This window comes from Aquirufa sp., assembly GCF_964796385.1.
Window position 1 is genome coordinate 1 of sequence record NZ_CBAUBA010000019.1, and the last position, 51,029, is coordinate 51,029.

General features: G+C 38.8%; 43 protein-coding genes and 1 pseudogene. 23 read left to right on the forward strand and 21 right to left on the reverse strand.

Annotated elements, in window-relative coordinates; all coding sequences use genetic code 11:
* The 3 genes and pseudogenes from AC1W6K_RS07235 to AC1W6K_RS07245 all read right to left on the reverse strand — a co-directional run.
* Positions 1–302: pseudogene (locus AC1W6K_RS07235) on the reverse strand (50S ribosomal protein L25); the annotation flags it as partial.
* Between the two features lie 61 nt (positions 303–363).
* The gene (locus AC1W6K_RS07240) at positions 364–1,305 is read right to left on the reverse strand and encodes a ribose-phosphate pyrophosphokinase (protein ID WP_481946972.1); all 942 of its coding nucleotides are present in this window, start codon (positions 1,303–1,305) and stop codon (positions 364–366) included.
* Between the two features lie 74 nt (positions 1,306–1,379).
* Positions 1,380–3,644, reverse strand: coding sequence for an aconitate hydratase (locus tag AC1W6K_RS07245; protein WP_481946973.1), 2,265 nt, complete (start codon positions 3,642–3,644; stop codon positions 1,380–1,382).
* 404 nt (positions 3,645–4,048) lie between these two features.
* On the opposite strand from AC1W6K_RS07245, the gene topA reads away from it, so the two are divergent.
* Positions 4,049–6,541 carry a type I DNA topoisomerase gene (gene topA, locus AC1W6K_RS07250; protein ID WP_481946974.1) on the forward strand — a complete coding sequence of 831 codons (2,493 nt, stop codon included), beginning with the start codon at positions 4,049–4,051 and terminating at the stop codon, positions 6,539–6,541.
* Between the two features lie 6 nt (positions 6,542–6,547).
* Positions 6,548–7,438 carry a bifunctional 5,10-methylenetetrahydrofolate dehydrogenase/5,10-methenyltetrahydrofolate cyclohydrolase gene (locus AC1W6K_RS07255; RefSeq protein WP_481946975.1) on the forward strand — a complete coding sequence of 297 codons (891 nt, stop codon included), beginning with the start codon at positions 6,548–6,550 and terminating at the stop codon, positions 7,436–7,438.
* Here AC1W6K_RS07255 and AC1W6K_RS07260 read toward each other — a convergent pair.
* The 5 genes from AC1W6K_RS07260 to AC1W6K_RS07280 are packed head-to-tail and all read right to left on the reverse strand — an operon-like array spanning position 7,435 to position 11,634.
* Positions 7,435–8,343 (reverse strand): RsmD family RNA methyltransferase, encoded by a 909-nt coding sequence (locus AC1W6K_RS07260; RefSeq protein ID WP_481946976.1) that lies wholly within the window; start codon positions 8,341–8,343, stop codon positions 7,435–7,437. The two genes, AC1W6K_RS07255 and AC1W6K_RS07260, sit on opposite strands and share 4 nt — an antisense overlap.
* Before the next feature lie 3 nt (positions 8,344–8,346).
* Positions 8,347–9,945 (reverse strand): hypothetical protein, encoded by a 1,599-nt coding sequence (locus tag AC1W6K_RS07265; protein WP_481946977.1) that lies wholly within the window; start codon positions 9,943–9,945, stop codon positions 8,347–8,349.
* A 3-nt stretch (positions 9,946–9,948) separates the two neighbouring features.
* On the reverse strand, positions 9,949–10,353 hold the full coding sequence (locus tag AC1W6K_RS07270; protein ID WP_481946978.1) for an EVE domain-containing protein: 405 nt from the start codon (positions 10,351–10,353) through the stop codon (positions 9,949–9,951).
* 2 nt (positions 10,354–10,355) lie between these two features.
* Positions 10,356–11,180, reverse strand: coding sequence for a 1,4-dihydroxy-2-naphthoyl-CoA synthase (gene menB, locus AC1W6K_RS07275; RefSeq protein WP_481719310.1), 825 nt, complete (start codon positions 11,178–11,180; stop codon positions 10,356–10,358).
* A complete protein-coding gene (locus tag AC1W6K_RS07280) occupies positions 11,170–11,634 on the reverse strand; it encodes a DUF2452 domain-containing protein (RefSeq protein WP_481719287.1) in 465 nt (154 codons plus the stop codon). The genes menB and AC1W6K_RS07280 overlap by 11 nt, the downstream gene beginning before the upstream one ends.
* Before the next feature lie 84 nt (positions 11,635–11,718).
* On the opposite strand from AC1W6K_RS07280, the gene AC1W6K_RS07285 reads away from it, so the two are divergent.
* From AC1W6K_RS07285 to AC1W6K_RS07340, 12 genes are all read left to right on the forward strand, one after another.
* Positions 11,719–12,762 (forward strand): AMP-binding protein, encoded by a 1,044-nt coding sequence (locus AC1W6K_RS07285; protein ID WP_481946979.1) that lies wholly within the window; start codon positions 11,719–11,721, stop codon positions 12,760–12,762.
* Positions 12,759–13,529, forward strand: coding sequence for a hypothetical protein (locus AC1W6K_RS07290; RefSeq protein ID WP_481946980.1), 771 nt, complete (start codon positions 12,759–12,761; stop codon positions 13,527–13,529). Before AC1W6K_RS07285 ends, AC1W6K_RS07290 begins: the two co-directional genes overlap by 4 nt.
* Before the next feature lie 10 nt (positions 13,530–13,539).
* Entirely contained in the window at positions 13,540–14,940 is a 1,401-nt protein-coding gene (locus AC1W6K_RS07295) for an aldehyde dehydrogenase family protein (protein WP_481946981.1), read from the forward strand.
* A gap of 26 nt (positions 14,941–14,966) precedes the next feature.
* Positions 14,967–17,693 (forward strand): hypothetical protein, encoded by a 2,727-nt coding sequence (locus AC1W6K_RS07300; protein WP_481946982.1) that lies wholly within the window; start codon positions 14,967–14,969, stop codon positions 17,691–17,693.
* Complete coding sequence (locus tag AC1W6K_RS07305) at positions 17,660–18,742, forward strand: tetratricopeptide repeat protein (protein ID WP_481946983.1); 1,083 nt, start codon at positions 17,660–17,662, stop codon at positions 18,740–18,742. The genes AC1W6K_RS07300 and AC1W6K_RS07305 overlap by 34 nt, the downstream gene beginning before the upstream one ends.
* A gap of 49 nt (positions 18,743–18,791) precedes the next feature.
* On the forward strand, positions 18,792–20,732 hold the full coding sequence (gene thrS, locus AC1W6K_RS07310; RefSeq protein ID WP_481946984.1) for a threonine--tRNA ligase: 1,941 nt from the start codon (positions 18,792–18,794) through the stop codon (positions 20,730–20,732).
* Between the two features lie 99 nt (positions 20,733–20,831).
* Complete coding sequence (gene infC / locus AC1W6K_RS07315) at positions 20,832–21,392, forward strand: translation initiation factor IF-3 (protein WP_377982560.1); 561 nt, start codon at positions 20,832–20,834, stop codon at positions 21,390–21,392.
* Between the two features lie 77 nt (positions 21,393–21,469).
* Positions 21,470–21,664, forward strand: coding sequence for a 50S ribosomal protein L35 (gene rpmI / locus AC1W6K_RS07320; protein WP_395785347.1), 195 nt, complete (start codon positions 21,470–21,472; stop codon positions 21,662–21,664).
* An 81-nt stretch (positions 21,665–21,745) separates the two neighbouring features.
* Positions 21,746–22,090 carry a 50S ribosomal protein L20 gene (gene rplT, locus AC1W6K_RS07325; RefSeq protein WP_377982564.1) on the forward strand — a complete coding sequence of 115 codons (345 nt, stop codon included), beginning with the start codon at positions 21,746–21,748 and terminating at the stop codon, positions 22,088–22,090.
* 72 nt (positions 22,091–22,162) lie between these two features.
* Entirely contained in the window at positions 22,163–23,269 is a 1,107-nt protein-coding gene (locus AC1W6K_RS07330; RefSeq protein ID WP_481946985.1) for a cysteine desulfurase family protein, read from the forward strand.
* Between the two features lie 2 nt (positions 23,270–23,271).
* Entirely contained in the window at positions 23,272–24,243 is a 972-nt protein-coding gene (locus AC1W6K_RS07335) for an XdhC family protein (RefSeq protein ID WP_481946986.1), read from the forward strand.
* Positions 24,240–24,995 carry a DUF3050 domain-containing protein gene (locus AC1W6K_RS07340; RefSeq protein ID WP_481946987.1) on the forward strand — a complete coding sequence of 252 codons (756 nt, stop codon included), beginning with the start codon at positions 24,240–24,242 and terminating at the stop codon, positions 24,993–24,995. Before AC1W6K_RS07335 ends, AC1W6K_RS07340 begins: the two co-directional genes overlap by 4 nt.
* Positions 24,996–25,077: 82 nt before the next feature.
* On the opposite strand, the gene dnaK is transcribed toward AC1W6K_RS07340, so the two are convergent.
* The 3 genes from dnaK to pgmB all read right to left on the reverse strand — a co-directional run bounded on the left by dnaK (position 25,078) and on the right by pgmB (position 30,235).
* A complete protein-coding gene (gene dnaK, locus AC1W6K_RS07345) occupies positions 25,078–26,964 on the reverse strand; it encodes a molecular chaperone DnaK (protein ID WP_481946988.1) in 1,887 nt (628 codons plus the stop codon).
* 244 nt (positions 26,965–27,208) lie between these two features.
* A complete protein-coding gene (locus tag AC1W6K_RS07350; protein WP_481946989.1) occupies positions 27,209–29,509 on the reverse strand; it encodes a family 65 glycosyl hydrolase domain-containing protein in 2,301 nt (766 codons plus the stop codon).
* A gap of 66 nt (positions 29,510–29,575) precedes the next feature.
* On the reverse strand, positions 29,576–30,235 hold the full coding sequence (gene pgmB / locus AC1W6K_RS07355) for a beta-phosphoglucomutase (RefSeq protein WP_481946990.1): 660 nt from the start codon (positions 30,233–30,235) through the stop codon (positions 29,576–29,578).
* Positions 30,236–30,270: 35 nt separating this feature from the next.
* Here pgmB and AC1W6K_RS07360 point away from each other — a divergent pair, with 35 nt between their 5' ends.
* From AC1W6K_RS07360 to AC1W6K_RS07390, 7 genes are read left to right on the forward strand one after another with little or no spacing between them, the layout of a single operon-like run.
* Positions 30,271–32,133 (forward strand): alpha-amylase family glycosyl hydrolase, encoded by a 1,863-nt coding sequence (locus AC1W6K_RS07360; protein ID WP_481946991.1) that lies wholly within the window; start codon positions 30,271–30,273, stop codon positions 32,131–32,133.
* Between the two features lie 3 nt (positions 32,134–32,136).
* Entirely contained in the window at positions 32,137–33,459 is a 1,323-nt protein-coding gene (locus AC1W6K_RS07365) for an MFS transporter (protein WP_481946992.1), read from the forward strand.
* The gene (locus AC1W6K_RS07370; RefSeq protein WP_481946993.1) at positions 33,441–34,214 is read left to right on the forward strand and encodes an N-acetylmuramoyl-L-alanine amidase-like domain-containing protein; all 774 of its coding nucleotides are present in this window, start codon (positions 33,441–33,443) and stop codon (positions 34,212–34,214) included. The genes AC1W6K_RS07365 and AC1W6K_RS07370 overlap by 19 nt, the downstream gene beginning before the upstream one ends.
* Complete coding sequence (locus tag AC1W6K_RS07375) at positions 34,214–35,344, forward strand: MalY/PatB family protein (protein WP_481946994.1); 1,131 nt, start codon at positions 34,214–34,216, stop codon at positions 35,342–35,344. Before AC1W6K_RS07370 ends, AC1W6K_RS07375 begins: the two co-directional genes overlap by 1 nt.
* The gene (locus tag AC1W6K_RS07380) at positions 35,331–35,978 is read left to right on the forward strand and encodes a hypothetical protein (protein WP_481946995.1); all 648 of its coding nucleotides are present in this window, start codon (positions 35,331–35,333) and stop codon (positions 35,976–35,978) included. Before AC1W6K_RS07375 ends, AC1W6K_RS07380 begins: the two co-directional genes overlap by 14 nt.
* Positions 35,971–37,686: an IlvD/Edd family dehydratase gene (locus tag AC1W6K_RS07385; RefSeq protein WP_481946996.1), complete on the forward strand. Its 1,716-nt coding sequence runs from the start codon at positions 35,971–35,973 to the stop codon at positions 37,684–37,686. The genes AC1W6K_RS07380 and AC1W6K_RS07385 overlap by 8 nt, the downstream gene beginning before the upstream one ends.
* Complete coding sequence (locus tag AC1W6K_RS07390; protein ID WP_481946997.1) at positions 37,686–38,438, forward strand: SDR family NAD(P)-dependent oxidoreductase; 753 nt, start codon at positions 37,686–37,688, stop codon at positions 38,436–38,438. Before AC1W6K_RS07385 ends, AC1W6K_RS07390 begins: the two co-directional genes overlap by 1 nt.
* Here AC1W6K_RS07390 and AC1W6K_RS07395 read toward each other — a convergent pair.
* From AC1W6K_RS07395 to fucP, 10 genes are all read right to left on the reverse strand, one after another.
* The gene (locus AC1W6K_RS07395) at positions 38,435–39,493 is read right to left on the reverse strand and encodes a dipeptidase (RefSeq protein ID WP_481946998.1); all 1,059 of its coding nucleotides are present in this window, start codon (positions 39,491–39,493) and stop codon (positions 38,435–38,437) included. The genes AC1W6K_RS07390 and AC1W6K_RS07395 overlap by 4 nt on opposite strands.
* 1 nt (position 39,494) lies before the next feature.
* Positions 39,495–40,550: an alanine racemase gene (locus AC1W6K_RS07400; protein ID WP_481946999.1), complete on the reverse strand. Its 1,056-nt coding sequence runs from the start codon at positions 40,548–40,550 to the stop codon at positions 39,495–39,497.
* Positions 40,547–41,326, reverse strand: a complete 780-nt coding sequence (locus AC1W6K_RS07405; RefSeq protein WP_481719266.1) for an L-fucose dehydrogenase — start codon at positions 41,324–41,326, stop codon at positions 40,547–40,549. Before AC1W6K_RS07405 ends, AC1W6K_RS07400 begins: the two co-directional genes overlap by 4 nt.
* A gap of 1 nt (position 41,327) precedes the next feature.
* Positions 41,328–42,146 (reverse strand): amidohydrolase family protein, encoded by an 819-nt coding sequence (locus AC1W6K_RS07410; RefSeq protein WP_481947000.1) that lies wholly within the window; start codon positions 42,144–42,146, stop codon positions 41,328–41,330.
* On the reverse strand, positions 42,146–42,991 hold the full coding sequence (locus AC1W6K_RS07415) for a fumarylacetoacetate hydrolase family protein (protein ID WP_481947001.1): 846 nt from the start codon (positions 42,989–42,991) through the stop codon (positions 42,146–42,148). The genes AC1W6K_RS07410 and AC1W6K_RS07415 overlap by 1 nt, the downstream gene beginning before the upstream one ends.
* 3 nt (positions 42,992–42,994) lie before the next feature.
* Complete coding sequence (locus AC1W6K_RS07420) at positions 42,995–43,633, reverse strand: SGNH/GDSL hydrolase family protein (RefSeq protein ID WP_481947002.1); 639 nt, start codon at positions 43,631–43,633, stop codon at positions 42,995–42,997.
* 44 nt (positions 43,634–43,677) lie between these two features.
* A complete protein-coding gene (locus AC1W6K_RS07425; protein ID WP_481947003.1) occupies positions 43,678–44,421 on the reverse strand; it encodes an SDR family NAD(P)-dependent oxidoreductase in 744 nt (247 codons plus the stop codon).
* 153 nt (positions 44,422–44,574) lie between these two features.
* Positions 44,575–46,221 (reverse strand): UxaA family hydrolase, encoded by a 1,647-nt coding sequence (locus tag AC1W6K_RS07430; protein ID WP_481947004.1) that lies wholly within the window; start codon positions 46,219–46,221, stop codon positions 44,575–44,577.
* Between the two features lie 4 nt (positions 46,222–46,225).
* Entirely contained in the window at positions 46,226–46,558 is a 333-nt protein-coding gene (locus AC1W6K_RS07435; protein WP_481947005.1) for an L-rhamnose mutarotase, read from the reverse strand.
* On the reverse strand, positions 46,551–47,885 hold the full coding sequence (gene fucP / locus AC1W6K_RS07440) for an L-fucose:H+ symporter permease (protein ID WP_481947006.1): 1,335 nt from the start codon (positions 47,883–47,885) through the stop codon (positions 46,551–46,553). Before fucP ends, AC1W6K_RS07435 begins: the two co-directional genes overlap by 8 nt.
* Before the next feature lie 87 nt (positions 47,886–47,972).
* Between fucP and AC1W6K_RS07445 the strand changes: the two genes are divergently transcribed.
* Both AC1W6K_RS07445 and AC1W6K_RS07450 read left to right on the forward strand, forming a co-directional pair.
* Positions 47,973–50,429 (forward strand): M14 family zinc carboxypeptidase, encoded by a 2,457-nt coding sequence (locus AC1W6K_RS07445; protein ID WP_481947007.1) that lies wholly within the window; start codon positions 47,973–47,975, stop codon positions 50,427–50,429.
* Positions 50,430–50,451: 22 nt separating this feature from the next.
* Positions 50,452–51,029, forward strand: a 578-nt coding sequence (locus AC1W6K_RS07450; RefSeq protein ID WP_481947008.1) for an alpha-L-fucosidase, incomplete at its 3' end; no start/stop codon positions are given.

Consider the following 51,029-nt stretch of genomic DNA (forward strand, 5'->3'; position numbering starts at 1 on the left):
ATTTTGATTGGCTTTTTAGAATCGATTTCTAAGAAGTCAACGTGTAAAATCATTTCATTCACTGGGTGAAATTGGGCATCTTGTAAGATGGCGCGGTGAATATCACCTTCAATGTTTAATTCTACTTCATATACGTCTGCAGAATATAATAATTCACGGAAAAGGATCATTGGTACAGCAAAGTGTACTTGCTCCTCACCACCGTAAAGAACACATGGAGCTAATGCTTCTAAGCGTAAATCTTTAGAACCTTTTGTTCCTAGTGTAGATCTCTTGTATCCTACAATTTCTAACTTTTTCATTTTGTTTTTGTTAGTGTTTTCAGTCTTTCGCACGTAGGCTATCCCCCGAAAACGGTTAAAATTAATATTTAATAAATAATGAACTGATAGATTCGTGATCACGGATACGACCGATTGCTTTAGCAAATAATTCAGCAACCGATAGCACCTTAATTTTTTCAGATACATTCTTTTGAGGAATGGTATCCGTTACCAATAATTCAGTCAAAACTGAGTTATTGATATTTTCATACGCTTTACCCGAAAGTACAGGATGGGTAACAACTGCGCGTACTGAATTTGCACCCTTATCCATAATTAATTGAGCTGCTTTACATAATGTACCACCGGTATCAATTAAATCATCAACAAGAATGACGTCTGCACCTTTAACATCACCAATTAGTTGCATGGATGCAATTTCATTAGCACGTTTCCGATGCTTATCGCAAATCACCATATCTGCATTAAAGAATTTGGCCATGTTGCGCGTACGAACTACACCACCCACATCGGGGGATGCAAATAAGATATTTTCTAAATTCAACGATTTCAAATAGGGAACAAAGATGGCATTTCCCTCCAAGTGATCCACTGGAAAATCCATAAACCCTTGTATTTGACCGGCGTGTAGGTCAATCGTCATTAAACGATCTGCCCCAGCGGCGGTTAATAAATTACCTATCAACTTAGCACCAATTCCAACCCGTGGACGATCTTTACGATCTTGACGTGAATACCCAAAATATGGGATGACAGCGGTTACGTAATGGGCAGATGCCCTTCTAGCGGCATCTATCATCAACAATAATTCCATTAAATTATCCGCTGTAGGAAATGTCGACTGAATAATAAACACATCACATCCTCGCACAGACTCATCAAAACTAGGTGACATTTCACCGTCTGAGAATTTTAAAATAGTTACTGCACCCAAATCCTTTCCATAAAATTTAGCAATATCCTTTGCCAAATAATTCGATGCTGATCCAGAAAATATTTTAACTGCATTAATCGCTGCCATGTGTGTGTGTTAAAAAAGGGCTTAATTATAAAAATTAAGGCGCAAAATTAGTAATTCTGCGCCTTAAATCAAATCTATTTTACAGAAGCACGAATAATATTCAATGCACCACCTGCTTTGAACCATTCGATCTGTTGGTCATTATACGTATGATTAACAGCAAAGCTCTCCTTAGTGCCGTCAGCATGCACTAATTCAATCGTTAATGGTTTACCCGGCGCAAATGTTTCTAAACCTAAAATGTTGATTGTGTCATTCTCTTGAATCTTATCGTAATCTGATTCAGCAGCGAAAGTCAATCCCAACATCCCTTGTTTTTTCAAATTAGTTTCATGAATACGGGCAAATGATTTAACTAACACTGCACGGACTCCAAGGTGACGAGGCTCCATGGCAGCGTGTTCACGTGATGAACCTTCGCCATAATTTGTATCTCCTACAACAATAGTTCCTACACCCGCTGCCTTATAGGCGCGTTGGGTTGCTGGTACAGGTCCATATTCTCCAGTTAATTGATTTTTCACATTGTCAGTCTTCTCATTAAAGAAGTTAACTGCACCAATCAACATGTTATTAGAAATATTATCTAGATGACCACGGTATTTTAACCAAGGACCTGCCATGGAGATATGATCTGTTGTACATTTTCCTTTGGCCTTTATCAATAATTTCAAACCTGTAATATCCGATCCTTCCCATGCCGAAAATGGGTCTAATAATTGTAAACGGTCTGAAGTAGGTGAAACTTTAACCTGAACTCCTGAACCATCCTCCGCCGGTGCCTGATATCCCGCATCCTCTACAGCAAACCCTTTTTGTGGTAGTTCATCCCCAAAAGGCGCATCTAATTTAACTTGTTCTCCTCTTTCATTCGTTAGGGAATCTGTTAACGGATTAAATGTTAAATCTCCAGCAATGGCTAGAGCCGTAACTATTTCCGGTGAAGCTACAAATGCAAATGTGTTTGGATTACCATCCGCACGTTTCGCGAAATTCCGATTAAATGAGTGAACGATGGTGTTCTTTTCGCCTTTTTCAGCACCTTGTCGCGCCCATTGACCAATACATGGTCCACAAGCATTGGAGAATACGGTAGCACCAATGGAATTAAACGTATCAATAAAACCGTCACGTTCAATTGTGTAACGCACTAATTCTGAGCCTGGCGTGATTGTAAATTGAGCTTTTGTTTTTAATCCTTTGGCAGCAACTTGTTTAGCTAGGGACGCTGCACGTGCGATATCTTCGTAAGAGGAGTTGGTACATGAACCGATTAGGCCAACTTCTACTTTCGTAGGCCAACCATTTTTCTCGGCCAATTCTTTCAATTTTGAAATTGGTGTTGCCAAATCTGGTGTGAATGGCCCATTTACATGTGGTTCTAATGTATCTAAATTTATTTCGATTACTTGATCGAAGTATTTCTCAGGGTTTGCGTAAACTTCTGGATCAGCCGTTAAATGTTCGCGTACTTGATCAGCCATGGCAGCTACATCCGCACGACCCGTTGACTGTAAATAACGGGCCATTGAATCATCGTATCCAAAAGTGGATGTCGTTGCGCCTATTTCAGCACCCATGTTGCATATAGTACCTTTACCCGTACATGACAAGGAAGTGGCACCTTCTCCGAAATACTCAACTACACAGCCAGTACCACCTTTTACGGTTAAAATTCCTGCAACCTTTAAAATAATGTCTTTGGGTGCGGTCCAACCATTTAATTTACCTGTCAACTTAACGCCAATTAATTTGGGAAATTTTAACTCCCAAGCTAATCCAGCCATCACGTCACATGCATCTGCACCACCAACACCGATAGCGATCATACCTAATCCACCCGCATTTACCGTGTGTGAGTCAGTACCAATCATCATTCCACCTGGGAAAGCATAATTCTCTAGAACTACTTGGTGAATAATTCCTGCACCTGGCTTCCAGAACCCAATGCCATATTTGTCAGAAACCGACGATAAGAAATCGTAAACTTCTTTATTTCTATCTACTGCAACAGCTAAATCAGATTTAGATGCCACTTTAGCTTCAATTAAATGATCACAATGCACGGTTGACGGCACAGCCACTTGTGGCCGACCCGCTTGCATAAATTGCAACAATGCCATTTGAGCAGTTGCATCTTGCATAGCTACACGGTCCGGAGCGAAATCTACATATGAATTGCCACGTTCGTGTGCCACAGAAGGAGTTCCTTCCCAAAGATGGCTGTAAAGGATTTTTTCAGTTAATGTTAGCGGTTTTCCCGTTAATGCACGTGCAGCAGCGATGCGTGCAGGCATTTTATCGTAAACCGCTTTAATCATTCCAATGTCAAAGGCCATGTTAATTATTTTAAAATAAGAAATTGCTCGCAAAATTAATAGATTCAGAGCAAAATTGCCAATTTTGATTACTTGATTTGCTCTGTTTTATTTTTTATCAATATATTTCTATTTACACAGAAGTTCATTTAAATTTTCTTTTAAAGAATTTACTGATTTTCTTCATTTTGACTTTTTTGTTACACGTCTAAGCATTGTTTCTTTATTCAAATATTCAAGACTATCTGCTTTGGGCAACTTGCCAATACGTTGAATTCTTTACCTAATGACCCAAATTCAATTGAGTAAAATAAAATATCATTATTTAGTTTTTTTTTAGTGCTTTGTCTCGAATTGTGTACAAATACATTTTAAGGTTCTATATTTGAAATCTTTTCTAAAAAACAACTTGTAAATAATATCTAATGGCAAAAAATTTGGTCATTGTTGAGTCCCCTGCTAAAGCAAAAACGATAGAAGGTTATTTGGGTAAAGATTTCATTGTCAAATCTTCCTTCGGTCATGTTCGGGATTTACCTACCAAAGGTGATAAAGCCATTGATATTGAGCACGATTTTCATCCTACATATATTGTCTCCCCAGATAAAACAAAAGTAATATCTGAATTAAAAAGTCTGGCAAAATCATCTGATGAAGTATGGTTAGCGACTGACGACGACCGCGAGGGAGAAGCTATTTCATGGCATTTAAAAGAAGCTATTAATTTAAAAGATAATACGAAACGTATCGTGTTTCGTGAAATCACGAAAAGTGCTATTCTTAAAGCAATTGAGCAGCCTCGTGAAATTGATATGGATTTAGTGAATGCCCAACAGGCGCGTCGAATTATGGACCGTTTAATTGGCTTTGAACTCTCTCCTGTATTGTGGTCCAAAGTTCAGAAAGGTCTTTCTGCAGGTCGCGTGCAATCAGTTGCCGTACGATTAATCGTAGATCGTGAGCGTGAAATTGAAAAACACGAAGCGGCTGCAACATTTAAGGTGGTTGCACTATTCGACCTTCCAGGTAAAAAAGTATTAAAGGCTGAACTTTCGAAAGCATTTGCTGCGGAAGGAGAAGCACTTGAATTCCTGAAAAAATGTGTTGGTGCACAGTTTTCGATTAAAAATTTAGAGACAAAACCAGCTAAGAAAACACCTGCTCCGCCATTTACCACATCTACTTTACAACAAGAAGCTTCGCGTAAATTAGGGTATGCTGTCGCGACAACCATGTCAATTGCGCAAAAATTATATGAATCAGGACGAATTTCATACATGCGTACTGACTCAACCATGTTATCTCAAGAAGCGCGTGATAAAGCAAAAGTAGCCATTGAGAATGCTTATGGTGCACCATTTCATCATACCAGACAATTCAAAACAAAATCTGATAGTGCTCAAGAGGCACACGAAGCGATTCGTCCTACAGATTTTGCGCTGAGTACTTTAAATGGAGATTCGCGTGAACGGAAATTATATGAGTTAATATGGAAACGTGCCATTGCTTCCCAAATGTCGGATGCACTTTTAGAACGCACAACAGCACAAATTGAAATTTCAACCACGACTGAAATATTAGTTGCTCATGGTGAGGTTATCGCCTTTGAGGGTTTTTTAAAAGCCTATCTAGAAGGGAAAGATGATGAAGATGATGAGGAAAACAAGGATATGTTGCCTCCTTTATCCATTGGACAAGTATTGTCGCTAGATGAATTAAAAGCGCAAGAGCGTTTTACTCGGCCAGCTCCTAGGTATACAGAGGCAAGTTTAGTAAAGGCCATGGAAGAAAAAGGTATAGGAAGGCCATCAACGTATGCGCCAACTATTTCCACTATTATTAAACGCGCCTATGTTGAGAAGGAGGATCGTGCAGGTCGAGAACGTGCTTTTCAGACATGGACTTTAAAGGATGATGAAATTTCAGGTGTAAATGCGACCGAAATTGTAGGTACAGAAAAATCTAAACTTTTTCCAACCCATATTGGAACACTTGTCACCGACTTTTTAGTTGAAAATTTTCAGGATGTAGTCGATTTTACATTTACGGCTGAAATGGAAGATGAATTCGATAATGTTGCCAAAGGAAAGCTTCCTTGGGTGAAATTAATGAAGGATTTTTATGGCTCTTTTCATAAGACAATCGAAGACAGTAAATCTATCTCGCGCAGTTCAGTTGGCGGTGGCCGCGAATTAGGCCTAGATCCCGAATCTGGCAAAAAGATATCTGTGCGTTTAGGGAAATTTGGTCCTTTCGTCCAACTAGGTGAATCCGGAGATGAGGATAAACCTGTTTTTGCTAATCTTGCTAAAAGTCAATCCATTGCAACGCTATCTTTAGAACAAGCTATAGTGTTATTGGCACGCCCTAAACTACCTCGTGAAATTGGAATTTTAGATGATATGCCCGTCATTATTGGTGCAGGAAAATTAGGTCCGTACATTAAATATGATGGTAAATTTACTAGTTTGCCTGAACCAAATGATCCGTTTACCATTGAGTTAGATCAAGCTATTTTGGTCATGAAAGCGGCTCAAATTGCAGCAGAATCTGCTGGTTTAGGTTATTTTGAAGACCATTTAATTGAAACTGGTAAAGGCCGATTTGGTCCTTATGTCAAACATAATGGAAAGTATGTATCCCTTGGGAAGACAGATAATTTAGAATCATTAACTCAAGCGCGCGCTATTGAATTAATTATGGCTAAGCGTAATTCAGAAGCTAATAAATTCATTAAAGAATTTCCAGAAAATGCGGCCATTAAAGTCGTTAATGGACTGTATGGACCTTATATTCAAATAGGTAAACGGAATGTTAAAATTCCTAAAGATCAAGATCCTGCTTCCCTGACTTTGGAAGATTGTATCGCTTTAGGTGACGCTGCTCCTTCACCTAAAAAGACAACGAGAAAAAAATAAGTACCTATGAGCCAAATTATTGATGGAAAGATGGTTGCCGAATCTATGAAATCGGCCATCGCTCAAGAAGTAAATGAATTAATCGCTTCCGGTAAACGCCCCCCTCATTTAGTAGCTATTTTAGTTGGTGAAAATGGCGCATCTGAAACCTATGTTGCTAATAAAGTTAAGTCCTGTGGCGAGCTAGGCTTCGCTTCTACCCTGCTGCGATTTGACTCTACGATTACTGAAGCGGAATTATTGAAGGCTGTTCAAGATGTAAATGATAATCCAGAAATGGATGGTTTAATTGTTCAATTACCTCTGCCAAATCATATTAATCCTGATCGTGTGATGGAAACGATTCATCCGTCAAAAGACGTCGACGGTTTTCATCCAATCAATATAGGCCGAATGGCCAAAGGTTTACCAGCATACATCTCGGCTACTCCGCAAGGAGTTTTAGATTTGTTGGCCTATTACAACATTGAAACAGCAGGAAAACACTGTGTGGTTGTTGGCCGCAGCCAAATCGTCGGCCTACCTATGTCAATCCTGATGCAACGCAATCATCCACAAGGAAATTGCACGGTCACTTTGGCGCATTCAAGGACGGCTAATTTGGAGGAAATGTGCCAACAAGCCGATATATTGATAGCGGCTTTGGGTAAACCTGAATTCATTAAGGCAGCGCACATTAAACCAGGTGCTGTGGTAATTGATGTGGGTTTGACACGTATTGTGGATACAAGTAAAAAATCGGGCTTTGCGCTAAAGGGAGATGTAGATTTTGAAGAAGTGGCTCCTCTATGCTCTTATATTACGCCCGTTCCGAAGGGTGTAGGCCCTATGACGATTGTGTCGCTTATGAAAAATACTCTTCTAGCCGCTAAGGGAGTAATTTATCCGAAAAACTAAGACTGAAATAAATACCGATGGAAAACACCCAATGGTAGTTTTTTATCGTATTGGTCATTTAGGTATAATTCGCCAGATTGAGCATTTTCTGGTACACTGAAAATGCCATTAACAAGGTTTTCTACGACGAGCGTTGAGAATCCCAATGAGTATACATTTGTCAGTAAAATATGTTCTTTAGGATCTAAAATCTCTTTTACAGAACGCAATAAATCATCTATCTGCTCTTCCAATACCCATTTCTCTCCTTCTGGACCACGGCCATATGCTGGCGGATCTAATAAAATTCCTTGGTAATGGTTACCCCTTCTTGCCTCTCTTTTGACAAATTTCAACGCATCTTCTGCCATCCATCGAATCGAATCCAATTTTGAAACTTCCATATTTTCGCGCGCCCAAGATAAAACAGGTTTTACTGAATCTACATGGGTTACATCTGCACCCATTTGCCGACAAACTAAGCTTGCTCCGCCTGTGTAAGCAAATAGATTCAAGAATTTAGGCTTAGCTGTTTTTAATTTAGGCATATTGGTTGCTAAAAACTCCCAATTGGAAGCCTGTTCAGGGAACAGTCCCACGTGCTTAAAAGACGAAAGACTAATTTTGAAATTCAACGCTAAGCTTTTTGAATTATAGGGAATAAACCATTTATCAGGTACCCCTTTTTTTATATCCCAAACGCCCCGTTCATTACTTCCTTTTTCTTTTCTAAAGTGAGCATTTGCCTTTAAAGACCAAAATTCTTCAGATAATGATTTTGTCCAAAGTGCTTGTGGTTCAGGTCTACGAACACAAAAATCACCAAACTGCTCAAGCTTTTCAAAATTTCCTGAATCAATTAATTCATAACTCTTACCCCAAAATTCGGGTGTTTCAATGGTAATGGCAGCTTGTTTGTTTTCCAAAATTTAGGGATTGAATTGAATCTTATTGATGAAAAATACGTCTCTTTTTCCTTCTTCCGTATTACTTATGGATTGAGTACCATGAGCAATGAAATATGGACCGTACCAATAATTTAAATCTAGTTTGGATGATTTCCGAACGCGGTCAGATTCATTTTCTGTCTGTATGGTTAATATGCGCTCTTGTTCGACTGTCCCGGATTGGCTAATTATTTTACTAATTATTTGATTATCCTTACTGTAAGAAAGTGTAACCTGATCGTCCAATACGGAAGTTTTGATTTTTTGAATTAACTTTTCTTCTTTGGCATCATTTAATGGAATTGAATGATCCCAAAGTACTTGGCCATTTTCATCAAGTTCAGCTACAATTGCGTGCGTGTAAACCCAGCCGTCAAACTGCTGGTTGTTTCCATAATAATTATATCCACGATATCCCCACGGACTGTAATAGCTTGAAAAGGGGGAATACAAACCATAATAACCGTATCCCCAGCGATACGGATTATACAACATGCTCCATGGGGAATAAAAATTAGAAAAACCTCCCATGCCCATCATGCCTGGTCCATAGAGACCCATGTTATTGTATCTATAATCAGGATAAAAAGCTTCCGCTACAACGATATAATGATCTCCTTTTCGGATTACTTCATGCATGAGTAAGCGATAATCAAGACGTAATTCCTCTCCTTTTGCAGCTTTTTCCTTTATTTTTTTGGCTTGTCTTTCCTGTTGCTTCGGACTAAGAAATTCAAAGAAATTCGTGAATTTAGTGAAGCTCTGAAAGTTTGTATGTTGTAATTCACTGTCAATAAATGATTGGAAATAAAATCCTTGCGAACTTGGTCCCTTAGAAGACCCAATCGTATTTTTATGTCCATAGGTGCCCACCACGATTTGCAATGAATCATTCATTTGACTTAGTTTCCCGTTCATCATCGCAAACTCATCAGATGGTTTCATTTGGACAGAACCCAACAAGTTTCCATCTTCATCAAACGAACGAATAATCAGTTGATAATCTTTGGCCCTTTTTCCTACTGAGTAAGTCACATTGACTTGCTGGAACGCAGTATCCAAGTCCATGGATTGTATTTCTGCATCCCCTTTCACAACCGATGGCAGGATTTGTGTTTTCTTTTCGTTCAAATTAGTGAAAAGTATCACGGCTTGACTATTGACGATTCCGCCTATAAATAATGAGGAATTTAGGGCTTTGAAATTAGAGATTTCGATGCGGTCAACAGATATAATCTGGAATTTTTCAATTTTACCACTAGTCGTATTTACGCGAAAAATGATGTACGAATTACTTTTAAATCTGCTAAATAATAAAAACAAGTATTTACCATCGAAGCTATGCGTGACAAAATCCTGAGATGCTTCTACTGTTGCATTATAGGACCATGACTGTACTAAACCCGTATTGAATTTTCGAATATTGAACTCTTGCTTATTTAATTGGCTAATCAATACAACCCCTTGATCACCAATAGGAATCGTGAAATTCTCAATTTCGCTGCTCGGTTGAAGAACTTCGATGCGCTGGCCACAAATTACATGGCTAGTAATTAAAAAGAGCAGGAGTAACTTTTTCATAATTTATTCAGCAAGGCTTAAAATAATGTCAAATTCTGCTTTTAGTACCGGAGTTACGGATAATCTAGATTGTTTGATTAACGCCAAATTACTCAAACGCTCATCAGATTTCATTGATTTTAACGTAACAGTTTTAGCTAATTTTTTTATTGGTTTTAATTCAACAACTACCCAGCGGTCATCCTCTGTGGTTGGGTCTTGGTAAAATTCCTTTGATATTTCTGCTAAACCAACGACCTCTACACCTTCATTTGAATGATAAAATAATACCCAATCCCCCTTTTTCATCGCTTTCAAATTATTTCGTGCTTGGTAATTACGTACGCCATCCCAAACAGATTTCCCCTCTTTAACGAAATCATCCCACGAATATTTGAATGGTTCTGATTTAACTAACCAATAATTCATGATTACGGGAATTTAGGGAATTTTGAGAAATCAGGTTTGCGTTTTTCCAAAAAGGCATTTTTACCTTCTTTGGCTTCATCAGATAGGTAATACAATAACGTCGCATTTCCTGCTAATTCTTGTATACCTGCTTGACCGTCCAACTCCGCATTAAAGGATGATTTTAACATACGAAGCGCTAACGGGCTCTTTTCTAATATTTTTTCACACCAAGCAACGGTCGTATTTTCTAACTCCTCTAATGGGACTACTTTATTAACCAATCCCATTTGCAATGCATCTTGTGCATCATATTGATCGCAAAGAAACCAGATTTCACGTGCTTTTTTTTGCCCTACAACCCGAGCTAAATAAGAAGCACCAAATCCACCATCAAATGAACCTACATTAGGTCCTGTCTGACCAAAACGAGCATTTTCAGCCGCAATGGACAAATCACATATTACATGCAAGACATGCCCACCTCCAATGGCCCAACCAGCCACCATGGCTATAACAGGCTTTGGAATCGTACGTATTTGACGTTGTAAGTCTAATACGTTTAAGCGAGGAACATAATCTTCGCCAACATACCCTCCGTCACCGCGTACGCTTTGATCGCCACCCGAACAAAAGGCTTTACCGCCTTCTCCCGTTAAAATTATAACCCCGATTGACGTGTCTTGTCTAGCCAATTCCATTGCCTCAGACATCTCTTGAACGGTGAGGGGCGTAAATGCATTATGCTTGTGCGGGCGATTAATGGATATTTTAGCAATTCCGCTGTATTGCTGAAACAAAATTTCTTTGTATTCTCTTATTGGTTTCCACGGAAAATTAGAAATCATCATTTTGTTTGGTTTCTTCGTTATAAGTTACATCCCACGTGTGGTCTGCAAGTAAAATTACTTTGGCTAGATAGCGACTATATTTAAACGAGCGCCCCCACTCATGTGGAGCAACTAAAGATAATAAATCACTTCCATCCTCTTTTTCGTACATATAATACGTTTCACTGATAATAGGCTCAAAACCCATTGCAGTGTCATATATACGTTCTGAAATTTCTTTTCGATCGGCAATCATTTTGGCTTGTTTTGCCAAAACTTCCATTTGCTCGTAAAGCTGATTCATTTGTCGGTCCGTCTGCTGACGCATCGCTTGAATAGATCTCCCTTTTGTTTTACCTATATCTTCCGGTTTAATTACAGCTCCTCCTGCCGTGTGCGCGTAGGGAAGTAAGCCCGGATTTTGGGCAACTTTATCTGGATTAATGGGATTTACAAATGGATCTTCGCTCATGTACGTAAGGTTAAACTGATTAACCTTTTATTAACTCACGAAATTAGAGAATGTTTGGCTATTTTTGGAATTATTTAATGTTTTATGCTTCTTTTCTCTCCGAGTGCTTTAGAATATCCCATACCTGCTACTGAATTTGAGAAGCAGGTTTTTGACTTTTGTCAAAAATGGAAAAAGGGACAAGCACATTTTCATTTTATGACGTCCGGCTCAACCGGTTCCCCAAAACCAATTCAAATCTCTCGAGAAGCCATGATTGCCTCAGCAAAGGTGACTGGTGAATGGTTACAATTAAAGCCAAATGATGTGGCTCTTGTGTGTCTACCGATACATTATATCGCTGGATCTATGGTTTTAGTTAGGGCATTGGAATTGAATTTACAACTACTTTTGATAGAGCCATGTATTAATCCGCTCAAGGATTTACCGCCAATTTCTATTCAACTAGCCTCCTTTGTTCCCAATCAATGGTATGCTATTTTAAATGATGGTATTGATTTGCTAAGCTATTTTTCAAAATCAAAGGCAGTGTTGCTCGGAGGAGCTGCTTTAAATCTCACGATTATTTCGCAAACAAATTTCCAATTTCCAATATTTGCAACGTATGGAATGACAGAAACCGTTTCGCATGTGGCTTATCAAATGCTTAGTCCTACTCCCGCTACTTGTTATAAAATTTTACCATCTATAGAGTTTGAAGTTGGCATAAATAAATGTGCCCGTTTCAAAGGAGATGTGACGGGCCAACAATGGGTTCAAACAAACGATATCGTTGAACAAATTGATTCGTGTCATTTTAAGGTACTCGGACGTGCAGATCGTGTCATTAATTCGGCTGGGCGTAAAATTCAAGCGGAAAAGGTCGAGCAAGAAATAGCGTCCTTATTTTCTGAGCGTTCATTTTTTGTCAGCGGTGTGCCCAATGAAGTTGTAGGTCAAAAAGCAGTACTATTTATTGAAGGATTGGGTTTGGTTGATGAAAGTTTGGTAAATCAAAAATCACTTCCGGCATTGCAATCATGGGAAATTCCAAAGCAGGTTGTCTATCTGCCTAAATTTGAAACTACGGAATCTGGTAAGATCGACCGACTAAAATCCGTAGCTTTGTACCTTAATACGCAAAAATGAATCCAGCCAAATTAGAAAAGAAGTTTCAGTTGTTTTATGAAAGTCCGAACAACGTACCTCCACCCTATCATTTAGAGGCGGCGTTTGAGTTTACTGATTTTTTGTCGGATGTACCTACCGTTAAATTAACTATTCAATACATTGACCGAGATGACTTTTCGCGGGAAGAGTTGCTAGCCGAAGGTTTAAATACGGAAGATACATATGTGTGGGAAGGATCTTTACCTACGGCGTGGCGTAATCGCTTAGAAGATTCTTTTCGATTATATAAATCAGGTTCCTGCGATCCACGTGATGAGGAGCCATTTATTACATTGGAAGCGGCTGATACTACAACGGCATTACCCGTTATTCTAGAATTAGATGATACGCTTATTCAAGAATTCATGCAGGCTATTTTAGAAAATGCGGGGAAAGAAATGCCCTTATATTTGGGATTTCAATTTGCGGATGAAGATGGTTTATGGGTTCGTATTGAAGGTGAATTGTCATTCTATAATTTAAGTTTTAGGTATTCCAAAGATGCGAATGACTTAATTCGATTTACGGATGATTGGAAAGGACTTCAAGAATTAATGGCTGTTTTATTTACAGGTGAATTTGTTTTTGAAAAAGGAGTTGAAGAATTGAAGCCTAAAACTGAGTTTGCCATATATCCGGGCGATGGTAAATGGTATGTTGCGGGAGATACGTGGTTTAGACCATCAGGGAATAAAGGATATTTTGATTTGATTGAAGAAAAATTACGAACATTGTTTACCATTTAATTGAAGTACTATGGAACAACAAATTAATGCTATTTATGCGTTACAAAAATCTTCATTACAGCGTTTAAAAAATGCGAGTGCAGCTTCGCGTATCGAAAAATTACGATCTATCGAGACGTATATGCTGGCTCATAAACAATCTTTATTTGATGCGCTTTATGCTGATTTTAGAAAGCCGAGCTCCGAAGTAATAATCGCTGAGCTTTTAGGCGTTAAAAAAGAGATTAATTACATGATTAAGCATTTGAAATCATGGATGAAACCACAGAAAGTAGGCACGCCGCTTATGCTAATTGGGACTCAAGGGCAAATACAATTAGAGCCCAAAGGTATGTGTCTTATTATTGCCCCATGGAATTATCCGTTCAACTTAGCGATCAATCCCCTAGTTCATGCTATTGCGGCAGGGAATGCGATCATGCTAAAGCCTTCAGAAATGAGCGAGCATACGTCAGCATTTATAAATAAAATGATTACTGCTTTATTTGATCCATCGGAAGTAGCTGTATTTGAAGGAGACGCATCAGTGGCTAGTTATTTGTTGGAGCAGAAATTTGATCATATATTTTTCACAGGTAGTCCGATGATTGGGAAAAAGGTAATGGAGGCGGCTTCCAAACATCTTTGCTCGGTGACATTGGAATTAGGTGGGAAATCACCTGCGATTGTTGACGAATCTGCCGATATTTCTTCTTCAGCCCAGAAAATTGCTTGGGGCAAGTTTTTAAATAATGGACAGACATGTATAGCTCCTGATTTTTTATATGTGCATGAAAAAGTGAATTTTCAATTTTTGCAAGCCTTGGAGCAGTCAATAGCTAGTTTTTATGGCACTGGAAGCGAAATTGCTAAAAGTAAGGATTATGCGCGTATTGTCAATAAACGTCATTTTAATCGTATCAAGCACTTGTTTGATGAAGCAGTTTTGCAAGGAGCTAAAGTTTTGATTGGTGGAGATTTTGACGAATCTACTTGTTTTATGAGTCCTACCATCTTAACAAATTGTAATGTGGACATGCAAATTATGCAGGAAGAAATTTTCGGACCAATTCTGCCTGTAATTACATTTAAAAATGAAGTGGAAATCACAGGATATTTAAGTCGGGAAGAAAAGCCTTTAGCGTTGTATATATTTAGTCAAAATCAAATATTCTCGGATTTTATTGTTCAAAACACCTCTTCAGGTTCTTGTTTAATTAATGATTGTTTGATTCAATTCGGACATGATGAACTTCCTTTTGGTGGTGTTAATAATTCAGGAATTGGCAAGTCGGGTGGGAAATTCGGATTTTTAGAATTTTCGCATGCCAAATCAGTTTTAGTTCAAAAAACAAACTTTGTACGTTATTTTTATCCTCCATATACGGCGAAAAGAAAGTGGCTCATCGAACAAGTCTTGAAATGGTTTTAAGGTTTTTTACCTTTTTGATACTTTGTATGTGTGGTCAATTAAGTTTGGCGCAGGTTAATTATCCCATACTAGATCAAAATCCTTTTTTGGTACGTCATCGTCAGATCCAGCTTCAACAATTTCCTGTTCAAATCATATATCCTGAAGGCTTAGATTCACTTGCTCAGGTTACAGCGAAAGAATTGGATCGATCGCTTTCAGCGGTTGGTCTTGGATTAGCAGCATCCTTACATCCGTGGAAAATTGTTCTGCAAAATCAAGGAATGGTTTCCAACGGTTTTGTTTCATTAGCGGCACCTAGAGCGGAATATTTTATGCTTCCTCCACAGGATCCAAGTTTACTTGGGACGAATGATTGGATCAGTTTATTAGCTGCGCATGAATCTCGGCATATGTATCAAAATGAAATTGGACGTACCGGTCTTGCCAAATGGATGTACTATTTGTGGGGTAATAATGGTCAGATGGCATACACTAATTTGCTGATTCCTAATTGGCTTTGGGAAGGTGATGCGGTGGAGACTGAGACGCGCGTTACTGGTTTCGGCCGTAGTGTAATTCCTCAATTTCAAATGCCCTTAAGGGCATATTTAGATACTTTTGGTGCGCCAAGCTACGCTAAATTAATGGGACGTTCGTTTCGAGAATATGTTCCGAATCATTATGTTTTTGGTCAAAAATTTTCACATCTTTTACAACAGCGTTACGGCCAGGATGTAATTGGGCGCATTTGGCAACAAACTTTAAATACACCCATTCCCTTCTCGTTTTCAAGATCTGTAAAAAAAATAACGGGGAAATCGGTAGATAATTTTGCTCAAGAAATACTGAGTACTACACCTGTTACTAAAAAAATCAAGCTAAAGGAAAAAGGATTTACAAATTATTTATATCCCAATCCCGTAAATGATAGCAGTTTTGTAGCGATAAAGAATGGATTTGATGCGAATACCCAATTGGTTTTGCGGACTCCCAATGCGGAGAAAAGACTTGTATTCATGGGTCCTTATTTTGAAAATGCGATGTTGGCAGCTTCTTCAAACTTCGTCATTTGGTCGGAATATGTCTTTAATCCAAGATGGGGCCAAAAGAATCAAACCGTTTTTTATTTATATGACTTGCTGAATCATAAACGAATAAAATGGGGGTCACTGGGTCAAGCAACTAATCCAAGTATTTCTGCTGATTCAAAATACATTGGGGCATTAGTGTATCGTTTGTCAGGTGCGTCAAAGTTACAAGTTATAGATCGATTTTCTAAACAAGTAGTTTCTCAATTAGTCGCCAAACCAGGGGAACAGTTTGTTCAGCCTCGTTTGCAAGGAGAATCTGATTATGTATTTATCAAGAAAAAAGGCCAGTCCAAATCAATTATAGTATGGAATTGGAAAGAAAATGTCATGCGCGATTCTATTCAATTAGGGCCTATTAATGCGTCTCACCCCTATTTAGCGGGTGAAAATATCTACATTAATTTACCCGTTGATGGTGTAGATCAGATCGTAGGCGTTGATTTAAAATCTAAACAGCCCCGAGTTCTTACAGGTGAAAAGTATGGTGCCTATTTCGGTATTCCTATGGGTAATAAATTAGTTTATTCGAATTACACCGCGACTGGACATGTTGTTGTTATCGGAGATTCGACAGCTAAAAAAACCGTTAACATTTCTTTTGCTCCTATTCCAAATGTAACAGATACACTGAGTTCGTATGTCTCATCTTCTTACTCCAAGTGGAAGATTTTCAACCCATATGCTTGGGGGCCTTTGGTAAGTTCTCAGGGGAATAAACTTGATGTAGGCATTGTTAGTAAAGATGTTTTGAATAATCTACAAGCTAGTTTTGGGTATCAATGGAATGCAAATGAACAAGTAGCAAATACGTTCGCACGTTTGTCTTATCAAGGTTTTTTTCCAGTTATTGATTTTAATTATGAATCGGGGAATCGTTTTTCTGAGTTGAATTTGCCTACGCCAACAAATCCAAATGCGGTGAGTTCGGATCAATGGAGTCAAACAAAATATTCGTTGGGTCTACGTATTCCACTTAATCTGACACATTCTGCATTTTTGGAATCTTTAGAGATGGGTTCAAAAATTGATTTTTTACAAGTTTCCGGATATGATTTAAAGAGGCGTTACATTACAGAAGCCTTTAATGGAACATATTCTTCAATAAATTATCATGTTTCCTATTCTAAAATGTTCAATCGAACTTACCGCGATTTACAATCAAAATGGGGTATTCAAGTTGTTGGAAGATTTAATTCAACTCCTTTTGCTCAGTCACTTCAGGCTGAAATTTGGTCAATTCAATCAAAATTGTTTTTTCCTGGATTTTTGAAACATCATGGATTCAGTTTACGTACGGGTTACCAACAGGAATCTAAGGGAAATTACCGATTTGGGAGTTATTTGAGTTTTCCACGTGGCTACTCGTACGCTTCTTTCGATCAAATGTTTAGCTATAGTTTGGATTATCGATTCCCGTTGGCATCTACAGATTTTAACGTAGGTCGTTTTATTTATTTAAAGCGTATAAATATGGATTTATTTGCTGATGGTGGCCAAGGACGCGTTATGCAAAAATCTAAATTGTTAGTTCGTGATTATCAATCCTTAGGTGTAGATTTGTCTTTCCAACTGCATTTAATGCGGTTTTCACAAGAATTTGAACTTGGTGTTCGAGGCGTATATTTGCCACATACAAAAGAATTTGCATGGTTTCCTTTGGTACTCGATATCGGTTTTTAATCGTTATTTGTTCTTTTTGGCTTTATTCATGCGAACCAACGGCGGATCAGCGTGGTGAAATTATTCCGCCGAAATCAGCGTATAGTCAAACACTGCGTCCAAGTCTTGTTGTTTCTTACATGACGCAATTGCTTCGTGAAAATGAAAGTCCTCATTTTTATTATTTGCGCGCCAAAGCCTATTTTCAATTACGTGATTACGTGCATGCTGAAAATGATATTGAGCGTTCATTAGAGAAAAGTCCGGGTGATGTGGATTACTTGTTGTTGTCCTCTCAAATAAAATGTCAATTGGGTTGGTATTCTCAAGCTCTTGAGGAAGCCAAAGCGTTGGAATCTTCAGGAAATAATTCGCCAGCGCTATATTTGATATTTAGTGAAATATACGTGGCATCTAATTCAAAACGCGTTGCAGCGAATTATTTACAGCAAGCAGTTAATCAAGGGATACCAGTTTTGGATAAATCATATAGTTCCTATTTACAGAATTTGGTTCGTGGGGATAGCTTGTTGGCCATGCAATCAATTCAACAAAAAGATTTGGTTCATCCTCAATTAAGCTCTGCTTATTTTAGATATCAATTGCCTCGTATGGCTCATTTATCGTATCAAAATTTAATTTTAACTGAACTTAAGAAGTATCCATTTGATCCGTATCTTTTAATAAATTGGGCGCGTTTTTTAAGTCAAATTGGCCAATATGAACGAGCTGAGAAGGTTTATCTCCACCTTTTGCCCCTTTTGCCGAAAAATCCATTTGTTGTGTTGGAGCTCGGACAATTCTATGTTCGCATGGGAAATAATAAAAAAGCGCTTGTTTATTTAAGTCAGGTACCCAGGCAATCTGGGGGTTACCGAGATGCCATGTTCAATCAAGCATTAGCTTATTTGAACATGGGTGAAAAAGCACGTAGTTTGGCTGTTTTAGATTCAGGCCGACTTCTATTTAAGGCTGATGGTAGATTTATGCAAATGCGTGACCGACTGCTTGGTAAGCGATTAGATAGCATGCAACTTGCTGTGGATTCTACTGGACAAAAAAGCGATTAACAGCTGTTTAGATTGCGGCTTAATTTGTACCTTTGCAAAAATTTTTTCTATGATTAAGATATCTTTTCCTGACGGTCAGGTTCGTGAGTTTGAACAAGGAATCACTCCTATGGATGTAGCATTGTCCATTTCAGAAGGTTTGGCTCGTAATGTATTAGCAGCAAAATTAGATGGTGAAGTTGTGGATGCAAATGCTGCGATTTCAGGCGATGCTACCTTACAATTGTTGACCTGGAATGACACGGAAGGTAAGAAGACATTTTGGCATTCATCTGCTCACTTAATGGCAGAGGCAATTGAGGCGCTATTTCCTGGGACTAAATTTGGTATTGGGCCAGCGATTGAGAATGGTTTTTATTATGATATCGATTTAGGTGATCAAGAATTTGGATCGGATGATTTTAAGACTATTGAGGATAAGATGGTGGAGTTGGCACGGCAAAAAAGTGCTTATGCGCGCAAATCGGTAGCTAAGGCGGATGCTATCGCCTACTTTAAGGAGAAGAATGATGAATATAAATTAGAGTTGTTGGAGGGTTTAGAGGACGGTAAAATTACGTTTTATACTCAAGGAAACTTTACGGATTTGTGTCGTGGGCCACACATTCCATCGACTGGATTTATTAAGTCGGTGAAGTTATTAAGTGTGGCTGGTGCGTATTGGCGGGGAGATGAAAAGCGCAAGCAGATGACGCGTATTTATGCCATTACGTTTCCTAAGGCAAAGGAGTTGGAGGATTATTTATTCTTATTGGAAGAAGCGAAGCGTCGGGATCACCGGAAATTGGGTAAAGAATTAGAATTGTTTGCGTTTTCGGAAAAAGTGGGTATGGGATTACCTTTGTGGTTACCTAAAGGCACTATTTTACGCGAGCGTTTAGAGAATTTCTTAAAGCGTGCACAGGTTCGTGCGGGTTATTCCCCGGTAGTGACGCCTCATATTGCAAGTAAAGAATTGTATGTTACTTCGGGTCATTATGCGAAGTATGGAAAGGATTCATTTCAGCCAATTCGTACACCAGATGAGAATGAAGAATACTTATTAAAGCCAATGAATTGCCCGCATCATTGCGAGATATACAAGACAAAGCCTCGCTCGTACAAGGATTTGCCTTTGCGTTTAGCTGAGTTTGGGACTGTATATCGGTATGAACAATCGGGTGAATTGCATGGATTAACGCGCGTGCGTGGCTTTACACAGGATGATGCACATATATTTTGCCGGCCTGATCAAGTCGAGGAAGAGTTCATGAAGGTTATCGACCTTGTTTTATATGTGTTTAAGGCGCTTGGTTTTTCTGAATATTCAGCTCAAGTATCGCTACGTGATCGTGAGAATCGCGAGAAATATATTGGAAATGATGAAGATTGGGATCGTGCTGAAAATGCAATTATTCATTCAGCAGCCGAGAAAGGCTTACCTACGGAGGTGGTTTATGGGGAGGCTGCATTTTATGGCCCAAAACTAGATTTCATGGTGCGTGATGCATTAGGTCGTAAATGGCAGTTGGGTACTATTCAAGTTGATTATCAATTACCTCAACGTTTTGAATTAGAATTTACGGGTTCTGATAACTTGAAACACCGGCCGGTCATGATTCACCGCGCTCCTTTCGGTTCTTTAGAGCGTTTTATTGCGATTTTGATAGAGAATACGGCGGGTAATTTCCCATTGTGGCTTTCGCCTGATCAATTAGCGGTATTGCCTATTTCGGAGAAGTTTGAAGATTATGCGAATGAAATTTATTTACGTCTCCAAGAAGGAGATTTACGTGGGTATGTAGATCATCGGAATGAAAAAATGGGACGCAAGATTCGGGATGCAGAAGTTGGGAAAGTGCCATTTATGATCATTGTGGGCGAGAAAGAGCAGGCAGATGGGATGGTCAGTATTCGCAAAAAAGGAGAAGGTGATTTAGGTATGATGACCTTGGATGCTTTTATGGCATTGGCTGGGGAAGAAATAAACCAACAATCTTATTCGAATTAGAAAAAATTGATAATTTAGGCCCTTGAGTGTCATTTGTTTGCAATTATGGGGTTTTTAAATTAGCTTCGAAGTGATTTTTATTTTAACAAATTATAATTTATGGCTTTACGCCCCAACAACAATTACAGAGGAAATAAAAGAGAAGAAGAACCTTACCGCATAAATCAGTTGATTCGTGGTGTTGAAGAGGTTCGATTAGTGGGTGAGAATATCGAGATTGGTGTTTATCCGTTCGCGAAGGCTTTAGAGATTGCAGAATCCCAAAATTTAGATTTGGTTGAAATATCGCCTAAGGCTGTTCCTCCGGTTTGTAAGGTCATTGATTATGCTAAATTCAAATATGATCAAAAGAAAAAGCAAAAGGAGATTAAAGCCAACGCCACTAAAACTGTAATTAAAGAAATCAGATTCGGTCCGAATACAGATGAGCATGATTTTAACTTCAAGTTAAAGCATGCGGTTAACTTCCTAAAAGAAGGTGCTAAAGTGAAGGCATACGTACATTTCGTAGGTCGTACCATCGTTTTTAAAGAGCGCGGTGAAATGTTGTTATTGAATTTTGCCAAAGGTCTCGAGGATATTGGCAAGCCTGACGATATGCCGAAGTTAGAAGGAAAACGGATGAGCATCATCTTCTCCCCTAAAGCAGCTAAGAAATAATTATTAATTATCGTGGAATGTAGAGGTAATTTTATTACTTTTGCGTTCCAATTTTTACATGTCTAATCAATTAAAGAATGCCAAAAATTAAAACCAACTCTGGAGCGAAGAAACGTTTCAAAGTAACGGGAACTGGTAAGATTAAGCGTAAACACGCTTTTCATAGCCATATCCTTACTAAAAAAACAACGAAACAAAAGCGTAATTTAGTACACGCTACATTAGTTTCACCAGCTGATATGGGTCGCGTAACATTAATGTTAGGACTATAATTAGCGAATTCAGTTATTGTTAAACCAGAAAGTAGGCTAAAGTAATTGAAAGATTCGCCTCATTTCAAAAAACAAAAAATTATGCCAAGAAGTGTCAATCACGTAGCCTCAAGAGCTAGAAGAAAGAAAATCCTTAAGTTAGCGAAAGGATTCTATGGTCGCGGTAAAAACGTTTGGACTGTAGCCAAAAACAAAGTAGAGAAAGGTTTGCAATATGCATACCGTGATCGTAAAGTTAAGAAAAGAGATTTTCGTGGACTTTGGATCCAACGTATCAATGCAGCAGTTCGTACGGAAGGAATGTCTTATTCTGCGTTCATGGGCAAATACAATAAATCTGGAATGACGTTAAATCGTAAAGTTTTAGCTGACTTAGCGATGAACCACCCAGAAGCTTTTAAAGCCGTTGTTAAGAAATTAGCATAAGCCAAATGAAAAGTCCCGATTTAGTCGGGACTTTTTTTTTATCCCTTATCTTTGTTGCCTAATCTGGTAACTTTGCAAAAGCCCATCTATTTCGATTATGCCGCAACCACCCCTGTTCATTCAGTGGTACTTAACGATATGCTCCCCTATTTTACGGAGGATTTCGGTAATGCAGGTTCTAATCAGCATTATTATGGTTGGGTCGCTGAAGAAGCCATACAAAAGTCTCGCGTATCCATTGCGAAGTATTTCAGTTTACCTGCATCAAGTATTGTATTTACTTCTGGTGCGACAGAATCAAACAATCTAGGTATTCAAGGATTTTTATCTGGAAGTAAGCCAGGGCATATCATTACATCTACCTTAGAGCATAAGGCGGTTTTGGCGGTATGCCAACACATGGAGTCGCTCGGTTGGTCAGTTACCTATGTACCTCCCAATGGAGCGGGTATGATCGATGTGGAGGATGTCAAGGCTGCGATACAATCCGATACCTTATTAATTACGCTCATGCTCGTGAATAATGAGCTGGGCACGATTACAGATTATGAAGCTATACGCGCGCTAGCGGATGCGCATCAATTAATATTTCACGCAGATGCCACGCAGGCTATTGGAAAAGTAGACCTTCAAGGCAAGGCTTTGCCTCATTTGATGAGTGTATCAGGACATAAGGTCTATGGGCCGAAAGGTATAGGGGCACTAATTGTCCAACCGGGAGTTCAGATTCATCCATTGGTATTTGGCGGTGATCAAGAACGTGGAATACGTAGTGGTACGTTGGCCGTCCCACAAATCGTAGGTTTAGCTGCATCTTTTCAACTGATTCCTGAACTCTTGTCTCATGCACAAACATTAGCGGAGTATAAATCGCGTATTATTCAATCTGTACCTGCGCATTGGAAATTGAATGTGTCACGTGCGCCTACTGTTCCTCATATACTCAGTATTTCGGTGCCTAAAACCGACTGGGAAACCTTGTTTCAGCGTATTCCCAATGTAGCCATCTCTAATGGTGCTGCGTGTAATGCCAAAACGCATTTACCCTCACATGTGTTGAAATCGATTGGATTGTCTGATGCGGAAGCTTTAGCAACTTTGCGGATCTCCATGGGTTTAGGCACGACCTCACAAGATGTTGATTTTCTTATTTCCTATTTACATGAAAAGTTGAATTGAATATGAAAGAGTTGATTCAAATTCTTGGCCAATTAAAACGCCTATTAAATTCAGGAGAATCATTTGCCTTAGCCACGGTGGTTTTTGTGGACGGTTCGGCTTATCGCCGACCAGGTGCTCGGATGCTCATTGACGAAAATGGAAATTGGTGGGGCGGAATTAGTGGAGGTTGTTTAGAAGGTGATTTGTTGAAGAAAGCGCAGTTGGCGATGCGCCAACAAACCATTAAAAACATCACATATGATACCCGAGAAGATGACCCATTTCAGTTGGGTATCGGATTAGGCTGTCAGGGCTTAATCGAAATTATTATTGATCCTATTCGCGAACATGTAGAACAAGTTTCTGAGCAATTAAAGATGTGTTTAGATTCAGGACTGGCGTATACACTTCAGAGTACGTGGGAAGGTCCAAACTTTTCTATTCAGGCGGTAATAGATAAAAGCGGATCATTTACGCAGCAAGGAAACAAACAGATTTTTGTAGAACATATTCCAGCCAATACGCGCATATGGATTGTGGGTAATCAATTTGACGCAATCAGTTTAATCCAACTATGTCAGCAATTGGCTTGGGAAATTCACTGGGTTGGTAATAAGCTAAAAATGAATCCAACCGTTCGTGATTCAGTCCAAGCATGTTACGATTGGAATGAAGATTTACCCGTACGAAATACGGACTGCCTGGTGCTGATGACGCATGATTTTGATCGGGATGTTGAATTTTTAAGAAACCAGTATGCGGTAGATCGCTGGTCTTATGTGGGTATTTTAGGTCCAAATAAACGAATGGATCGAATCTTAAAACAAATTCCAACGCTTGAAGTTAGTTTATTGTCTAGTCCTATTGGATTAGATATTGGCGCAGAAGGTCCTGATGAAATTGCTATTTCGATTGTATCTGAGATTTTAGCGGTAAAAAATGGTCGTAATGGCCAATCATTAAAATATAAAAAAGGTAGTATACATTTATGAATTCCTTAGTAGCACTTAAAAAGGCGATTGAGCCGCACCAACAAGCTTTATTAACACATTCAATTAATAGTTACATTCAGTCTCCCGCTGACCTAGCCAATTTCATGCAGCATCATGTGTTTGCGGTTTGGGACTTTATGTCTCTGGTTAAGAAACTTCAAAAAGAACTAACCTCGGTTGATCAGCCTTGGGTACCCAAGGGAACTCCTGAAGTCCGTTTTTTGATTAATGAAATTGTCCTGGGTGAAGAGTCGGATGTAGACCAACATGGTCAATACACGAGTCATTTTGAATTATATGTTCGCGCGATGCGTGAATTAGGTATAGATGTTTTACCAGCTTTAAAGGAATTGACTAATTGTCAATCTATTACTGGTGTGCTTACCTTATTGCCTTCACTAGAGATTCCTAATTCGGTACGTGACTTTCTAACGTTTACCTTCGAATCGATACAAAATAGACCCATTGAGGAAGTGGCTGCCATTTTTACCTTTGGTCGTGAAGATTTGATTCCAGGTATGTTCCAACTCATTGTTGATCAATTAAAACAAGATGCACCAGCTAAAATTGAAACCTTGGTCTATTATTTAGAGCGTCATATTGAAGTTGACGGAGATCATCACAGCCAATTAGCCTATCGCATGATGGAAGAATTATGTGGTGATAATACCGATAAATGGGCAAGAGCCACACAGGCCGCCATTGAGTCTTTACAGGTGCGGAAGCGTTTGTGGGATGGGATTTCCCAATAAAAGAGTAGAGAGTAGAGAGTAAAGAATAATCTACTCTCTACTCTCTACTCTTTACTCTTTACTCTCTACTCTCTAGTAGAAATTATTTTACTTCTTCGAAGGCAACATCTTCAGCACCACTATCAGCGGCAGCATCTGTAGGTTGTGCTCCTTCTCCTCCTTCTGTTGCACCTGCAGCATACATTTCTTGTGAAGCTGCCGTCCAAGCTGTATTTAATTTCTCTAATCCAGCATCGATACCCGCTAAATCTTGAGAAGCATGTGCCACTCTCAATTCGGCTAAAGCACCTTCGATTGCCGTTTTATTTCCTTCCGATAATTTCTCACCATATTCCTTCAATTGCTTGTCAGATTGGAAAATCAACGCATCTGCTTGATTTATTTTTTCTACTTTTTCTTTTTCTAATTTATCCGATGCTTCGTTCGCTTTCGCCTCGTTACGCATTTTCTCGATATCCTCATCTGTCAAACCACTAGATGCTTCGATACGGATTTTTTGCTCTTTACCAGTTCCTTTATCTTTGGCAGAAACGTTAAGGATACCATTCGCATCGATGTCAAATGTAACTTCGATTTGAGGTACACCACGTTGTGCCGGTGGCAAACCATCTAAGTGGAAACGGCCTAATGAACGGTTATCTTTCGCCATCGGACGCTCACCTTGCAAAACGTTAAGCTCTACTGATGGTTGGTTATCCGCAGCCGTCGAGAATGTCTCCGATTTTTTTGTCGGGATTGTCGTATTCGATTCAATCAATTTCGTGAATACACCACCCATGGTCTCAATACCTAATGAAAGTGGAGTAACGTCAAGTAATAAAACATCCTTCACCTCTCCTGTTAATACACCTCCTTGAATCGCAGCACCAATCGCAACAACCTCATCTGGATTAACTCCTTTAGAAGGTTTTTTGCCAAAGAATTTTTCAACTTCTTCTTGAATACGAGGAATACGAGTCGAACCACCCACCAAGATTACTTCATCTATATCAGCATTAGTATAACCAGCATTTTTCATTGCTCGCTTACACGGTTCCAAGGTGCGACGGATTAAGCTATCAGCTAATTGTTCAAATTTTGCTTTGGACAATGAACGAACTAAGTGTTTTGGAATACCGTCAACTGGCATGATGTATGGCAAGTTGATTTCAGTAGATGCACTTGAACTCAATTCGATTTTAGCTTTTTCTGCAGCTTCTTTCAAACGCTGTAAAGCCATTGGATCTTTACGCAAATCGATGTTTTCATCCGAAATAAATTCTTCCGCTAACCAGTTGATGATTACCTGATCAAAGTCATCACCACCTAAGTGTGTATCACCATCAGTTGATTTAACTTCAAATACACCATCACCCAATTCTAACACAGACACGTCAAAAGTACCGCCACCTAAGTCAAAAACGGCAATTTTCATATCCTTACCACCTTTGTCTACGCCATATGCTAATGCAGCAGCTGTAGGCTCGTTGATGATACGTTTTACCTCTAAACCAGCGATTTGGCCAGCTTCTTTTGTTGCTTGACGTTCTGCATCATTGAAATAAGCAGGAACCGTAATGACAGCCTCCGTAACAGTTTGACCTAAATAGTCCTCTGCCGTTTGCTTCATCTTCGTTAAAATTTGAGCTGAAATTTCTTGAGGTGTATACAAACGATCACCAATACGCACGCGTGGCGTGTCGTTATTTCCTTGCTCAACTTGATATGAGATTGTTTTTAACTCTGAACTTACTTCTGAATATTTTTTACCCATGAAACGCTTCACAGATGAAATCGTATTCTGAGGATTCGTAATGGCTTGTCTTTTGGCAGGATCACCCACTTTACGTTCTCCATTTTCTAAAAATGCTACAATGGAGGGTGTCGTTCTTCTACCTTCTGAATTAGCGATAACAACAGCCTCATTCCCTTCCATAACCGCCACACATGAGTTGGTGGTACCTAAGTCAATTCCAATAATTTTTCCCATGATTATTTATTTTAATTTTTACCCTTTAGCACAAGGATAATGCCATCTTATTCAAACATGACACATTATGCCAAATTGTCACAAACCAAGATTTATTCCTCTAAATCGTTATTTAGGTCGTCTTTATGGTAACTTATAAGGTTTTAAAACATGTAAATTTTGTCAACTTTCTCTTATTTTGCTTGGATAGCAGTATTGACTTAGTTAAAATCAAAAGGCCAAGAATTTCTTCTTGGCCTATAAATTAGATTACTTGTGTACTTTCTCCAGGTATCGTATACGAACTACCTTTGACCATTAGTGTGATTGGATTAGCTGATAAGTTGGTAATTTCGACCCCTTTCTTAAATATCCTAATCGCTAGTTGGTTTGATCTAAAATTGATCTTAAATGCATATTCTTCCCATTGACTTGGAAGGAATGGATTAAAACTTAACTGGTCATTTACCAGCATCATGCCACCAAATCCTTTCACAATGGACATCCAGGTACCTGCCATACTTGTGATGTGGCAACCATCCTCAGTATCATTGTTGTAATTATCTAAATCTAATCGTGCAGCACGCGTATAGAATTCATACGATTTATCTTCTTTACCCAATTTTGCGGCGATTATATTATGCACGCAGGGACTCAGCGATGATTCATGAACCGTCAATGGTTCATAGAAATTGTAATTACGCTCAATTTCTTCTTTGCTGAATTCAGTCTCAAAGAAATACATGCCTTGCAATACATCAGCTTGCTTGATAAAGCAAGAACGAAGAATGCGATCCCATGACCAGTTTTGATTGATGGGTCTTTGACCTGCTGGAATAGCATCTACAGGTGCAATTACTTTATCCAAGAATCCGTCTTGCTGTAAAAATATTCCTTTTTGTTCATCACGCGGGAAGTACATGTTTTGAATGATATGCTCAAATTGAGCAATTTCCTCGTTCTTGAAATTTGTTTTGGCTAGTTTCTCTTGTAGGGCTTCTGGATAATTTGATTTGATTTCCTGCAATACAGCCAACGTATATTTTAAGCACCATACAGCGAAATAGTTTGTATACCAGTTGTTGTTTACGTTGTTCTCATATTCATTAGGACCCGTTACGCCAAGCATTACATATTTTTTTCGGTTCTCTGACCAATTCACGCGCTGCGCCCAAAAACGTGAAATGCCGATTAATACTTCCCAACCATAGTCAACTAAATGCTTGCGGTCGTTTGTATAATCTACATAATCCTTAATTGCGTAAGCGATAGCCCCATTTCGGTGAATTTCTTCAAAAGTTATTTCCCATTCATTATGGCATTCCTCACCATTCATCGTAACCATCGGATATAAGGCCGCTCCTTGATTAAAACCAAGTTTTACAGCATTTTCAATAGCGCGATCTAGTTGTTTCCAACGGTAGATTAATAGATTTTTGGATACATTTTGTGGTGCGGTAGCTAAATAGAACGGAATACAATAAGCTTCTGTGTCCCAATAGGTGGATCCACCATATTTTTCGCCTGTAAACCCTTTTGGTCCAATATTTAAGCGATCATCTGCTCCTGTATATGTTTGATTCAACTGGAATATGTTAAATCGAATGCCTTGTTGGGCCGACACATCACCTTTTATAACCACATCATTGATCGCCCATTTCGCTTCCCAAGCTTCAGCTTGTTCTTTTTTCATGGTATCAAATCCTTTGGCGTAAATGCGGTTTAAGTAGTCAATTCCACGTGACTCTAAGGCTGATGCTGGGTGATTTTCGGAACTTAAGTTGACAGCAAATTTCGTGATTCTTAATTTTTCTCCTTGTGCTGTTGGCACTAAATAAGTTAACGAACTATACTTTTCTTTCGTTTCAGTCTTTGCTGCTATTGCTTGCTTTTGTCCATTAACAGCTAATTCAATTTTTTGACCTGTGAAAACTTCGAATCCTGTTTTCTTCGTTTTAGACCAAACGAAAGAGGTGTGATCACTCGCGCCTACTTTTACTTCATCCCAAAACTTTTCATCGTAGTACGAATCCTTATTTTTTATATCACCATCTACGAATGCTTTGACGGAGATTGTGGCTGAAAAATTAAGTGGGATTATTTGATACAAAATAACACCTGATTCATCATCAGCCATGCTATTTAAACGAAGGGATTCAATGGCGAGTGATTTTCCTGAGGCTAATGTAATTTCACATTGGCGCAAAATGAATCCATCTTTCATGTTTAATTCACGGTAGAAGCAATTTATTTTACTTGTATTCAGGTCTACTATTTCTCGGTCAATGGTAATTTCTAGGCCATTCCAATTGGCGGCATTAAGTACTTTGGCGAAATATTCTGGATACCCATTTTTCCACCAGCCTACGCGTGTTTTGTCTGGATAATAGACACCGGCTACGTAATTACCTTGAAGTGTTTTCCCTGTGTATGTTTCTTCAAAAGAACCGCGCTGGCCCATGCGGCCGTTGCCTAGTGAAAAGATTGATTCAGTTATTTCGTTGAACTCAGGATTAAACTTGTCTTCGATGATTTTCCATTCATCGAGTTTTAAATATTGCTTCATGTAAACTCAGGGTTATTAGGTAATCCTTACAAAAATAAACGAATGTCTCTTTTTGTAAATTCTGTGCTAGTGTGTTTCTTGAAATTGCAATAATTCGGATGCTTGAATACCTACAAAATTGGGAATTACTTTGTCGGCCTGACGCAACATCTCCACATCTCCTATTCCAATAGCACGCATATTTCCAGCTTTGGCAGCTTCTACGCCAGCTTGTGCATCTTCGAAAACGATGCATTCGGTGGGTAAGAAACCTAAACCACTTGCTCCTTTTAAGAATACTTCAGGATCTGGTTTACTCTTCGTAACCTTATTTCCGTCTATGATTAAATCAAACCATTCGATTAGGCCTGTTTTGGATAAAATGATTTCAGCATTCTTGCTAGCGGAACCTAATGCGATTTTATAACCTGCTTCTTTGATTTGATGTAAGAAATTCAATACACCAGGTAATATTTCACTTGGATTCATATTAGATATTAAGTCCAAGTAATTTTCATTCTTTTCAATTAACCAAGCTGATTTTTGTTCCTCTGTGGCGAAATAATTTGCCCAAGCTAAAATTCGGTTCAATGACTCAACGCGTGATACGCCTTTCAATTGTTCATTTTGTTCTTCTGTTAACGCATAGCCAAACTTAGTACCTAAGTTTTTCCATGCTTTAAAATGATATATGGCTGTGTCAACTAATACGCCATCTAAATCAAATAGGCATGCCTTATATGTCATTTTGGGTTATATTTTATGAAAATCTGTTTATTTGAATGTTCAAAATTATTACATTTACTTATGCCAAGAAAGCTATTTCTGCTGTGCTAGGCTGTTTATTTTTCGATATGCTCCGATTTACCCGTTTTTTATTTTTGTTTTTGGCCTGCTTTGTCTTATCGCCTAATTTGAATTCCCAATCTACTATGCCTACCGCTACGAATTCCTCCTCTAAATTTATTGTGTATCAAATGATGTTTCACCTGTGGGGGAACACCAATACAAATTTGGTTCGTAATGGGTCGGCCCAGCAAAATGGAGTGACTAAATTTAAGGATGTTTCTACGAAAGCATTAAAGGCCCTAAAAGCAAAAGGTATTACGCATGTGTATGCAACTGGTTTGATTGAACATACCACCATGGAGGATTTGACAGCATTTGGTTCCCCATTAGATCATCCATCGGTTGTGAAAGGTCGGGCGGGCTCCCCTTTCGCAATCAAAGATTACTATGATGTGAATTCGTTTTTAGCCGAGAATCCTGCACAACGTTTGGATGAATTCAAGGGGATGTTGGCCCGCTTCCATGAAACCGGCATTAAACTAGTCATTGATTTTGTGCCGAATCACTTGGCAAGGCAATATCATTCCGATCAAAAGCCTGCGGGCATTGAGGATTTTGGTACGCGTGATAACAATCAAGTTTCATTTGCACCCAATAATAATTTCTATTATTTGCCAGGTACCCAATTTTCAGTACCTGAGGGCGTTCATCCCCCTGTTCCTGTAACGATTCCTTACACGGAAATTCCTGCTAAGGTTTCTGGAAATAATGTATTCAATTCACAGCCTTCCATTAATGATTGGTTCGAAACAGTGAAGTTAAATTATGGGATAGATTACCAGCATGGAAATACAACGTATTTTGACCCTATTCCCGATACATGGCTTAAAATGGTTCAAGTTTTGAATTATTGGGCAGATTTAGGTGTAGATGGATTTAGATGTGATATGGCGGAGATGGTGCCTGTCGAGTTTTGGTCCTATGCGATTCCTAAGATTAAAAATAAACATAATCAAGTGGTTTTCATTGCAGAGATTTATCAACCCAATCTATATAAGGATTATATTTTTAAAGGGGGCTTCGATTATTTATATGACAAAGTAGGTTTATACGATGGCATTCGTCGCTTGATGCAAGAAAAACCAGAGGCAACCACAGCGGATATAACGCGTGTTTGGCAAAATGAATCAGGTGATTTTGCGAAACACATGCTACGGTTTTTGGAAAATCATGATGAACATCGTTTGAATACACCGGCTTTTGCAGCGAATAATTTTTGGTCAACCATTCCTGGAATGGTCGTGACTTCAACCTTGCATGATGGTCCATTAATGATTTACATGGGTCAAGAATTTGGTGAAAAAGCGAATGAGATTGAAGGATATAATGAGGCAGACGATCGTAGTTCTATGTTTGATTTCTGGCGTGTGGAAACGCATCAACGTTGGATGAACGGAGGAAAATTTGATGGGGGCTTATTGAGTGCAGCGGAGAAGGAGATTGATCAATTTTACCAACAGTTATTTAAGCTCGTACATACTTCGGATGCAATCCAACAGGGCGCTTTTTTTGATTTACAGTATGCGCAGGATACTACGTATGATGCCAAACATCTGTATTCATTTTTACGCTATACTTCCAAGGTAAAGCTATTGATCGTGACAAATTTCGATGCGAAGCAAGGTCACGAGTTTACGATTCAGTTGCCCCAATTAGCGCTTGATATGATGCAGGTAAAATCATTCAAATTTGTCAAAAACACCTATTTTACACCACCGAGTACCTCGGAAGCGCCTCGATTAACAGGAAACAAGATTTATATTCCGGCGAATAGTGCGTTGATATTTAATTTATAAACCATGAAGAAATTAACAAAACCACACTTATCCTTAGGTCAGATTTTTAATATGAGTGTTGGCTTTTTAGGCATTCAATTTGGCTTTGCTTTACAAAATGGAAACGCCTCTCGGATCTTACAAAGTTTTGGCGCGGATGTCGAACAATTATCATGGTTTTGGTTGGCCGCTCCGCTAACAGGTATGTTGATTCAACCAATCATTGGTTTTTACTCGGATCGTACATGGAATGGCTTGGGACGTCGTAAACCTTTCTTTCTTACGGGTGCCATTTTGGCGGCTTCTGCCCTATTATTTTTCCCTCATGCGGGTGCATTAGCGGGATATCTGCCTCCTATGATTGTTGGTGCAGGTATTTTAATGATGATGGATGCTTCATTCAATGTGGCCATGGAACCATTTCGAGCCTTAGTCGCGGATAATTTACCGGAGGAACAAAATACACTTGGTTTCTCGATTCAGACATTTTTAATTGGAATTGGTGCTGTAGTGGGTTCATGGTTACCGTATATTTTAGGCGAATGGATGGGTGTTGCGAAATTGGCAGAGCCAGGTCAAATTCCAGATAATGTACGTTTCTCATTTTATGTAGGTGCTTTTGTCTTCATAGCTGCTATAATTTGGACGATTGTAGGTACGAAGGAATATTCTCCTGAGGAGCGTGAGGCTATGGGTTTTGAGTCAGATGGAAAAGAGGATACGCTCGTTTCTGTATTTCGGTATATCAAGGAAATGCCCACTACGATGCGTCAGTTGGGTGTAGTTCAGTTTTTCTCTTGGTTTGGTTTGTTTTCGATGTGGGTTTTTTCAACACCCGCCATTGCACATCACGTGTATGGATTGGATTTAAATGATCATCAGTCGGCTGGATATCAGGATGCGGCCAACTGGGTAGGCATCATTTTCGGGGTTTACAGTGGGGTGTCGGCTATTTATGCTGCCTTTTTGCCTCGTATTGCCACTTTCTTAGGGAATAAAGCTACTCATGCTTTTTCGTTAACGGCTGGAGGTATTGGTTTGATCTCAATCTATTTTATTCAAGATCCTCAAATGCTCATTTTAAGCATGATGGGCGTTGGTATGGCCTGGGCAAGTATCTTAGCCATGCCATATGCTTTGTTGGCCGGCTCTATCCCCATGTCAAAAATGGGCGTTTACATGGGGATTTTCAATTTCTTTATCACGGTTCCTCAGATTGTCAATGGCATCATCGGTGGTTCTATTGTGAAGTATTTTTATAATGGAAATGCGATCTATGCGATTGTTATGGCAGGTGTATTTTTTATTGCGGGAGCAATTAGTGTATTATGGATTCGCGAAAAATAGTCCTCTTTTTCCTTTGTAGTTTTTATTCAGCTTTGGGTCAAGTCACTCCTGCTTTACGTTTGGCTATTCAAGAAACCCGAAGTAATCATGATTTGACTCGAATAGGTTTACAGTTTTTAGGTAAACCTTATCGAGCTAATGCTTTGTCTATTTCCAATCCTGAAGAACTCGTTGCTGATTTAACATCCTTTGATTGTGTGACATTTATTGAAAATTCGTTAGCCTTAACACATGCTGCAGGCGATGAGTCTACATATCGGAAATCTTTGGTTCATTTTCGCTACGCAGGTGATTCTGTCCAATACGAAAAACGATACCATTACTTTTCGGATGCCATGCGGCAGTTAGGTTACCCTTTGGTAGGTACGCGTGATATGCTTCAGAAATTGCCTAAATCATTTTCATTTTTAAGTAATTACTTAGCTTCTAAGCAGCTAGGACAAATCAATCTTGCTTTGCTTCGTTCAAGAGAAAGCGAATTAGCTCAAAAGGAGTTTTATTATACGCCTAATGCCTTAATTGATCGTTTATTGCCCTTATTGAAATCTGGAGATTTGGTGGGTTTAGTTTCTAAAAATCCTACGATTGATTTTTTGCATACCGGCATGATCTATCGAAAAGACGGAAAAGTACATTTACTCCATGCGTCACAGGAATTTAAACGTGTGATTGTCAGTAAGCAAACCTTAGGTGAATACTTGAAAACGCACCGACAATTTATTGGTGTTTCGGCATTTAGACCTATTTTTAAGTAATGAAAAAATACAACTTTGATCAGGTCATTGATCGTAGCAATACAAGTAGTTTTAAATGGGATAATGTAAGCTACCCTGCTTCGGGGATGTTACCTATGCCAGTAGCTGATATGGATTTTCCTGTCGCGGATGAAATTTTAACTACGTTAAATCGAATAACTGATCATGCCGTTTTGGGTTATGCAATCGTTCCTGAAACACTTAAAGTGGCGATGCAGTCTAAAATTAGCCAAGATTATGGTTGGGATACCTCGTTAGATTGGCAAGTTTGGATTCCAGGAATTGTTCCTGGTATTGCTGCTGCTTGTGCTGCGTTTACGACTCCTCAAGATGGAATTTTAACTGCCGTCCCTGTGTATCATCCATTTCATTTAGTTGCTAGTTGGGTCGATCGACCCTTAATCACATTTCCTATGATTCAAGAGGGAAATCGATGGACGTATGATTTCGAAGCGTTTGAATTAGCACTTAAAAAAGGGCCCAAGGTATTTCTGTTTTGTAACCCACATAATCCAGGTGGTACTGTGTTTAATTCGCATGAAATTGAGCGGATTCGTACGTTGTGTGCCCAATACGATTGCCTGATTGTCTCTGATGAAATTCATGCTGATTTGCAGATTAGTTCACAAACTAAACATCTGTGTATCGCTAGTGATATTAATTTCTTTGCAACTTCTAAGGCCTATAATACAGCTGGTTTAGGTGGTGCTGTGGCTATTATTCCTGATAAAAATGTACGTGATGCGTTTTCTAAAAAGACGTTTGGTTTTTTCCCTATGCTTACACGGCATAGTATCGAGGTGATGGAGACCTCATTAACGATGTCATCGGATTGGTTGGAATCACTGCTACCCTATTTGCGGACTAATCATGACTTACTTTTAGAATCAATCAATAGTCTTCCTGGTTTGACCATGTTGCCATTAGAAGCCACTTATTTGGCTTGGATCGGCTTCGATGCAAATCTACATGGTGATTTACAAAAGCGTTTATTTGATGCTGGATTGCATGTCTTACGTGGCGAGCAATTTAAAGGAGGAGATTTTATTCGTTTAAACTTTGCTTGTCCGCGTGTGCAGTTAAAAAAAGCCATTTCAATTATTCAACAAGTTGTACATGCGCATGCTTAAAAGCCTACTCTTTCTGGGACTTTTAGCTGCTTTAGGGTTTCTCTTTTGGTATATCGCCGCGCATGATCAGCAGTCAAGTGTTGAGGTAAGTCTCGAAGATAATTTAATGGCTATTGGCTTTGCTGATTCTTTAAGTCAGCAATCCCAGCCAGAATCAAGCGCAACATTCTCCGTGGAGCCTACTTTCATTAATGCGTTTATTGAAGATTTTGAAGCCAAGGTAGATTCGAATGTCTTTCAAGTCTATAAAAGTAGCCAACTGATATTTTCGAAAAAGTTGGCATGGCCAGTGAAGCAAATTTTAGCTTCTGATTTAAATGGTAATCAGTTGCCTGAATTTTGGATTTATGGTCAAAATACAAGTAAACGAACTCAAATTTTGGCTTTTGAATATGGTTCAGGACGTGTACGTGAGATTACTTTCCCAATTTTAAAGGGCCGACAAGCCTTTGGGTATATTGGTGGAGATTCTTTATATTTTGAAAAGAATAGTTTAGTACGATTAGTAAAATATGCAAATGATCCCTATGCTGATTTTGGTAACGGATATCGAGCATGTTTTTATACTTTTGGCAAAGACCAAAGTTTTATTTTGAAAAAGACCTTAGACCTAGAAAACATAACTTATGAGTAATTCAAAATTGCGTTCCCAACAGTGGTTTGGAAAAACAGGAAAAGATGGCTTTATCTACCGTGCGTGGATGAAAAACCAAGGTATACCCGATGATTATTTTCAAGGTAAGCCTGTAATTGGTATTTGTAATACGTGGTCTGAATTGACGCCATGTAACGCGCATTTTAGAGAATTAGCAGAATTTGTTAAAAAAGGTGTTATTGAGGCAGGTGGATTTCCTGTTGAGTTTCCCGTCATGTCTTTGGGTGAAACGTTAATTAAACCTACTGCCATGCTATTCCGTAATTTGGCAAGTATGGATGTTGAAGAGTCTATTCGCGCAAACCCAGTTGATGGTGTTGTCCTGATGTGTGGTTGTGATAAAACGACTCCTTCCCTCGTGATGGGTGCATCAAGTGTGGATTTACCTACATTAGTGATCTCAGGTGGACCGATGATGAAAGGTAAATTTAAGGGAAAGGATATTGGCACATCAGATGTATGGCGCTTTGCTGAGGCCTATAAACTAGGCGAATTATCTCAAAAAGAATTTATTGAGGCGGAAGCTTGTATGGCTCGTACGCCTGGACATTGTGCGGTGATGGGTACAGCTTCTACCATGGCTACGATGGTGGAAGCTTTAGGTTTGAGTTTACCTCAAAATGCGGCTATTCCGGCAGCTGATGTGCGTCGCAAGGTATTGGCGCAGCATTCTGGTCGGCGAATTGTGGAAATGGTGAATGAGGATTTAAAGATGTCAAAGGTATTAACCCGACAAGCTTTTGAAAATGCGATTCGTGTAAATGCCGCTACAGGTGGTTCTACTAATTTTGTGATTCATTTATTGGCCATCGCAGGTCGTATTGGTGTGGATTTACACTTGGATGATTTTGATAATTTCTCTTTAAATATTCCATTGTTAGCTAATATTCAACCTTCAGGAGAATTTTTCATGGAAGATTTGTACTATGCGGGTGGGTTACCAGCATTGATGAATCAAATGAGGGAACATTTGCATACGTCGAGCATCACAGTTAATGGAAAGACGGTTGGCGAAAATATTGCAGATACGCCTATTTACGATCCCACGATTATTTCGTCTTTCGCAGAGCCATTCAAACCAGATTCAGGAATTGCTGTAGTACGAGGAAATTTAGCGCCTCAAGGTGCGGTTTTAAAACCATCAGCTGCTTCCCCTGAATTATTTAAGCATCGCGGTAAGGCAGTTGTTTTTGAAAATATCGAGGATTATCACGCACGAATTGATACTCCTGAATTAGATATTGATGAATCTTCAGTGATGGTATTGAAAAATGTCGGCTTGAAAGGATACCCAGGGATGGCTGAAGTGGGCAATATGGGAATTCCGAAAAAATTACTGATAAAAGGAGTTAAAGATATGGTTCGTATTTCAGATGGACGTATGAGTGGTACAGGATTTGGAACGGTTATTTTACACGTTTCACCTGAATCAGCTGCTGGAGGACCTTTGAATTGGGTTCAGAATGGAGATTATATTTCATTAGATGTAGAAAGTCGGTCTATAAATTGGGAAGTTTCGGATGAGGAATTAGCTGCACGCAAATTAGCTCAGCCATTAGTACCTCCAACCCATCCGCGTGGATATGTGAGTTTATTTATTGATCATATTGAACAACCTGATAAAGGTGCGGATTTTGATTTCTTAAAAGGAGGATCAGGTTCCACAGTAACGCGCGATTCACATTAATGAAAATATACGTAATCACAGGAGCTGGCCAAGGAATTGGATTTGAGTTAGTAAAACAACTTTTATCCAATGGCCATTTTGTCGTTTGGAATGAAATAGATTACGACGTAAAGGTTGCTGCGGTCCAACAATTGAATGATTTAGGATTGCATGCGCATGTTTGTATTCAGGAGGATGCAAGTTCAACTGCGTTTTTACATGAGTTAAATCAAGTATTAGAAGCATCAACGCATGAATTAGCTGGCGTTGTTTGTAATGCAGGAATTACAACTTTTGGTGACTTTTGGTCATACCAGCGCGCTTCCATGGAGCAAATCTTGCAAGTGAATTTAGTGGGTACTTTTTTCCTCATTCAATCCTTAGCGCAACGTTTTCGTGAAAAGCAGATTGCTGGTTCCATTGTGGTCATGTCATCTGTTACGGGCCATCAAGCGCACCCTGATTTAGCTGCCTACGGTATGACAAAAGCCGCCTTAAATCAGTTGGTGAAGAATCTAGTGATTGATTTATCTCCTTTCCAAATTCGGATTAATTCGGTTTCACCGGGAGCAACAATTACCGAACGTACCTTGAAGAATGCAGAATATCAATCTGATTGGGCGGAAATTACCCCTTTGGGAAAGGCAGCTGATGTTTCTGACATTGCGGCTGCCACCTTATTTTTCTTATCGGATCAAGCCAAACACATTACAGGTCAAACTTTAATCGTGGATGGCGGCTGGACTACCATCAGTCCTCCTCCGAAACATTAGGCCCACGCTTTTTCTAAAAATTTCAACCAGTTTTGGTGACAGATGTTTTTAATGTCATCTTCCGAAAAACCTCGTTTAGATAATAATTCAAGTATTTTTTGCAAGTCGGCAATCGTCTCCAAATCATGTGGACATTGTTCCTTGCCAAATCCACCGTCTAAATCCGTTCCCATACCTACATGATTTGTGTTTCCAGCCAATTCACAAATATGGATCAAATGGTCAATCATGGTATTTAATGTTACTCCCATGGATTTTGGGTTTGATTTTCCGCGTTCCCAATTTGGTACCATCATCCAAGCGTCCAATGGCATTCCGATGACCGCTCCCCGACGAATCAATTCCTTGAACTGAGCATCTGATAATTGGCGGTTATGATTTACGAGGGCCCGACAATTATGATGACTTGCCCAAACATGTCCGTCAAAGTGTTCCATCGCTTCATCAAAACTATCATCACATAAGTGGGTAGCATCTAAAATAATGTTCAATTCATGCATTTTTTGCAGTAATTCACGCCCTTTTGGACCGATACCCCCTGTGGCATTTGTTCCTTGCGCATATCTTCCAGGTCCATAATGTGCGGGTCCTAAAGCCCGTAACCCTGCTTCATGAGCGATTTCCAAATAGTCTAAAGACACGATTGAATCAGCCCCTTCTAAACTTAGGATATATCCTATGGTATGTTGATCCGTAGGCCACTTTGCTAAATGTGTGTACAATTCAGGTAGATTCCGTATCGGACGCAGATCATCACTTCTTTCTAATGCTTTGTAATACGCTAATTGGCCTTGTGTTTGTGCCCAAGCTTGTTCGGGTGAGTTCCAACCAGGTAGAGTTGAGTTTCGGTCAACATACCGAGCAATTTGTGTTGCAACAACTAATCCGATATTACCTTTACGTAATTCGCCTAGAGAAACTGTCGCTAGTCCACGGTCAGGTTTGTCGGTTAAATGTTTTTCGCGGTCATTAATCTCTTCAATGGAAGATCGTAAATCTCGATTCCATTCTAAAGCATTCATGCTTAAATCTAGATGTGCGTCGATTATAAACATCTTAAATAGTTATTTTACGGTCTCGTGCTAATACCTTCCAAGTTGATCCGTCGGTTACTTGCAATGATTGGTGTAAAGCTACTGTTGGGCAAATATGATATGGATACATGCGAATCAAATCTCCGATAGCATAGGGAGAATTATCGCCAACTTCTACGATGCCGTGCTCCTCACTTTGACTGATTAATTTCCATTCGGGATGATTGATGAATGTAAGCCGATTTTCAATCGTATTTTCTGGGGCTACTGATTTATGACCCACATCGATGCAAATGGTGTGATTGGTTGGCTTCGAAATTATACGCCCGATAATTTGTACAGCTAATTGAACGCTTTCTTGGGGATATAATTTGGCATAACCGGTATCGAAGAATACAAATGTACCCGGACTACAAACAAATTTCGGATTCTGATGATGTACCAAAAAACTTGGAGTTCCACCTATGACCAATTCTAAATTAGAATCCAAATGGTTTACTAAATCAAAAAAGTACTCAAAATCCCTCTCCACATGTTTTTGACGGTCTTCGATATTCGCGTCACGAATGTGACCGTCGTATGCGTGAAGTCCCACTAACTTTAGTGAAGACATACTTTGAATATGATGAATGAGTGGTAATGCCGCTTCGGGACGAATGCCTGTTCGATTCATACCCATATTTAAATCGATGAAGACTTTTTGATTTTCACAGACCTTTGCCAACTGCGATGCAGCTACTCGGTCGTCTAAAAGGCATGAAAATGAGGTTTTAGTGTACTTTTTTTGAAGTTCAATGAATCGGGTAAGCGTTGTTCCTGTAGGTTGCATGGACAACAACACATCTGGTGCTTCATCTAAGGCTAATAATTCAGCTTCAGCGATGGTTGCAGCTTTGAATTTGTAAATACCAGCTGCCAAAAGCATTTGGTTTACTTCCCGCGTTTTATGTGTTTTTATATGCGGTCTTAGTCGATGTGGATTATTATCCACTTTATTCAAAATCCAAGCTATATTGGCCTGCACGATTTTGGGATCTACGAGTAATCCTGGGCTGACTAAATCACGTTCTTGAATCATAAAGCACGATCTAAGTGAACATATCCACCGTCCACATGAATTAATTGCCCTGTGGTGTGACTTGATTTAGGTGATAATAAGAAAGCAACCATAGCTCCCAATTCATCAGCTGTAGTCATTCGTTGGCCTAACGGAATCTTCGATTCAATTTCAGCTAATTTTTCTTTCGGGTTTGGCAATGTTTGAATCCATTTTTCGTAAAGTGGTGTGTAGCATTCAGCAACGACTACCGCGTTAACTCGAATGTTAAATGGCAATAATTCTACGGCCCATTCGCGTGTCAATGCATTTCGCCCACCATTTGCAGCAGCGTAAGCGGATGTTCCTCCCTGCCCTGTTTCGGCTGTTTTCGAACTAATATTTACGATTGCCCCTTTAGATGTTTTTAGATAGGGTAAACATGCTTGTGCTAGTAAGTAATAATGAACAAGATTTGCGTGTAAAGATTGCATAAATCGATCATATGACCCTTTTTCGAGTCCCACCCCATCATTTATACCCGCATTGTTCACTAGTCCATCGATTCGACCAAACATAGTGACAATCTCTTTGACCACACGTGTACATTCTTCAGGTTGTGTAAGTTCAGCAACAAATGAAAAAGCTTGCCCTCCTGTGGCTTGGATGATGTTGATGCATGCTTGATTATCTGTTTCGCTTCGACCAACAATGACCACCATGGCGGATTCCAAGCCTAATGCTTGACTGATTCCCGCGCCTATTCCCTTCGCGCCACCAGTTACAATGATTACTTTTTCTTTGAGTCCTAGGTTCATATTAGTCTAATGCGTAAAAGTTGATGCAATTTAATTGATTCATTTTTTCTTGGTCCGTTTTGCTAAGTGATCGAATATTCGAAGCGTAAACTTCTATCCACGTATCCAATTCGGCGGCTACTTTAACCACAGGATAATCTGTTCCAAACATCAATCTATTTGGTCCAAATACGTTTAATGCCGTATCTATTACTTCCTTAATTTCATCCTTAGTCCATGTATGCCAATTAGCCTCTGTAACCAAACCGGATATTTTGGCTGACACATGATCTAATGATTTAAAGGCTTGTAATTCTTTTTTCCAAACGCTTAAATCACCCGATTTAAGCGGCGGTTTTGCCAAATGGTCTAATACGATTTTCTGTTCAAGACTTTGACAAAAATCAATGCCTGACTGCAACTGATGTGGTAAAATCAGTAAATCATAGGTATAATCGAAGGCATCGAGTGCACGAATACCTTTTAAAAATGCGGGTCTCTTTAGAAAATCAGTGTCCTTTTCTCCTTGAACGATGTGACGAAAACCCTTAATTGTTTCAAATTGTGAGAAATAAGCAAGTCGGTCTTCAATATTGGATTGTTGCAAATCTACCCAGCCTACTACCCCGCGAATAAAATCGGATTGTTCTGCTAATGCTAGGAGAAATAACGTTTCTTCTTCGGAGGATGCGGCTTGGACTGCGACACAACTTTGAATTCCTTTGGATCGAAATGTATCTTCGTCAGGATAGAAATCAGCACGAATTACAGACATTTCTGGTGTTATCCAGGCGTCTCGTTCTTCATCATAGTTCCAGAAATGCTGATGGGAATCAATCATTATGAATAAGCTACGGCTGTCTGTTTTTGTTCTCCTAGACCATCCATTCCTAGTGTTACTACGTCACCAGGTTGTAAATAAATGGGTGGTTTGAAACCTAATCCTACCCCATGTGGTGTCCCCGTTGAAATCACATCACCTGGTAACAGAGTCATGAATTGGGAAATATAAGAAACAACTTGTGGAACGTTGAATATCAATTGATCTGTGTTTGATGTTTGAAAACGCTTCCCATTTACATCGAGCCACATGGATAAATTATGCACATCTTTTATTTCATCTTTCGTAACCAAAATAGGTCCTAGTGGTGCAAACGTGTCACATCCTTTTCCTTTGGACCAATTTCCTCCACGTTCTAATTGGTATTCACGTTCTGAATAATCATTATGTAAACAATAACCAGCTACATAATCATAAGCTTCTATTTCTGAGACATACTGGGCTTTTTTGCCAATTACGATGGCTAGTTCTACTTCCCAATCTGTTTTGGTAGAACCCTTTGGAATGACAACATGATCGAATGGTCCACTAAGAGCTGTTGTTGACTTAAAGAAAAGTATCGGCTCCGTTGGGATTTCAGCACCAGTTTCACGCGCATGATCTGCATAGTTCAATCCCACACAAATGATTTTGGATGGACGAGAGACACATGAACCAATACGCTTTGGTGATTTGATTTCAGGTAAATCTGTTGAAGCAACAATTTGTGCTAGTTTGGTTAAACCATCTGCTGCAAAAAATGCTTCATTATAATCTTGAACATGTGCTGAAACGTCTAAATAACGGCCATCGACAAGAATCGATGGTTTTTCTTGTTCAAATTCTCCTATTCTTACTAATTGCATCGACTATAATTTTTTAATTGTTTCCCACATGGTCTCAGCTAAAAACTGGTTACCTACTTCATTTAGGTGTACGCGATCTGTTGTTAATATGCCTGAAGCCTTATTTTCAATGTTGTTTTTCTCCTCGTAGCTTAAAAATGCCTTACGTAAATCGATCAATTTACATTGATTATCTGTGGCAATTTTGCGAATAATATTTGAATACGCATTTAGGTCACCATCATTCTCATTACTCGCATCAAACTTTTCTCCAATCACTGTTGGTGTGCAGATAACTACTTGAATATTATACTTTTGAAGCCTTTTAATTAAAGCACTATAGAACTTTTCGAATTTGTCTGGATCAGTTCCTGTACGTGATGTTGTCTTATGCCAAACATCATTAATTCCGACATATATAATTACAATAGTAGGCTTTTTAGCAATCACATCTTCTTCGTGACGAAGGTATAAATCATAGATTTTATTGCCTCCAATACCTGCACCGATTAGTTCATATTTACTAGCTAGACCTTGAGCACCTAGCATTTCTGCCATTTTGGTAATGTAGCCAGTTTTGCCTACTCCTGCTTGAGTGATCGAATCACCAAAAAAGACAATACGAGTAGGCGTTTCAAGCGTTGTGTATGAGCTTAGGCTCATGCTGATCAAGCAAATGATGCTTAAAATTTTCGTTTTCATAGGTTTTAATTGTTTAGATAAATGAATCCACCGTCAATTGGATAATCACATCCTGTGATGAATGCGGCTTCATCGGAGCATAAATATAAGGCTAAATTGGCAATTTCATCAGGTTTAGCCATGCGACCTAATGGTTGTGTTTTCGATAATTTTTCAAACATTTCTGCCTGATTATCTGGATAGTTTTTGGCAATGAATCCATCTACAAATGGCGTATGGACACGTCCAGGAGATATGCAATTGCATCGAATACCTTGATTGATGTAATCTTTCGCTACAGATTGGGTCATGGATTTTATCGCTCCTTTGGTCATGGAGTAACCAAAACGATCTGGTATTCCTACGGACGCAGCTACAGAAGCCATATTTAAAATAACACCTGATTTTTGTTTAACCATATTTGGGATAAACACATACATGCAATGATAAGCGCCTTTTACATTAACGTCAAAAATGCGCTGGAAGTCGGCAGGACTTGTTTTCTCCAAATTTCCAATTTGTGGTATACCCGCATTATTTACTAATATGTCAATTGTAGGTAACCGCATGGCTATTTGTTCTACCATTTCAAGGTCAGTAATATCTGCTTGGTGGAAAAAGATTTTATCAGATAAAGGATCTGCTGATTTATGTAAATCGATTACGTGCACCTCTGCCCCTTGGGCGTGAAATGTTAGCGCAATCGATTTCCCGATACCGGAACATCCACCTGTCACCACTACTTTTTTGCCTTTTAATGAAAATAGCATAGTTTGTATTTTAAGTCGCTAGTCGCTAGTCACTAGCAAATTTTTTATTCTCACCTCTTACTTCTCACCTCTTACATCTTTTTGGGCTAATCGCCTCATTGCATGCGTCTCAAACTTTGGCAATCCTGAAAGGTTTGCCAAAGAGGCTAACGTCTAAAGTGATACCCCTCTCCTCCAGAACATAAAATCATCTTGCCCCAAATCCATCGCTTTTGTCGTGATTTCACCTGAAGCCAGTTTAATAACATATTCTAATACTTCCTCGCCCATTTCTTCAACCGTTTTTTCGCCACGAATAATTGGTCCGCAATCGATATCAATGATTTCTGGAAGCTTTTCTGCTAGGCGTGTATTTGTTGATAACTTAACCATAGGACAAATTGGGTTTCCAGTGGGTGTTCCCAATCCCGTCGTAAAAAGTTGAATTGTTGCGCCTGCACCCGCCATTCCTGTAGTTGCCAAAACGTCATTTCCAGGCGTACAAACAAGATTTAATCCTTTTTTCATAGCATATTGACCATATCCGATCGAATCTACTATAGGAGATGATCCAGCTTTTTTTGCAGCCCCAGCTGATTTGATGGCATCTGTTATCAAGCCATCTTTAATATTTCCAGGTGAAGGGTTCATGTCGAAGCCTGCTCCAACTGCTGCTGCACGTTTGGCATATTCCCGCATCATTTTTCCAAAATTATCTGCTACTTCTGCCGTTACAGAACGATTTTGTAATTCTTGTTCCACACCACACAACTCAGGAAATTCGGCAATCATAACCGTTCCCCCTAGACCCACAAGCAAGTCGGCCGTATGTCCAATCGCCGGATTAGCTGAAATTCCTGAAAAACCATCAGATCCACCACATTTCACACCTAATCGTAATGCTGATAGTGGAGCAGGTTTTCGTTCAATTTTATTTATTTCAATTAAACCTTTAAAGGTTTTGAACACAACATCATTCAACAGATTTTCTACACCACTCCCCTCATCTTGTTGTTGCTCGAAGAAGTGAATTGGTTTATCAAAATTTAAATCTTTTTCTTTCAATTTTTCCTTGAAGACCTCTATTTGAGAATGCTGACAACCTAAACTTAATATACTGATGCCTCCTACATTTGGATTTACGCAGTATCCAGCTAATAATTTGCAGAGACTCTCCGACTCATCTTTATTTTCACCGCACCCATTTTCATGCGTTAAAAATTTTATTCCATCTACATTCGGAAACAATGGACTTTTAGCGATTATTGCTTCATTTGAACTTGAACCAAGTGATAATGTCTTTCCAGATTCGAATTGTTGGCGAAGATGAACTACTTGATTCGTCACAGAGTCATTTTTCTGAAAACCTAAGCCCTGGATAAATGCATTCTTCAGTAATTCAATGTTTCTATTTTCGCAGAATACGAGTGGAATCACCAACCAATAGTTTTGTGTGCCAATTTGGCCATCCGCACGATGGTAACCATTAAAAGTCCGGTTTTTGAATTTAGTTAAATCAGGACTAGTCCACGCATAGTCTTTTTGTTTACCAATGAAATCTTGTGATGCATGATGAAGATTGAATGTGTGAATTAGGCCACCTTTGGCGATATCTTGAATGGCATGTCCTACTAATACTCCATACATATAGGCATTTCCATCTTTATGTATGGCCTCAGTTGTAAACTTGTGTTTGGCCGCAATATCATCCTGAAGGACAATTTCATTCCCTCCATGGTTAATAATCGTCCCTGCTTTTAGGTCCTGCAATGCGACAAGTAAATTGTCTGATGGATTGATTTGTAAATAAGTATGTGACATAGAATTAATTTAAGCTAAATATACGTTTGGTTAAAACCCATTTTTCATTGGGTTGTGATCCCGGAATTCGTTGTTGATATTGATTCATTAGGTTTTCCCATGCTTGAACTACTTCATTTTCTTGATCAGCTTTCGATTTTGCTTCAAATGAAAATAAATCATCAGTAATCATTTCCATGACTAATCGATTTGCATAGCGATAAATTTCCATCGATGTAATTCCAGACTCCCGAATTAGTTGTTCGATTTCCTTAGGAATGGACTTATGGTACGCCTCATATTGTTTAATTGACGCTTCCTCATTGACCAAATCTAAGATTAACAAATATTTATTCATGTGTTGAAATTCGAGATCCTCGGTAAGCATAAAAAACAATATAGCTGAAACAAAATAAAGGAATCGCCAGCGCCATATTTGTATTGATTTTAAACAATGATGCAGCTACAGGAGGAATTATTGAGCCACCTACGATTGACATGATTATTAATGAGGATGCTAATTTAGAACCTTCCCCTAAATTTTTGCAAGACAGAGCAAAGATTGTTGGGAACATGATGGATTGGAAAAAATATACCAACATTAAAGAAACAACGGCAATAATTCCACCGCCTAACATCGCTATGATTAACGAAGCTACTGCCCCAATGGCATAAATACCAAGAATATGGCTTGATTTAAATTTCCCCATTAAAAATGTACCTAAAAACCTGCCTAGTAAGAATAAAACAAATGCGAAAGAAGCGTGAAAACTAGCTGTTTGGGTCGCCGACATATCTGAAGTGATTTGGTAAATTTGCTCTACAATCCATAAGTTAGTTTCTGGAGCATAATCCAATTTTAAATCAACAAAATTTCCCCATAACGTTACTTGAGCTCCCAAATTTAAAAATTGAGCAACAATTCCTAAAACGAGGTGCTTGTGCTTCAATAATTCGCGAATTGTCACATTCGATTCTACTTTTTCTGTGGATTTTAATTCAGGCATTTTTGTAAGTGCAAATAACACAGCAACGACCGCCACAATGCAACCAATTAATAAATAAGGGGTCTGAACGGATGCGGCGTGGGAAGCCCTTATCGCTTCTGATTCAATGATGGGCATAGCCGCCAGTGCCTCCTGGCTATATTCTTTATCAGAAAATATAAAAAATCCGCCAATTACCGGTCCTAGAATAATGCTCATACCATTAAATGATTGAGCAAAATTCAATCGATAATCACCTTTGGCTGGATCACCTAAAACAGTCACATATAAATTTGCGGCAGTTTCTAAAAAAGCAATACCACTTGCAATCATGAATAATGCAATCAAAAAGAAAGAATAAGAGCGAACATCTGCTGCAGGATAAAACAAAAAGGCCCCGGCTGCATAAAGGATTAATCCAAGTAAAATTCCAGCCTTATACCCGTATCTGCGCATAACGACGCCAGCGGGCAATGCCATAACGAAATATCCTGCATAAAACGCTGTTTCTACAATATTGGCTTGCCACCTTTGTAAGTCTAATGCCGTTTGAAATTGTTTTACTAGTGTTCCATTCAAACTATTAGCTAATCCCCACAAAAAAAATAAACTAGTTACTAGAATTAATGGAAGCGTATAATTGGCTTTTTCTGATGAATTTATCTGAATTGATTCGTTTTCGGTTTGAGGTAATGCCATTATAATTTGTTTTAAGTGAAAGTCAAAAGTTCTTTCAATTTACCTTCTTTTTTCTTTAATTTTAATTTTTTCAGTTAACTAAATAATATGAGATTTCTACTTAGCTTTTTATTTATCATTCTTGTTTTTTGTTCGCTGGGCCAATTAAAAAGTCCAGATGAATTTTTAGGGTATCCCCTGGGCACACGATTTACCTATCATTATCAATTAGTTAATTACTGCAAGTACGTAGCAGAACAGAAGCCCTCTGTAGCTGAATGGATTTCATACGGTCAAACAAATGAACATCGCGAATTAGGGATGTTGATTTTGACTAAACCAGAATTGAAAGGGAAGTGGAGTGCGATTAAGGAGCAGCATCAACAGGTTATTCAGGGTCAAAAATCGCCATCTAATGATTTGCCGATCATAATCAATTTATCTTTTAATGTGCATGGAAATGAAGCTGCAGGATCAGAAGCAGCTCTAGGAGCTATTTACGATTTGGTAAAAGATGGTGGATTACTGACCAATTCCACAAAAGATTTTGTAGTCCTAATGGACCCATGTATTAATCCTGATGGACGCGATGCGTATGTTACGCAATACAATCGTCGAAATTTTACCTCAGGAGGAAATGCAGATCCTAATGATCAAGAACACTTCGAGGGAAGTTTTTCTGGTCGTCATAATCATTTTTCCTTTGATTTAAATCGTGATTGGGTATGGCAAACTCAAATTGAAACGCAACAACGCATGGCTTTTTTTCAGTCATGGTTGCCTATGGTTCATGCGGATTTTCATGAGCAGGGTTACCAGAATTCATACTATTTCCCTCCTGCTGCAAAACCTTATTTGAACTTTATTTCGTCAAGAACAAAGGAATTGCAACAGAGTGTTGGCAAATCATTTGCCACACTATTTGACCAACAAAAATGGCCATTTTTCACGTCTGAGGTGTATGATTTGTTTTATCCTGGTTATGGTGATACCTATCCTATGTTAAATGGAGCTTTAGGAATGACACTCGAGCAAGGTGGAATTAGAGGTGGATTACAAGCTAAAAAATCAAATTCTGATACAATAAGATTTGTTGACCGCGTGAATCATCATCGCCAACTAGCCGTGAACTTAGTGGGTTGGTCTTTAACAAACAGCGAATCTGTTAAATCCTCTTTTTATCAGAATCATGCTTCTGCTCGTACTAATCCGACCAACTTGTATAAAAGCTATTTAATTCCCAAAGATGAGATCGCTAAATCTTCTGACCTTATTCGCTTATTGAATCGTAATCGCATTCGCGTAGGCCAAGTAGATAAGGACTTCCAGTCTAATGCATTCTCATATCAGGAACAAAAAATTGTACCCATTAAGGCATCTGCTGGCGATTTATTGATATCCGCTTACCAATCGGCAGCACCCCTGATTCAAGCTTTATTGGATCCAACTCCTTTTTTGGAGGATTCATTAACCTATGATATTTCTGCTTGGAATTTATTTCAAATTCATGGGATACGCGCTTATGGGTTAAAAGATAAAGCTTCTTCGGTAACCTACAGTGAATCAATTTTTGTAGAAAATCAGGTACATGAAAATCACGTAGCTTACGTGTTTAAGCCTTCAAAAGAAAGTTCATCCTTTGTAAACTCGTTAGTAAAATCTGGATATTTAGTTGTTTTTAATGATAAGAAAGTAGGTTTTGAAGGTCAGTCTTTCGAACCTGGACACCTTTGGGTTTTAAAGAAACGCGGTAGTTGGGAACGCTTGAATCAGTTAGCCAATATGGCTCAAGTGAAATTATTAGGAATTAATACGTATCGGTCCCAAGAAGGGGCAGACTTAGGTTCAGAACATTTTGTGCACGTTAAAAATAGTCACATAGCTGTGGTGGTGGATGGTTCTTTAGATGTGGGCCAACAAGGAGAATTGGCTTATTATTTAACGAAGCAAATGCAATTGAATCCAAGTTTTATTCCTATGAATCAGGTATTCAAAGCAAATTTGTCGGCTTACTCGCATCTTATTTTCCCTAATTCAAATTCGGTTGAACTGTCAAAATCGCAACAAATTTTATTGGACGATTATGTTCGTAAAGGAGGACAAGTAATTCTTTTTGAGAACTCTGGAAGTCTTGTAGCTAAAAATTTAGTGTTAAAAGAGAAAGACTTAACTGATTCTACAGAAGTGCAGGTAGCGTATGAGGATTCTGAACGTAATAATATTACGAAGACTTTACGTGGTAATTTGCTAGAAGTTCTTGTTGAAAAATCTCATCCATTGGGATTTCGTATTAATCAGGCAAACATGCTACTTATTAATCAGTCTGATCAATTAATTATTCCGAATGTAAAATGGAAAGCGATTCTTCAAACAAGTGAAAAGCCTGTTTATTTTGGTTTTATGGGAAGCAAGATTAAGCCAAAAGTTTCTAAAAGCTTATTGTTGGCTAGCTATTCAATGGGTTCTGGAAATTATATTTGGTTTGGGTTTAATCCATTATTTAGGGCCATCCCAAATCAATCAATGGTTTTATTTGAAAATTCTATATTATATCATGGTAATTAGGCCAATTCTTTTTCTTTTTTTAATGCTATGTTCAGTTCGTTTATATGGACAACAAATCAAGCCAGTCTACCCTATTCCATCAGCTAAGCAATTGGCATGGCAGGAATTAGAGTATTATGGATTTATTCATTTCAATATGAATACGTTCACGAATGTAGAATGGGGAGAGGGAAAAGAGGATCCTAAATTGTTTAATCCAACACAGCTTGATTGTAATCAATGGGCGCGAATTGCGCGAGCTGCTGGTATGAAGGGCTTGATATTAACAGCTAAGCATCATGATGGATTTTCTTTATATCCGTCAAAATATACAAGCCACTCGGTTGTCAAATCTTCTTGGAAGAATGGCAAGGGAGATGTTGTCAGAGAATTAGCAGAAGCATGTAAACGTTATGGTTTAAAGCTTGGAATATATCTTTCTCCTTGGGATCGATTCCATCCTAATTATGGAACGGATTCCTACAATCAGGTTTACGCTAATATGCAGAAAGAATTACTTACGCAGTATGGACACATTTTCGAGTTTTGGTATGATGGTGCCAATGGTGAAGGCCCCAATGGAAAGAAGCAAGTATATGATTGGCCATTATTCCACTCCAT

Bases quoted from the DNA above. Each gene is read 5' to 3' on its own strand.
- AC1W6K_RS07240 (WP_481946972.1), bottom strand. From the start codon at position 1,305: ATGGCAGCGATTAATGCAGTTAAAATATTTTCTGGATCAGCATCGAAT.
- AC1W6K_RS07245 (WP_481946973.1), bottom strand. From the start codon at position 3,644: ATGGCCTTTGACATTGGAATGATTAAAGCGGTTTACGATAAAATGCCT.
- topA (WP_481946974.1), top strand. From the start codon at position 4,049: ATGGCAAAAAATTTGGTCATTGTTGAGTCCCCTGCTAAAGCAAAAACG.
- AC1W6K_RS07255 (WP_481946975.1), top strand. From the start codon at position 6,548: ATGAGCCAAATTATTGATGGAAAGATGGTTGCCGAATCTATGAAATCG.
- AC1W6K_RS07265 (WP_481946977.1), bottom strand. From the start codon at position 9,945: ATGAAAAAGTTACTCCTGCTCTTTTTAATTACTAGCCATGTAATTTGT.
- AC1W6K_RS07270 (WP_481946978.1), bottom strand. From the start codon at position 10,353: ATGAATTATTGGTTAGTTAAATCAGAACCATTCAAATATTCGTGGGAT.
- menB (WP_481719310.1), bottom strand. From the start codon at position 11,180: ATGATTTCTAATTTTCCGTGGAAACCAATAAGAGAATACAAAGAAATT.
- AC1W6K_RS07280 (WP_481719287.1), bottom strand. From the start codon at position 11,634: ATGAGCGAAGATCCATTTGTAAATCCCATTAATCCAGATAAAGTTGCC.
- AC1W6K_RS07285 (WP_481946979.1), top strand. From the start codon at position 11,719: ATGCTTCTTTTCTCTCCGAGTGCTTTAGAATATCCCATACCTGCTACT.
- AC1W6K_RS07290 (WP_481946980.1), top strand. From the start codon at position 12,759: ATGAATCCAGCCAAATTAGAAAAGAAGTTTCAGTTGTTTTATGAAAGT.
- AC1W6K_RS07295 (WP_481946981.1), top strand. From the start codon at position 13,540: ATGGAACAACAAATTAATGCTATTTATGCGTTACAAAAATCTTCATTA.
- AC1W6K_RS07300 (WP_481946982.1), top strand. From the start codon at position 14,967: ATGTGTGGTCAATTAAGTTTGGCGCAGGTTAATTATCCCATACTAGAT.
- AC1W6K_RS07305 (WP_481946983.1), top strand. From the start codon at position 17,660: ATGGTTTCCTTTGGTACTCGATATCGGTTTTTAATCGTTATTTGTTCT.
- thrS (WP_481946984.1), top strand. From the start codon at position 18,792: ATGATTAAGATATCTTTTCCTGACGGTCAGGTTCGTGAGTTTGAACAA.
- infC (WP_377982560.1), top strand. From the start codon at position 20,832: ATGGCTTTACGCCCCAACAACAATTACAGAGGAAATAAAAGAGAAGAA.
- rpmI (WP_395785347.1), top strand. From the start codon at position 21,470: ATGCCAAAAATTAAAACCAACTCTGGAGCGAAGAAACGTTTCAAAGTA.
- rplT (WP_377982564.1), top strand. From the start codon at position 21,746: ATGCCAAGAAGTGTCAATCACGTAGCCTCAAGAGCTAGAAGAAAGAAA.
- AC1W6K_RS07335 (WP_481946986.1), top strand. From the start codon at position 23,272: ATGAAAGAGTTGATTCAAATTCTTGGCCAATTAAAACGCCTATTAAAT.
- AC1W6K_RS07340 (WP_481946987.1), top strand. From the start codon at position 24,240: ATGAATTCCTTAGTAGCACTTAAAAAGGCGATTGAGCCGCACCAACAA.
- dnaK (WP_481946988.1), bottom strand. From the start codon at position 26,964: ATGGGAAAAATTATTGGAATTGACTTAGGTACCACCAACTCATGTGTG.
- AC1W6K_RS07350 (WP_481946989.1), bottom strand. From the start codon at position 29,509: ATGAAGCAATATTTAAAACTCGATGAATGGAAAATCATCGAAGACAAG.
- pgmB (WP_481946990.1), bottom strand. From the start codon at position 30,235: ATGACATATAAGGCATGCCTATTTGATTTAGATGGCGTATTAGTTGAC.
- AC1W6K_RS07360 (WP_481946991.1), top strand. From the start codon at position 30,271: ATGTTCAAAATTATTACATTTACTTATGCCAAGAAAGCTATTTCTGCT.
- AC1W6K_RS07365 (WP_481946992.1), top strand. From the start codon at position 32,137: ATGAAGAAATTAACAAAACCACACTTATCCTTAGGTCAGATTTTTAAT.
- AC1W6K_RS07370 (WP_481946993.1), top strand. From the start codon at position 33,441: ATGGATTCGCGAAAAATAGTCCTCTTTTTCCTTTGTAGTTTTTATTCA.
- AC1W6K_RS07375 (WP_481946994.1), top strand. From the start codon at position 34,214: ATGAAAAAATACAACTTTGATCAGGTCATTGATCGTAGCAATACAAGT.
- AC1W6K_RS07380 (WP_481946995.1), top strand. From the start codon at position 35,331: ATGCGCATGCTTAAAAGCCTACTCTTTCTGGGACTTTTAGCTGCTTTA.
- AC1W6K_RS07385 (WP_481946996.1), top strand. From the start codon at position 35,971: ATGAGTAATTCAAAATTGCGTTCCCAACAGTGGTTTGGAAAAACAGGA.
- AC1W6K_RS07390 (WP_481946997.1), top strand. From the start codon at position 37,686: ATGAAAATATACGTAATCACAGGAGCTGGCCAAGGAATTGGATTTGAG.
- AC1W6K_RS07395 (WP_481946998.1), bottom strand. From the start codon at position 39,493: ATGTTTATAATCGACGCACATCTAGATTTAAGCATGAATGCTTTAGAA.
- AC1W6K_RS07400 (WP_481946999.1), bottom strand. From the start codon at position 40,550: ATGATTCAAGAACGTGATTTAGTCAGCCCAGGATTACTCGTAGATCCC.
- AC1W6K_RS07405 (WP_481719266.1), bottom strand. From the start codon at position 41,326: ATGAACCTAGGACTCAAAGAAAAAGTAATCATTGTAACTGGTGGCGCG.
- AC1W6K_RS07410 (WP_481947000.1), bottom strand. From the start codon at position 42,146: ATGATTGATTCCCATCAGCATTTCTGGAACTATGATGAAGAACGAGAC.
- AC1W6K_RS07415 (WP_481947001.1), bottom strand. From the start codon at position 42,991: ATGCAATTAGTAAGAATAGGAGAATTTGAACAAGAAAAACCATCGATT.
- AC1W6K_RS07420 (WP_481947002.1), bottom strand. From the start codon at position 43,633: ATGAGCCTAAGCTCATACACAACGCTTGAAACGCCTACTCGTATTGTC.
- AC1W6K_RS07425 (WP_481947003.1), bottom strand. From the start codon at position 44,421: ATGCTATTTTCATTAAAAGGCAAAAAAGTAGTGGTGACAGGTGGATGT.
- AC1W6K_RS07430 (WP_481947004.1), bottom strand. From the start codon at position 46,221: ATGTCACATACTTATTTACAAATCAATCCATCAGACAATTTACTTGTC.
- AC1W6K_RS07435 (WP_481947005.1), bottom strand. From the start codon at position 46,558: ATGAATAAATATTTGTTAATCTTAGATTTGGTCAATGAGGAAGCGTCA.
- fucP (WP_481947006.1), bottom strand. From the start codon at position 47,885: ATGGCATTACCTCAAACCGAAAACGAATCAATTCAGATAAATTCATCA.
- AC1W6K_RS07445 (WP_481947007.1), top strand. From the start codon at position 47,973: ATGAGATTTCTACTTAGCTTTTTATTTATCATTCTTGTTTTTTGTTCG.